The organism is Maribacter luteus, assembly GCF_009674825.1.
Classification (GTDB): domain Bacteria; phylum Bacteroidota; class Bacteroidia; order Flavobacteriales; family Flavobacteriaceae; genus Maribacter_A; species Maribacter_A luteus.
Genome location: NZ_WKJH01000005.1, coordinates 57,672 through 115,342, shown reverse-complemented (window position 1 = coordinate 115,342; position 57,671 = coordinate 57,672). Strand labels below are relative to the sequence as shown.

General features: G+C 38.9%; 45 protein-coding genes (2 of these 45 cut by a window edge). 18 read left to right on the top strand and 27 right to left on the bottom strand.

Annotated elements, in window-relative coordinates; all coding sequences use genetic code 11:
• The 4 genes from GJ691_RS08350 to GJ691_RS08335 form a co-directional block, all read left to right on the top strand.
• Positions 1-918 carry the 3' portion of a ribonucleotide-diphosphate reductase subunit beta gene (locus GJ691_RS08350; protein ID WP_154365772.1) on the top strand. It extends 69 nt beyond the left edge of the window, so the window shows 918 of its 987 coding nt (coding positions 70-987); its start codon lies off the left edge, out of view; its stop codon occupies positions 916-918.
• 137 nt (positions 919-1,055) lie between these two features.
• A complete protein-coding gene (locus tag GJ691_RS08345; RefSeq protein WP_154365770.1) occupies positions 1,056-3,533 on the top strand; it encodes a ribonucleoside-diphosphate reductase subunit alpha in 2,478 nt (825 codons plus the stop codon).
• A 493-nt stretch (positions 3,534-4,026) separates the two neighbouring features.
• Positions 4,027-4,386, top strand: a complete 360-nt coding sequence (locus GJ691_RS08340; protein ID WP_246200149.1) for a DinB family protein — start codon at positions 4,027-4,029, stop codon at positions 4,384-4,386.
• A gap of 145 nt (positions 4,387-4,531) precedes the next feature.
• Positions 4,532-5,668 carry a Gfo/Idh/MocA family protein gene (locus GJ691_RS08335; RefSeq protein ID WP_154365761.1) on the top strand — a complete coding sequence of 379 codons (1,137 nt, stop codon included), beginning with the start codon at positions 4,532-4,534 and terminating at the stop codon, positions 5,666-5,668.
• 41 nt (positions 5,669-5,709) lie between these two features.
• Here the strand turns inward: GJ691_RS08335 and GJ691_RS08330 are convergent, their stop codons facing one another.
• Positions 5,710-6,177 carry an ASCH domain-containing protein gene (locus GJ691_RS08330; RefSeq protein WP_154365759.1) on the bottom strand — a complete coding sequence of 156 codons (468 nt, stop codon included), beginning with the start codon at positions 6,175-6,177 and terminating at the stop codon, positions 5,710-5,712.
• Between the two features lie 603 nt (positions 6,178-6,780).
• On the opposite strand from GJ691_RS08330, the gene GJ691_RS08325 reads away from it, so the two are divergent.
• The 3 genes from GJ691_RS08325 to nadD are packed head-to-tail and all read left to right on the top strand — an operon-like array spanning position 6,781 to position 8,815.
• Positions 6,781-7,638, top strand: a complete 858-nt coding sequence (locus GJ691_RS08325) for a YicC/YloC family endoribonuclease (protein WP_154365757.1) — start codon at positions 6,781-6,783, stop codon at positions 7,636-7,638.
• Entirely contained in the window at positions 7,638-8,234 is a 597-nt protein-coding gene (gene gmk / locus GJ691_RS08320) for a guanylate kinase (RefSeq protein WP_154365755.1), read from the top strand. Before GJ691_RS08325 ends, gmk begins: the two co-directional genes overlap by 1 nt.
• Positions 8,231-8,815 (top strand): nicotinate (nicotinamide) nucleotide adenylyltransferase, encoded by a 585-nt coding sequence (gene nadD / locus GJ691_RS08315; RefSeq protein WP_154365752.1) that lies wholly within the window; start codon positions 8,231-8,233, stop codon positions 8,813-8,815. Before gmk ends, nadD begins: the two co-directional genes overlap by 4 nt.
• Before the next feature lie 56 nt (positions 8,816-8,871).
• Here nadD and GJ691_RS08310 read toward each other — a convergent pair whose 3' ends face one another.
• The 3 genes from GJ691_RS08310 to GJ691_RS08300 form a co-directional block, all read right to left on the bottom strand.
• Positions 8,872-9,378, bottom strand: coding sequence for a nicotinate-nucleotide adenylyltransferase (locus tag GJ691_RS08310; protein ID WP_154365750.1), 507 nt, complete (start codon positions 9,376-9,378; stop codon positions 8,872-8,874).
• A 223-nt stretch (positions 9,379-9,601) separates the two neighbouring features.
• A complete protein-coding gene (locus tag GJ691_RS08305; RefSeq protein WP_154365748.1) occupies positions 9,602-10,324 on the bottom strand; it encodes a DUF6503 family protein in 723 nt (240 codons plus the stop codon).
• A gap of 140 nt (positions 10,325-10,464) precedes the next feature.
• Positions 10,465-12,762 carry an inorganic phosphate transporter gene (locus GJ691_RS08300; RefSeq protein ID WP_154365737.1) on the bottom strand — a complete coding sequence of 766 codons (2,298 nt, stop codon included), beginning with the start codon at positions 12,760-12,762 and terminating at the stop codon, positions 10,465-10,467.
• A gap of 294 nt (positions 12,763-13,056) precedes the next feature.
• Here GJ691_RS08300 and GJ691_RS08295 point away from each other — a divergent pair, with 294 nt between their 5' ends.
• Positions 13,057-14,820, top strand: coding sequence for a Na/Pi cotransporter family protein (locus GJ691_RS08295; RefSeq protein WP_154365735.1), 1,764 nt, complete (start codon positions 13,057-13,059; stop codon positions 14,818-14,820).
• A gap of 35 nt (positions 14,821-14,855) precedes the next feature.
• Here GJ691_RS08295 and GJ691_RS08290 read toward each other — a convergent pair whose 3' ends face one another.
• Complete coding sequence (locus GJ691_RS08290; protein WP_154365733.1) at positions 14,856-17,123, bottom strand: inorganic phosphate transporter; 2,268 nt, start codon at positions 17,121-17,123, stop codon at positions 14,856-14,858.
• 220 nt (positions 17,124-17,343) lie between these two features.
• Positions 17,344-18,546, bottom strand: a complete 1,203-nt coding sequence (locus GJ691_RS08285; protein WP_154365731.1) for a porin — start codon at positions 18,544-18,546, stop codon at positions 17,344-17,346.
• Between the two features lie 268 nt (positions 18,547-18,814).
• Here GJ691_RS08285 and GJ691_RS08280 point away from each other — a divergent pair, with 268 nt between their 5' ends.
• A complete protein-coding gene (locus GJ691_RS08280; protein WP_154365729.1) occupies positions 18,815-19,168 on the top strand; it encodes a toxin-antitoxin system YwqK family antitoxin in 354 nt (117 codons plus the stop codon).
• A 69-nt stretch (positions 19,169-19,237) separates the two neighbouring features.
• On the opposite strand, the gene GJ691_RS08275 is transcribed toward GJ691_RS08280, so the two are convergent.
• From GJ691_RS08275 to GJ691_RS08265, 3 genes are all read right to left on the bottom strand, one after another.
• Entirely contained in the window at positions 19,238-19,621 is a 384-nt protein-coding gene (locus GJ691_RS08275; RefSeq protein ID WP_154365727.1) for a carboxypeptidase-like regulatory domain-containing protein, read from the bottom strand.
• Between the two features lie 204 nt (positions 19,622-19,825).
• Entirely contained in the window at positions 19,826-22,042 is a 2,217-nt protein-coding gene (locus GJ691_RS19495; protein ID WP_179955067.1) for a hypothetical protein, read from the bottom strand.
• A 49-nt stretch (positions 22,043-22,091) separates the two neighbouring features.
• Positions 22,092-24,941, bottom strand: a complete 2,850-nt coding sequence (locus GJ691_RS08265; protein WP_154365725.1) for a TonB-dependent receptor — start codon at positions 24,939-24,941, stop codon at positions 22,092-22,094.
• A 201-nt stretch (positions 24,942-25,142) separates the two neighbouring features.
• On the opposite strand from GJ691_RS08265, the gene dgt reads away from it, so the two are divergent.
• A complete protein-coding gene (dgt, locus tag GJ691_RS08260; RefSeq protein ID WP_154366189.1) occupies positions 25,143-26,486 on the top strand; it encodes a dGTP triphosphohydrolase in 1,344 nt (447 codons plus the stop codon).
• Here dgt and GJ691_RS08255 read toward each other — a convergent pair.
• Together GJ691_RS08255 and GJ691_RS08250 are read right to left on the bottom strand one after the other, a co-directional pair.
• On the bottom strand, positions 26,483-27,595 hold the full coding sequence (locus GJ691_RS08255; RefSeq protein ID WP_246200148.1) for a DUF3078 domain-containing protein: 1,113 nt from the start codon (positions 27,593-27,595) through the stop codon (positions 26,483-26,485). The two genes, dgt and GJ691_RS08255, sit on opposite strands and share 4 nt — an antisense overlap.
• On the bottom strand, positions 27,585-29,357 hold the full coding sequence (locus tag GJ691_RS08250) for a 1-deoxy-D-xylulose-5-phosphate synthase (RefSeq protein WP_154366185.1): 1,773 nt from the start codon (positions 29,355-29,357) through the stop codon (positions 27,585-27,587). The genes GJ691_RS08255 and GJ691_RS08250 overlap by 11 nt, the downstream gene beginning before the upstream one ends.
• A 75-nt stretch (positions 29,358-29,432) precedes the next feature.
• On the opposite strand from GJ691_RS08250, the gene GJ691_RS08245 reads away from it, so the two are divergent.
• Positions 29,433-29,882: a nucleoside deaminase gene (locus GJ691_RS08245; protein WP_154365723.1), complete on the top strand. Its 450-nt coding sequence runs from the start codon at positions 29,433-29,435 to the stop codon at positions 29,880-29,882.
• A 54-nt stretch (positions 29,883-29,936) separates the two neighbouring features.
• Here GJ691_RS08245 and GJ691_RS08240 read toward each other — a convergent pair whose 3' ends face one another.
• From GJ691_RS08240 to aspS, 5 genes are all read right to left on the bottom strand, one after another.
• Positions 29,937-30,131: a cold-shock protein gene (locus tag GJ691_RS08240; protein ID WP_154365721.1), complete on the bottom strand. Its 195-nt coding sequence runs from the start codon at positions 30,129-30,131 to the stop codon at positions 29,937-29,939.
• A gap of 89 nt (positions 30,132-30,220) precedes the next feature.
• Entirely contained in the window at positions 30,221-30,472 is a 252-nt protein-coding gene (locus GJ691_RS08235; RefSeq protein ID WP_154365719.1) for a hypothetical protein, read from the bottom strand.
• A complete protein-coding gene (locus GJ691_RS08230; protein ID WP_154365717.1) occupies positions 30,469-32,259 on the bottom strand; it encodes a chloride channel protein in 1,791 nt (596 codons plus the stop codon). Before GJ691_RS08230 ends, GJ691_RS08235 begins: the two co-directional genes overlap by 4 nt.
• A 5-nt stretch (positions 32,260-32,264) precedes the next feature.
• Positions 32,265-34,037: an APC family permease gene (locus GJ691_RS08225; RefSeq protein ID WP_154365715.1), complete on the bottom strand. Its 1,773-nt coding sequence runs from the start codon at positions 34,035-34,037 to the stop codon at positions 32,265-32,267.
• On the bottom strand, positions 34,021-35,778 hold the full coding sequence (gene aspS / locus GJ691_RS08220) for an aspartate--tRNA ligase (protein WP_154365713.1): 1,758 nt from the start codon (positions 35,776-35,778) through the stop codon (positions 34,021-34,023). Before aspS ends, GJ691_RS08225 begins: the two co-directional genes overlap by 17 nt.
• Before the next feature lie 175 nt (positions 35,779-35,953).
• On the opposite strand from aspS, the gene GJ691_RS08215 reads away from it, so the two are divergent.
• Entirely contained in the window at positions 35,954-36,700 is a 747-nt protein-coding gene (locus GJ691_RS08215) for a DUF4184 family protein (RefSeq protein WP_154365711.1), read from the top strand.
• A 19-nt stretch (positions 36,701-36,719) separates the two neighbouring features.
• Here GJ691_RS08215 and GJ691_RS08210 read toward each other — a convergent pair whose 3' ends face one another.
• The 4 genes from GJ691_RS08210 to GJ691_RS08195 are packed head-to-tail and all read right to left on the bottom strand — an operon-like array spanning position 36,720 to position 43,375.
• Entirely contained in the window at positions 36,720-40,226 is a 3,507-nt protein-coding gene (locus GJ691_RS08210) for an efflux RND transporter permease subunit (RefSeq protein WP_154365709.1), read from the bottom strand.
• 13 nt (positions 40,227-40,239) lie between these two features.
• A complete protein-coding gene (locus tag GJ691_RS08205) occupies positions 40,240-41,409 on the bottom strand; it encodes an efflux RND transporter periplasmic adaptor subunit (RefSeq protein ID WP_154365707.1) in 1,170 nt (389 codons plus the stop codon).
• Positions 41,410-41,419: 10 nt separating this feature from the next.
• The gene (locus GJ691_RS08200; RefSeq protein WP_246200147.1) at positions 41,420-42,730 is read right to left on the bottom strand and encodes a TolC family protein; all 1,311 of its coding nucleotides are present in this window, start codon (positions 42,728-42,730) and stop codon (positions 41,420-41,422) included.
• Between the two features lie 39 nt (positions 42,731-42,769).
• Entirely contained in the window at positions 42,770-43,375 is a 606-nt protein-coding gene (locus tag GJ691_RS08195; RefSeq protein WP_154365702.1) for a TetR/AcrR family transcriptional regulator, read from the bottom strand.
• A 326-nt stretch (positions 43,376-43,701) separates the two neighbouring features.
• Here GJ691_RS08195 and GJ691_RS08190 point away from each other — a divergent pair, with 326 nt between their 5' ends.
• Positions 43,702-44,676 carry a polyprenyl synthetase family protein gene (locus GJ691_RS08190; RefSeq protein WP_154365700.1) on the top strand — a complete coding sequence of 325 codons (975 nt, stop codon included), beginning with the start codon at positions 43,702-43,704 and terminating at the stop codon, positions 44,674-44,676.
• Between the two features lie 33 nt (positions 44,677-44,709).
• On the opposite strand, the gene GJ691_RS08185 is transcribed toward GJ691_RS08190, so the two are convergent.
• Together GJ691_RS08185 and GJ691_RS08180 are read right to left on the bottom strand one after the other, a co-directional pair.
• A complete protein-coding gene (locus tag GJ691_RS08185) occupies positions 44,710-45,912 on the bottom strand; it encodes a lycopene cyclase family protein (protein ID WP_246200146.1) in 1,203 nt (400 codons plus the stop codon).
• Between the two features lie 12 nt (positions 45,913-45,924).
• Positions 45,925-48,207 carry a TonB-dependent receptor gene (locus GJ691_RS08180; protein ID WP_154365698.1) on the bottom strand — a complete coding sequence of 761 codons (2,283 nt, stop codon included), beginning with the start codon at positions 48,205-48,207 and terminating at the stop codon, positions 45,925-45,927.
• A 287-nt stretch (positions 48,208-48,494) separates the two neighbouring features.
• Here GJ691_RS08180 and GJ691_RS08175 point away from each other — a divergent pair, with 287 nt between their 5' ends.
• The 4 genes from GJ691_RS08175 to GJ691_RS08160 all read left to right on the top strand — a co-directional run bounded on the left by GJ691_RS08175 (position 48,495) and on the right by GJ691_RS08160 (position 52,147).
• Positions 48,495-50,537, top strand: coding sequence for an alpha/beta hydrolase family protein (locus tag GJ691_RS08175; RefSeq protein WP_154365696.1), 2,043 nt, complete (start codon positions 48,495-48,497; stop codon positions 50,535-50,537).
• Positions 50,538-50,966 (top strand): hypothetical protein, encoded by a 429-nt coding sequence (locus GJ691_RS08170; protein WP_154365694.1) that lies wholly within the window; start codon positions 50,538-50,540, stop codon positions 50,964-50,966. It abuts the gene before it with no gap.
• A gap of 214 nt (positions 50,967-51,180) precedes the next feature.
• On the top strand, positions 51,181-51,693 hold the full coding sequence (locus GJ691_RS08165) for a hypothetical protein (protein ID WP_154365692.1): 513 nt from the start codon (positions 51,181-51,183) through the stop codon (positions 51,691-51,693).
• Positions 51,694-51,760: 67 nt separating this feature from the next.
• On the top strand, positions 51,761-52,147 hold the full coding sequence (locus tag GJ691_RS08160; RefSeq protein ID WP_154365690.1) for a DUF423 domain-containing protein: 387 nt from the start codon (positions 51,761-51,763) through the stop codon (positions 52,145-52,147).
• A 3-nt stretch (positions 52,148-52,150) separates the two neighbouring features.
• Here GJ691_RS08160 and GJ691_RS08155 read toward each other — a convergent pair whose 3' ends face one another.
• The 5 genes from GJ691_RS08155 to GJ691_RS08140 form a co-directional block, all read right to left on the bottom strand.
• A complete protein-coding gene (locus tag GJ691_RS08155; protein WP_154365688.1) occupies positions 52,151-53,692 on the bottom strand; it encodes a carboxypeptidase-like regulatory domain-containing protein in 1,542 nt (513 codons plus the stop codon).
• A 314-nt stretch (positions 53,693-54,006) separates the two neighbouring features.
• Complete coding sequence (locus GJ691_RS19490; protein ID WP_179955066.1) at positions 54,007-54,156, bottom strand: hypothetical protein; 150 nt, start codon at positions 54,154-54,156, stop codon at positions 54,007-54,009.
• Position 54,157: 1 nt separating this feature from the next.
• Positions 54,158-56,395 (bottom strand): ferrous iron transport protein B, encoded by a 2,238-nt coding sequence (gene feoB, locus GJ691_RS08150; RefSeq protein ID WP_154365687.1) that lies wholly within the window; start codon positions 56,393-56,395, stop codon positions 54,158-54,160.
• Positions 56,392-56,637: a FeoA family protein gene (locus GJ691_RS08145; protein WP_154365685.1), complete on the bottom strand. Its 246-nt coding sequence runs from the start codon at positions 56,635-56,637 to the stop codon at positions 56,392-56,394. Before GJ691_RS08145 ends, feoB begins: the two co-directional genes overlap by 4 nt.
• 88 nt (positions 56,638-56,725) lie before the next feature.
• Positions 56,726-57,400 carry an SCO family protein gene (locus GJ691_RS08140; RefSeq protein ID WP_154365683.1) on the bottom strand — a complete coding sequence of 225 codons (675 nt, stop codon included), beginning with the start codon at positions 57,398-57,400 and terminating at the stop codon, positions 56,726-56,728.
• A gap of 158 nt (positions 57,401-57,558) precedes the next feature.
• On the opposite strand from GJ691_RS08140, the gene rseP reads away from it, so the two are divergent.
• Positions 57,559-57,671, top strand: partial view of an RIP metalloprotease RseP gene (gene rseP, locus GJ691_RS08135; RefSeq protein WP_154365681.1) — the 5' end (the start) only. It continues 1,243 nt past the right edge of the window; only the first 113 of its 1,356 coding nucleotides appear in the window; its start codon is at positions 57,559-57,561; the stop codon falls past the right edge of the window.

Sequence of the window (57,671 nt, the reverse complement as noted above, 5' to 3'; positions counted from 1 at the left end):
CCTGATTTATGGGATTGGTATAAAAAACAGGAAGCTTGTATTTGGACCGCTGAGGAAATCGACCTACATCAAGATTTAGCTGATTGGAACGGGAAACTCAATGATGACGAAAAATATTTCATAAAACATATCCTTGCATTTTTTGCAGCCTCTGATGGTATAGTTAATGAGAATTTAGCCGAGAATTTCGTAAATGAGGTACAATATTCCGAAGCTAAATTTTTCTACGGTTTTCAGATAATGATGGAAAACATACATTCTGAAACTTATTCTTTGTTGATAGATACATATGTAAAAGACGAGAAAGAAAAAGATATCTTATTCAAGGCCATTGAAAATTTTCCTGCAATTAAAAAGAAAGCCGATTGGGCATTAAAGTGGATAGATTCACCAAGTTTTGCCGAAAGGTTAATTGCTTTTGCCGCGGTTGAAGGCATTTTCTTCTCAGGCTCTTTCTGTTCCATTTATTGGCTAAAGAAAAGAGGCCTTATGCCAGGTTTAACATTTTCCAACGAACTTATTTCAAGGGATGAAGGCATGCATTGCGATTATGCCGTGCATTTGCATAAGAACCATATCATGAACAAGGTTCCTAAAGCACGTATCAAGGAAATAATTGTTGATGCTCTGAACATTGAACGGGAGTTCATTACCGAATCTTTACCGGTTAGTTTAATAGGTATGAACGCTAAATTAATGACACAATACTTGGAGTTCGTTACGGATCGCTTGCTGGTAGAGCTAGAATGCGATAAGGTCTATAACTCTACCAACCCTTTCGATTTCATGGATATGATATCACTACAAGGGAAAACCAATTTCTTTGAGAAAAGGGTTTCAGAATACCAAAAAGCGGGTGTTTTGAACAAGGATAAGGATGAAGACTCACAAAAAATCAGTTTCGATGCTGATTTTTAGGTAATTGTAAAAAGAGCGCTAAACATATTGGGTTTAACATGGTGAAGTATAGGGCCCAACTATGCAATTCTTAGGGATTATCCCAAGTACTTTAATTTAAACACTAATCAATAATTAACTATAAACACGTTAACCCAATGTATGTAATAAAAAGAGACGGAAGAAAAGAAGTGGTGATGTTCGATAAGATCACGGCGAGAGTAAGAAAATTGTGCTATGGTCTTAACGATTTGGTAGATCCGCTTAAAGTGGCCATGCGCGTTATCGAAGGGCTGTATGATGGGGTTACTACATCGGAGTTGGACAATTTGGCTGCGGAGATAGCCGCTACCATGACCACCATGCATCCTGATTATGCAAAGTTGGCTGCACGTATTTCCGTATCAAACCTTCATAAGAACACGAAAAAGTCTTTCTCTGAAACGATGAAAGATCTTTATACCTATGTAAACCCCCGAACGGGAAAGAAAGCACCATTACTTTCAGACGAAGTGTTCAAGGTCATATCGGAAAATGCTGAGGCTTTGGACTCGACCATAATTTACAATAGGGATTTCAGTTATGATTATTTTGGTTTTAAAACCTTGGAACGCTCTTACCTGTTAAAACTGAACGGGCAAATCGCTGAACGTCCCCAGCATATGTTGATGCGTGTTTCGGTAGGGATTCATTTAAACGATTTGGATGCGGTTAAGGAAACCTACGAGTTAATGTCGAAAAAGTATTTTACACATGCTACCCCGACACTTTTCAATTCCGGGACGCCTAAACCCCAAATGTCGTCCTGTTTTCTTTTGGCCATGAAAGACGATAGTATCGAAGGCATTTACGATACATTGAAACAAACGGCTAAAATATCGCAATCTGCTGGTGGTATTGGTTTGTCCATTCATAATGTACGGGCAACAGGGTCTTATATTGCGGGAACAAATGGTACTTCTAACGGAATTGTACCCATGCTCCAGGTATTCAATGATACGGCAAGGTATGTAGACCAAGGAGGCGGAAAGCGTAAAGGTAGCTTCGCAATATATATGGAACCTTGGCATGCCGATATTTTTGAATTCCTTGAATTGAAAAAGAACCATGGTAAGGAAGAAATGCGTGCGAGAGATCTATTCTATGCCATGTGGATTTCCGACCTGTTCATGAAGCGGGTAGAGGCTAATGAAAAATGGACATTGATGTGTCCTAATGAGTGCCCAGGACTTTATACCAACCATAGCGAGGAGTTTGAAAAACTTTACTTAAAATATGAAAATGAGGGTAAAGGGCGTAAAACCGTAAAAGCCAGGGAGCTTTGGGAAAAAATCTTGGAATCCCAAATTGAGACCGGCACCCCATATATGTTGTATAAAGATGCCGCGAACCGCAAGAGTAACCAGAAGAATCTAGGCACCATACGTTCTTCGAACCTGTGTACTGAAATAATGGAGTATACCTCACCTGATGAGGTTGCCGTATGCAACTTGGCATCTATAGCATTGCCGATGTTCGTTAAGAACGGGGAATTCGATCATAAAGAATTGTTCAGGGTAACAAAAAGGGTAACCAAGAATTTGAACAAGGTCATCGATAGGAATTACTATCCTGTAAAAGAGGCCGAAAACTCGAACATGAGACATAGACCTGTTGGTTTGGGGGTTCAAGGTTTGGCAGATGCCTTTATTCTTTTACGCATGCCATTTACTAGTGATGAAGCAAAGATATTGAACCAAGAGATTTTTGAAACTCTATATTTTGCCGCGGTTACGGCTTCTATGGAAGCTGCCAAAGTTGAAGGGGCATATTCCACTTATGAGGGTTCTCCGATATCACAGGGAGAATTTCAACACAATCTTTGGGGTATTAAGGATGAGGAACTTTCAGGACGTTGGGATTGGGGGAAACTTCGTAAAGATGTTGAAAAACACGGAGTTCGCAATTCATTATTGGTAGCACCGATGCCAACGGCATCCACATCACAGATTTTAGGTAACAATGAGTGTTTTGAGCCCTATACGTCGAATATATATACGAGAAGGGTTCTTTCGGGTGAGTTTATAGTCGTAAACAAGCATTTGTTGGAAGATCTGGTGAACCTAGGTATGTGGAACGAGAATATGAAGCAAGAGCTTATGAGGGCCAATGGTTCTATTCAGCATATTGAGACCATTCCGCAAGAAATCCGGGATTTGTATAAAACGGTATGGGAGCTTAGTATGAAAGATATCATAGATATGAGTCGCCAACGGGGGTACTTCATAGATCAAAGCCAATCGCTTAATCTTTTTATGGAGAATGCCAATTATTCCAAATTGACATCGATGCATTTTTATGCTTGGAAAAGCGGTTTAAAAACTGGTATGTATTATCTTAGGACCAAATCAGCCGTAGATGCCATTAAGTTTACATTGGATAATAGTAAAAAAGAGGAGCCTGTTGAAGCTGAGGCGACCATTTCAGTTACGCCAGTGGCCGAAGTTGCAAAGGCTATAGAGGTTACACCAACTCCGATCGCTCCACAGAAAGATAACACCGATGTTCAGCCCATGACTGCTGAGGAAATGAAAGAATTGATCGCACGGGCCAAGGAAGGCCAGGCAGACGATGACTGTCTAATGTGCGGTTCTTAAAGGAATGCCGATATTATCTCGGTATGTGTGATAGTGTTTATTGAAAAGAAAAACCCTGACATTAACCGTCAGGGTTTTTTATTTTTTAAATAAATATTGAATTTAAACACAAACCAATACTACCCATTACAACCGTAATGAACAAGGGGATTTTTTTGGCTAATACGTATTTAATGCTTTTTAAAGTAGTAAGGCTTCAAAGCAATTGAAAGAACATAAGCCGCAATATAAACAAGTAATATGATCGTGTATTTATCCATTTGTATGAAAAACGTTGATGTATATACGAGTCAAATTCATAAAAAGACTATTATAAAATTATCAATTAAGTAAAATAGTGTTAAATAATTTTATAAATTTAGATTCTACCCTAGAATAAAAGCAAAAAGTTAAACTAACGAATAATCCTATGAAGGTATTTTTTAATCATTTATTTGATTATAATTTTTATTGCAATAAAAAATTGATTGATGAATGTAAAAAACTAAATGGAATGCCCGATAAGAGCTTGGAGCTTTTTAGCCATATTCTGAATACCCATCATCTTTGGAATTCAAGAATCCTGTCCAAACCATCAAATTATAAGGTTTGGCAAGTGCAACCTATTTCGGATTGGGCAGATGTTCATTATGAAAATCAAAGAAGTTCTTTCGATATTGTTACCCATACCAACGATTTTGAAACTCGAATAGATTATGAGAATACCGAGGAACGTTTGTTCACCAACACCGTTCAGGAAATGCTTTTCCAGATTATAAACCATTCTACACATCATAGGGCCCAAATTGCGATGGATTTCCGCGCGAACGGCCTGGAACCCATTAATATGGACTATGCTTTTTATAAACGGTGATTTAGCATACAATTAGAACTTAATATATTGTTCTTGACCATAAAAATAGGGTACTTTTATTCGGAGTATTAAACGGGTTTATTTTCAGGGAATAGATTCGTTACGGGATTAATTCAAAGGAGGTGGTTTTAATATCATACAGTTCATGCCAAAAAAAATCAGACTAGGAATTTTAGGGGGTGGTGGTGATTCCCTTATCGGTATCTTACATCGTGTTGCGGCACAAATCAATGACAATTACGAATTGGTAGGGGCAGTTTTTTCCTCGAATTTCGAGAAGAACAAAGCGTTTGCCCAAGCATTGAATATGCCATTGGAGCGTATTTATGAAGATTTTAAAATGTTCGTTGAAGAGGAGATGAAACTGCCAGAAAGCGAACGTATTCGGGTTTGTGCAGTACTTACCCCAAATTATTTACATCACCAGATGGCTTTGGAATTATTCGAAAAGGGCTTTCATGTCATATGTGAAAAACCCTTGACTACTAGTTTGGAGAAGGCCAAGGCTTTACAAAAGGCCCATAAAAAAGCGGGGACCGTATTTGCTTTGACCCATACCTATACCGGTTACCCCATGGTTCGACAAATGCGCGAAATGATAAAGTCAGGGGCATTGGGTAAAATACACAAGGTTGATGTTGTTTACTACCAAGGCTGGGTAAATACTGTTATCCATGATGAGGATAAACGTTCTTCAGTTTGGAGGTTAGACCCCGAAAAGGCGGGAATAAGTTCTTGTATGGGCGATATTGGAGTTCATGCTTTTAATATGTTGGAATATACAACAGGACTCAAAGTAAAATCGGTTTTAAGTGATTTCAATTTTCTATATCAGGATAATACCATGGACCTTGATGGTACTGTTTTGATTAGATTGGGAGATTATGCAAAGGGGGTAGTAAGGGCCAGTCAAATAGCAACGGGAGAGGAAAATGGCTTGGCCATTTCCATATATGGTGAGAAGGCAGCCTTTCGTTGGGAGCAGGAAAAACCTAATTTTTTATATCTCTTGAGTGATTCATTACCTACTCAGGTATATAAACCGGGACATACCTATAATTCGGAGCTCTCTTTGGATGGCACTAAATTACCGGCGGGTCATCCAGAAGGTATTTTTGATGCCATGGCCAATATTTATAAAGGAGTGGCAAAGGCGGTAAGGGGGCAAAAGTACAACGATGGTGAATTCCCGACAATGTTAGACGGCGTTCGGGGTATGAATTTTATAGAAGCCACTGTAGCTTCACACAGAGGTGGTAATGTTTGGGTAGATCTGGAATAGGCAGAAGAAAGTATAACTGCCAAATATTTATAGGAAAGATTTTATTTCCTTTCAAAAACCTTTTCAAACACTTCACAAACTACGATCATACTATCCCTAGGAACTCTATTGTAGGGAGCTAATTCGCGGGTAAAGTAATCCCAGTGTACCTTTTTCCAATAGGCTAGGTTTTTGTCACCTTCCCCTTCGAGTTTTGCATACTCCTCATCAATACTGAAATAGGGCTTTAATTTGACAGAAGTGGTACGTAAAATACATTGTGCTTTACCGTCCCAATCGGTCACAACGGTAAAATCACCGATTTTCGGTAGAGGTTCCTTACGGTATTGAAGGCCTAAAAGGGAATGGGAAGTTGCACGTTTAATTCCGGTTTTAACCAATTGCACACATTCGTTGGCATCTTTTTCATTGTCGTAAAAGTGAACTGTTTTAGGTGCCTCGGCGAAGGCATCTTCTAGGTGGTTGTCTAAATAATCCCCCCACATATTACGGGCTGATGCGTTATCCATGTTTGTATTGCTAGTTTAATTTTTTCACTCTAAAGTAAAAACGGAATTTATAATAAAACGTAAAAGCATTTGGTTTAGTACGCTAACATTTTGCAATGCTTTAAATATAAATGTCTTTTTTATCGGAACCCGTTCCACTTTGATTCTTAACCCAAAGCAGTTATCTTATTCAATAGCTGAAACCTTCGGGGTACCGTTCTATAATTACCATGTTCATGACCCTTTTCTTCAATAGCATATATCTTAAAAACAAAGAATAAATATAGTGCTATTCTTTGATATACGGTCAAACGAATTGTAGTGCGGCCATAATCTTTTTATTTGGCTAAATATGAAAACGAATAATGGCATTACAGATGTGTTGGCAAGTATCGTACATAACAAAATCATCTATTAACCCTTTGTGTCTAATATGTAATTCGATTACCAATCGGGATATAATGGTAGGTAGGGTTCAAAAATCCTGTTTATCTGTATTTTAAGAGGGTAGCCATTATCTTTAGGTAAGGAATTCATTTGACGGTAAAATTGCTATGAAGAGCTATATTGTGGGCAGTTAAGAACCTACAATTGTTTACCTTTGCAGGAACTAAAAAATACTCCATGATTCAATCCATGACGGGTTTCGGGAAGCATACCATACAGCTCCCTTCAAAAAAGATTACCGTTGAATTAAAATCCCTCAACAGTAAAAGTCTAGATTTAAATGCTAGGATGCCATCTGCTTACAGGGCGAAAGAATTAGAACTACGAAAGGTAATCGCAAAATCCTTGGTACGTGGCAAGGTAGATTTTGGATTATATGTTGAATTTACCGGTAATGAAACTTCGGCTCAAGTAAATGAAGGAGTGGTAAAGCAGTATATGTCCCAGTTAAGGTCGATTGCCGACGGGGATGACCTGCAGTTATTGGAAATGGCATTACGCTTGCCAGATGCCATGAAAACCGAAAGGGAGGACATTGATGATGAAGAGTATCAAGTGATCCAGCGCGCCCTTAAGGAAGCACTTTCAGAAATAAATATATTCAGGTCAGAAGAAGGAGCTGTCCTAGAAGCTGATTTCATACAACGGATCCAAGTATTGGAAGAATTACTGTCCCAGGTAGTTGAAATGGATCCTGAAAGACAAGCTACAATCCGGGAGCGATTGGAAAAGGCCGTTTCTGATTTAAAGGTTGAGATAGATGAAAACCGATTTGAACAAGAACTTATCTACTATTTGGAAAAGTATGATATTACCGAGGAAAAAGTTCGATTGGCCAATCACTTGGATTATTTTTCAAAGACCCTCAAATCCTCCGATAGTAACGGTAAAAAGTTAGGTTTCATTAGTCAGGAAATAGGTAGGGAGATCAATACCATAGGCTCAAAGGCCAATTATGCCCCAATGCAACAATTAGTGGTGCAAATGAAAGACGAACTGGAGAAAATAAAGGAACAAATGCTTAATGTTTTATAATGGAAGGAGGTAAACTTATCATATTTTCTGCCCCATCGGGCAGTGGAAAGACCACAATAGTGCGTCATCTGTTAGAGCAACCGGAACTGAACTTGGCTTTTTCCGTATCGGCAACATCCAGACCAAGAAGGGGAAAGGAAAAAAATGGGGAGCATTATTACTTTATGACCGTTTCGGAGTTTAAGAAACACATTAAGAACGATGATTTCCTGGAATGGGAAGAAGTGTATAGAGATAACTTTTATGGTACGTTAAAGACAGAGGTAGAACGTCTCTGGGCCGAAGGCAAGAATGTTATCTTCGATATAGATGTCGTGGGTGGCCTACGAATAAAAAAGAAGTACCCTGAGGAGACCTTGGCCGTTTTCGTAAAACCACCAAGTGTGGACGAGCTTAAGATCCGTTTGAAAAAACGCAGTACCGAAAGTGATAATAAAATAAACATGCGTATTGCAAAAGCTTCGGTCGAATTGGCTACCGCACCACAGTTCGACAAGATAATAAAGAACTATGATTTAGATACGGCTTTGGAAGAGGCACACCAATTGGTAGCCGATTTCGTTGGTGTTACAAAGAGGAGTAAGAAGGGAGAATGAAGAAGGTAGGACTTTATTTCGGTACGTTCAACCCTATACACATTGGCCACTTGGTGATAGCCAATCACATGGTTGAATTCTCCGACTTGGATGAGATTTGGTTCGTAATTACCCCAATGAGCCCCTTTAAAGTAAAAAAAACCTTATTGGACAACCATCATAGATACCAAATGGTATATGAGGCCACAAAGGACTACCCGAAGTTAAAACCTAGTAAGATAGAGTTTGATCTGCCACAACCTAATTATACCATCAACACCTTGGTGCATTTAGAGGAGCAAAACAATGATGGTTATGAATTTGCCTTGATAATGGGCGAGGACAATCTCAAAGGTTTCCATAAATGGAAAAATTATGAGGTAATTTTAGAAAATCATTCCATATATGTTTACCCAAGGATTTCAGAAGGAAAGGTAGAGCATCAATTTGAGGGTAACCCGAAGATACAGTACGTAGATGCCCCAATTATGGAAATCTCCTCGACATTTATAAGGAACAATCACAAAAAGGGAAAGAACATCAAACCCATGCTACCTTATGAGGTTTGGCGATATCTTGATGAAATGAATTTTTATCGATAAGCGATTAAAAAGCCCTGTTTCAATTGAAACAGGGCTTTTTGTTTGGTGATGGTCCTTTATAGAAATTCGCCAGAATCATCTACTTTAACCCTCATGACCTTATCACCATTTTTTAGTTTTATCTTATAGGTTTTCATTGCACCCTTATTTTGGTTGTAGGTTACCCTATATACATCATTTACGATGGCCCAGTTCGGAAATCTTTCAACAACTGCATCTCGCACTGTTGAGGGTAGTTTTACATCCTGGAAACGTTCAATGGTCCTAATAATTTCCCCTTCAGTATTATATGCGGCAACTATTCTACCTTCAGGAATATAAAATGATATGTAGTAGATGTCAAAATCATCTTGATAAAAGTCAGAATCCTCTACGTTATAGGCAGCTGCTTTTCGTTCTAACATTTTAACGGGAACTGCGACCTCCTCGGAGTCAATTGCATTCAGGTATTTATAATTCACTGCGGTTACCACAACTTCTGATAATTGTTCAACCTTCGGAACCTGCGCAAGTAATGGGCTGGTTAGGCCTAGGACGAATAAACCAATGACAAATTTTTTCATGATTCAATTTTTTAAGGTTAATGAATTGGACTTTACCAATCAGTTTTCTAAAAGTAAATCAGGAACCAAGTGTTCACAATGACTCAAGTCATTCATTTGCAATGGATAAGAAAGGGATGGTGATGTTTAAGGCCAAAATGGGTGAGGCCACAATCTTTAGATGGGAACAAGTTATGAATTGTCCAATTTGGGTTTAAATAGGCCCTATTGGCAAAAGGCGGGGTTATTTAAGGGGGGCTGCTTTTGTAAGTATGTCGGTGCCTAATAGTTTATCATCGGCATTGGTATACCAAGTCCTTATTTTAGGCATTTTAATACTGGCTACATTTTCTATTTCGTTGAGTAGGATATACTCCCCATCATTTTTGGACTCATCGTGGTAAAATTGATAAACTTCCATGGCATAGGTGGTTGGGTCAAAATAAAAATACCAAGTGTCCTTACCAACATTTTCCTCGTAATTGACTTTAATGACCAAATACTCTTTTCCTTTAAATGTCTTGGTTTGAACCTCCGGTGAAACAATGGTTCCAGGATCCCTTAACTTCATTGGTAAGCCGTAGAGGTAGGAGTAATAGTTTTTTGTTTTTAAGGCTTGTTCACACGTTAGTCTATAAGTCTTTGCATCTTCCTCGGTGAAAGTGGTCTCTCCATTCAACAAGAGTGTGCAACCTTCTTTATTAACTATATACTCAATTACATTATCATCCTGTAGGTTCGTTACTTTAAAATATTCCCTTGGTAGATCTATTTCTATAATGCTATGGCGCTCTTTACCATCTGCATATTGTAAAGTAATGAACAGTTTTCCTTCAAATACATCCCAAAGTTGATTCGGATCGTGGTAAGCGATGGTCTTGTCTATCAATTGTTCGGATGTAAGTTCTTGGGCGGTATGGGGTAATATGCCGGTTATCAAGAAAATTACAATGAAAATGTTTTTCATCTATAAAAATTAGTTTCGGCTATATGTTCTATTTTTTAGGATTCCTAAAAGGGCCATTTTAGTGGATTCGTAAAAAAAATAGTAACTGTATATAACCCATTTTTAAAAATTCCTTCTCAAGGTAGGCATTTTACTTGGGGTCAAAAAGAACTTTCCTCAATCCTTGCTGGTTCTATAGTACTGTCATGTTCATTGTAATAAGATTCCATCAAATTTATAGTACTTTTCAATAGATCTTTGGTCTCTAACAACAAAGAAAAATATAATGTGGTATTTTTTGGACTTGATTCGTCGGTCCTTGTCCTAGCCACTTGTTTTTGGGTTTTATCGGCTACCATATCAAAGAGATTCTGTTTGTTCTTGATGATCATGCCGATTTTTTCGAAAGATCTTGTGTCAAGGGCTTCCTTTGTATTAACGAACAAGGTCTCCAATTCATGGTCAATTTGTTTCAACTCTTTTATCTGGTTGTATTTAAGCTTGCTATGATTGTTGTTAACATGCTTATGGCATATTTTAGCGATATACTCAAGAGATTGCGTTATATCGGTCAAATTCCCCAAGATCGTGATGTAAAAGTTACTAGCCCGGACACTGGTCTCATCCAAGTTTTTAATAAAATAGAAAAGGTTGTCCCGTAGATCATCTATTTCCTTTGATAATTTGGAAACTTGCTTTTTGTTCTTGTTCAATTGATCCAGGTCTTGTCTGGCCAAACCGTTAATGGAGTTGGTATATATTTTATTGGCTCTTTTTATAACATTGGCGATATTGTGAACACTTTCTTCAATAACCCCTTGTATAGAACTGCTCTCTGATTTTCGTAGACTGTCTTCGGCTTCGATCGCTCGAGATTTTTTCTTATAGGAGATATAACTTTTGACCAGAAAAAGAATGGCGGCAAATAGTAAAAGGGCTAGTGCGGTACCTTTTCCAAAACTTAATATGGTTAAAATAGCACCTGAGGCGATAAATGCGATGATTGCCGTCCCGAACCAACCACCAATCACATTCAATACACCTGCAACCCTGTAAACGGCACTCTCTGCCCCCCAGGCCCTATCGGCCAATGAGGTACCCATTGCGACCATAAAAGTCACATAGGTCGTTGATAAGGGAAGCTTATATGAAGTGGCTATGGAAATAAGGATTCCTGCAACCATTAAGTTTACGGCGGCCCTAACCATGTCAAAAGCGGCTATTTCATGGACTTTGTCTTTAGAAACGTGTATTTTGGGTTTTTTAAAACGTGCATCGACTATCTTCCGAACTGATTTTGGAGCCAATAATGAAGCTTGTGATATCAACATTGTCAATCTTACTATCCCACGTGATAGTACATTGGGTTGAAAACGTTCGTTGGATTCACCTTCCCTAGATAGGTTAATTTCAGTGTCTGCCACATGGCGCGCTTTTTTCGAGAACCAGAGCGTAGCGACCATGATCATTCCCGAAAGGAACAATAGTAGGGTCGGGGTCGGTACTTTTTCAGCAAGTATCGACATGCTAAAATCAGTGGCAGCGGTACCGGATGCTACCCATGCTTCATACGATTGGAAAGCTGCGATAGGCACCCCGATAAAGTTTACCAAATCGTTACCGGCAAAGGCCAAAGCCAAGGCAAAAGTACCCACACCGATAATCAATTTGTATATGTTGACCTTTGCGAGTGTCATAAGCACAAAAGAAAGAAAGGACCATATCAAGAAATTAACAACGATTAGTAGCCAAACCTTTTGCTCAAGGAAATCACTTATCGTCAACCCCCCAATCAAATCAAAGGACTGGCTTGCATAAGAGGTACCTTTGATACCTTTCATCAAAATGAAATATGTGATGGCAGAAAGGGCAATGCCACCAAATAAGGCACCCACCCATTTGGCCTTTTTCTCAAAATCGTAGGACAATAATAAACGGGATATCCATTGGACAATGGCCCCAATTGTAAATGCCACAACAACAGAGAGGAGAATACCAAGAATTATTTCCAGGGCTTTTGAGGTATTTATATATTCCAATACCGTGGAATAGTCACCGCCCGCATTCCAGATTTTTATCATTGACATGGCAACGGCTGCCCCCAATAGCTCAAATACAATTGAAACAGTCGTTGAGGTAGGCATTCCCATGGTATTGAAGAAATCCAACAAAAGAATATCGGTGATCATCACGGCCATAAAAATGAACATGATTTCACTGAACATGAATTCACTTGGGTTGAAAATGCCCTTTCTTGCGACTTCCATCATGCCACTTGAGAATATAGCTCCCAAAGCTATACCTATACTGGCTACGATCATTATCGTTCGAAATGAAATGGCCTTTGAACCTATGGCCGAATTCAAGAAGTTCACTGCGTCATTACTGACTCCTACCACTAAATCGGCTATGGCCAAAAAAGCCAGGGCGATGAGCATTAGAAGATAAATATTATCCATACACCACAATTGAAAGTAACACGCAAACATACTTCAAATCTTAATGACTTATGTAATCATAATGTTATGAATTTCAGGGAAGTCTATATTTCAATTTTTTTTAGGGAATTGCCATTTTTATTATGGGATGGAATGTTGTTGTGTTCATAATGTTGTTTAAATACAACATTCCTGTGTTTTTCATCGCATATCAATAGAGTTTGGAGCCTTCGATAAAGGCGCGAAATTTACATTATATTTACATTAGGCTTTAATTTAGTTGGGTTAAACTGCAATATGAAATAGCGGATAAATATGTTCAAAAGATTTTTCTTTTTTCTTTTTTTGGGAATATTGGCAGTGATGCTATTTGTGAATTCCAACTTTAAGGTGATAGGCTCTGGTATAGCGATCTTATTGTTCGGTATGATCATGTTGGAGGAGGGTTTCAGGGTTTTTACCAAAGGACCATTGCAGAATCTCTTGAAGAAGGCCACGCATAAGTTGTACAAAAGCATTGGGGTCGGGGCAATAGTTACGGCTTTCATCCAATCAAGTTCATTGGTTTCTGTAATTACGATTTCTTTTATTAGTGCGGGTCTAATCAACCTTTCGGGTGGTTTAGGGTTGATATTCGGTGCCAATATAGGAACAACGGCAACGGCTTGGTTAGTGGCTGTATTCGGATTGAAATTCCAAATTTCGGAACTGGCAATGCCAATGCTGGTATTTGGTGTTGTTTTTTCCTTACAAAAGAAGGCTTCGATAAAAGGTTTGGGAAATGTCTTGGCCGGATTGGGATTTTTCTTTCTCGGCATTCATTATATGAAAGAAGGTTTCGATGTTTTCAAGAACTATATCGATTTATCACAATTTGCCATCTCTGGGTTTTGGGGAGTTGCTGTCTATACGGTATTAGGAATATTGGTCACTACCATCCTTCAATCAAGCAGTGCTACCTTGGCATTGATTCTTACTGCGTTGGCTGCCGGTCAGATTGAGTATGAAAACGCATTGGCCTTGGCTATTGGTGCAAATGTAGGTACGACTATTACGGCGGTTTTGGGGTCATTGGGTTCAAACATTGCGGGAAAACGATTGGCAGGGGCACATCTTATTTTCAATGTTATTACAGGATTGGTGGCCTTGGTGTTTATTTATCCGCTTGCAAATTTGGTTAATGTATTATCAGGTGCATTAGGGATATCAGCAACTGATTTTACCTTAAAACTGGCGCTCTTCCATACTATTTTCAATGTTTTGGGTGTTTTGATCATGATACCCTTTATCAAGAAGTTAGAGCGGTTTTTATTGAAATTCTTCAAAGAAAAAGTGGATAAGGATATTGATGAACCGAAATTCCTGAATGAGGCTATTTTACAGTTTCCATCTGGAGTGTTATTGGCGATGATGAAAGAGGCCAAGTACCTTTACGAAAATGCGATTTATGAAATAGTTGCCCATGGGCTAAATATTCATCGGGAAGATATAATATCCAATGTAGGGGTAAAGGAGCTTGTAAAGAGTTCCAAAGAGGATTTTAAAACCAATGTAAGGGAGTTGTATTACAATAAGGTGAAGCACATATACGGGGAAATCATACGATATGCGACAACGGCCCAGAGTACCTTGAATATGACCAAGGCACAGAATACCAGATTGTCAGAGATAAGAATTGCCAGTCGAAAAATGGTTGAGATCATCGGAGATGTACGAGAACTGGGAAGAAACGTCTCCAACTATTTAAATTCGGACAATAAGTACATAAGCAAAGAGTACGATAAATTCAGGAAAAAAATAGTCAAGGTATTGCGGGTTATCTATCTATTTAGGACCAAGATTGATCGAGAAGCCCATTATGCCCAATTATTGGTGCTTAAGGATCAAGCCAGAAAAGGAAAGCACCAGAGCACAAAATCTATAAATAAGCTTATAAGGAATGATCTTATTACCGTTGACATGGCATCCTCATTGGTAAATGACAATGACCATGTTAATGACATCGTAAAAAAGCTAATTGAAGTAGCTGAGTTGTTATATGGGGAAACAGATACTTTATTGGCAAATGAGAACAAATAATAAGATACCGATGAACGGTATCTTATCCGTTATGTTCAATCCGTAATTTCTTTTCTTACGGAAATATTTTTATTCTCCTCGAAATAGAGGTTAAGAATATTCATGTTCGCTTTGATCAGGTCTTTGGTTTCCAGTAGGATCTTGAAATAGAGTGTGGTATTCTTAGGACTTGATTCCTCATATCTGGTACGCTCTACCTGTTTTTGAATAGACTCTTGAACATAAGTCAACAAATCTTGTTTTTCTTCAATTATTGACGGTACTATTTCGTTAAAGGAACGTGCATCGAATATTTTTCTGATTTCATTACAAAGGTTCGCCAGTTTATCGCTGATGAACAATAGTTCTTCCCCTTGTTTTTTCTTTAGGGCCTTATGGTTGTTATTGACATGTTTGTGACTGATATTCGCAATGAGACTGGATGATTGGGCAACATCTTGAATACTTCCGATAACATCGATATAAAATTTACTGGCTCCCAAATAAGAGTCGTCAAGTTCCTTGATAAAATAAAAGATATCATTCTGAAGTTCATCTATTTCATGTTCCAATTTAACAACCGTCTTTTTTGCTTTTTTAAGGGCATCCAGATCTTGGTCTATGAGTCCGTGAATAGTAATTTGGTTTATTTTACTCACCCGTTTCAATGCTTTTGAAATATTGTCGGCACTTTCTTCAATAACACCATGAATCGATTGACTTTCAGCTTTGTTCAGACTATCCTCTGCCTTTACTTCCCGGCTCTTTTTGTTGTGGCTGATATAGTTTCTGACCAGTAAAAGAATAGCCAAGAACAATAAGACCGCGATCATAGCACTGCCACCTAAATGAATTAGATAGGCAACGGTACCGGCAGCGACAAAAGCACAAAATGCCGTAAAGAACCAACCTCCGATCACATTTAAAACTCCTGCTACCCTATAAACGGCACTTTCGCTCCCCCAAGCCCTATCGGCTAAAGAAGTACCCATAGCGACCATGAAGGTCACATACGTTGTTGATAAGGGTAACTTCATCGAGGTTGCAATAGAAATAAGTACACTGGCAACCATTAGGTTCACTGCTGCACGTACCAAATCAAATGCTGGTAGCTCATGTTCTTCACCTTTTGGAAGCTTAATTACGGGTTTTGTAAATCGGTTATCAATTTTTTCTTGAATGGAGTTTGGAATTACAGTGGCCGTATACTTGGCGATCATCATTGTCATGCGCACAAGATTCCTGGATAAATAGTTGGGGTCGAAACGTTCTTTTGTATCGGATTGGCTCGAGAGGTCAATAGAGGTCTTTACCACTTTTTTAGCTTTGCTTGAGAACCATAGCGTCAATACCATGATCAATCCGGCTATAAGGAGAAAACTGGTCGGGGTCGGTACTTTATTCCCCAAAACACCCATGGCAAACTCGGTTGCTGGTACTCCGGAGACACTCCAAGCTTCATATGATTGATATGCAGCAATGGGTACACCGATAAAATTCACAAGATCGTTTCCTGCGAAAGCCAATGCCAAGGCAAAGGTGCCGACTCCAATGATAAGTTTGTAAATGTTCTTTTTGAAAATGGAAACGACAACGTAGGATAACAGTGTCCAAATTATAAAACTTACGGCAATGATCAAGGCTGTTTTACCTTCGATCATGGGTTTAATGATTACGTAATAATCGGTTCCCTTCAATCCCTTGATAAAGATAAAATAGGTTATGGCGGCCAAGGCAAAACCACCGAATACTGCTCCTGCCCATTTAGATTTTTTCTCAAAGTTGAATGATAGTAGAAGGCGGGAAACATATTGTACCAATGCCCCGACCGAGAATGCCACGACAACGGATAATAAAATGCCCAAGATTATTTCAGTGGCTTTGGAAGTATTGATGTAATCAACAACTTCAGAAAACGAACCACCGGCAATACCTATTTTTATCAAAGCCATGGCTACGGCAGCACCTAATAATTCAAAAACGATGGAAACCGTGGTTGAAGTAGGCATACCTAAGGTGTTGAAAAAGTCGAGCAAAAGAATATCGGTAATCATTACGGCCATGAAGATGATCATGATCTCACTGAACATAAATTGTTCTGGTACGAAGATGCCTTTTCTCGCGACTTCCATCAGGCCACTGGAGAATACGGCACCACAGGCTATTCCTAAACTGGCAACGATCATTATGGTTCTAAAGGAAATGGCCTTTGAACCAAGAGCGGAATTCAAGAAGTTAACGGCGTCATTACTTACGCCTACGACAAGATCTGCTATGGCCAAAATAGCCAGAGCAATAATCATTAAAAAATAAATATTATCCATAATAGAATCGTTGAAAGTAAGGGCGTAAACATAGCTTTTGCCTTACCGTGTAAAGTTACCAAAAGGTTAACAAAAAGTTAAATAAATACCTCATTTCCCAAGGGAAATTGATCATTATAGTTTTTTTAATCTATTTCATCAATAGGATTACATATGATCCTTTTACTGAACGGTTTGGTTAAACCACTTTGATAAAAATAGTTCGTTAATTTACTTATTATTAAAAATGAACGTCAAATTGCAATCTGTACATTAACTCGTCGGTACCACCATCAACTGAAAGATAGCTAAAGTCAGTTTGCACCTTTAGTTTATGTCCAACGATGAATTTTGATAGGCCCAAGGTGTATTGGGTTTCTTTATTTCTTCCTGTGATATCATCAAGGTCTATGTTGGTATAACGTCCTGAAATTTCCCAATCTTTGGCCAAAAGATAACCGGATTGTAGATTTAGACCGTTGCCTATCCAAACTACATCACCTGTTTCAGTACCATCGGAATTCTTGGCGATAGGGTCATCGGCATCCCTATTGGCATATTCCCACATGAACGAGAAACCGTTGTATTTGAACATACCATCAAAAAAGAACGTATTTATATTGGTTTCATAGTAGCCTAGATCGTTGATCATGTAGGAGCCTTGGTTACTTCTTGTTTTCACGGCATTTTGATTGATGTCATAGTTTAGTGCCAACATCAATTTAGGTTTAGTTTCACGTTTTAGGTCACTACCGCTATATTCACCCTTGCTTGTGAACTTCCCGAAAGGTAACAATTCCAGTCGAGCTGTGTATTGATGGCCCCCTAGATTACCACTGGTGATATTTCTTCCTTCCCCCTGGGAAATTGCGAATTTTTCGCGTACTAAAAAGTTGTCTTCAATGAAAAAGTGATGTCGTAATTGAATTCCTTGATCACGATCCAATGTAAATCTTCTATTCAATAAAGAACGGCCTACTTGCTGCAGATTTCCTGAGGATATGACACGCTCTATATTTCCGGGCAATTTTGTCTGCCCTGCCCATAGTTCAAAATTTTCATAGAAGTTCCACATTACTACTGCGTCCAAAATATATCTTGGAGCATTGCCCGTAAAATCTGAAGCCCCGGAAAGGTCCCTATTGGATAAACCTAATTCAAGCTTGTATTTCAGTTTTGGGGAATAAGCGAACCCATCGAATTTAAGACGCGCCCTCCGGACCGAAAAGTTATGGGAAGGATCTGCCCATCCTCCATTCGCATCTTCACTCCATGTACTAGTAGAGAGAAACTGCATACGTGCAGCGATTTTCATGCTCCAAGTACTGTCTTTGCCAACTAGATTGAAAAGACCGTTTCCAAATTTCGGCGAATCAACACCTTGTGAAAAGGAAAAAGATAAGGATAAAAAAATGATAATAAAAGGTAATGGTTTGGTTGTCATTTGGTTAATGGTTTCACATATGGTCGATTTATGCGGTGTTAATATAATGTATTCTAAACGTTAAGCAATGGAGAATAGTTTGGAATGGAATTAAATAGTGGATTTTGATTAATTTTAAGTGTTTCTCCTATTTAGGCAAGGATTAATCAGGATATTTTTAAAAGTACATGGAGAATAAATGTAAAATGGAAACGTTTTAATGTAAAGAAAACGTTAATAAATAGTAAAATATTTGTATATTTGTCTAAGTAACAATAAAATGAACGTCATGAAAAATATTATATTACTCCTAACCGTATTGTTGGCAACAACATATACCTATGCCCAACAAGAGAATAAAATAGGTTTAAATGAAGAAACCGAATTGATTGAAGCTACCTATTTTCATGACAACGGAATTGTAAGTCAAGTGGGAACTTTCAACCTGGACGGAAAATTGCATGGCGAATGGATCAGCTTTAATGAAGAAGGGCAGAAAATTTCAGAAGGTCATTATATTAATGGTCGTAAAGTCGGTAAATGGACGTTCTGGTCAGGTGATGATATGAAAGAGGTGAGATATAGCAACAATGCGATAGCAAGTGTGGATGGAGTCAAAAAAGAAGGACTTGCCAAGAATTAACATTAAACAAACCAACCTAAATAGAAACATCCCGCTTTTGGCGGGATGTTTTTTTTTTGATTTTATAATTTACTTTAATCCGGAACTCCGGGTAAATGCGATTTTATCCGTTTTGTTCATGGCTACATCATTAAGGAATATTGTTTTTTGGGACAAACCACCTTTAACCTCACTGATCTTGCCTTTTTCTACCAATACGGGAATCTCCAATTCTTCATAACCGGCATAACTTACCACTAAGGTATGTTCCCCTGTGGGGATATTATTGAACTCAAAATTACCGTGAAAATTGGTTTGTGTAGTCTTTGAGTGCCCTTTAAGTTGCACATTAGCCAATAGCATGGGTTCGTTTTCCATTTCCAAATCCATTATTTTACCTGTAATGGACCCCTGTTCTTGGGCACAAACACCAACTATAAGAAAAAATGCAAATAAGAAAGTTAGTTTCTTCATGATTCAAATATTCGCTGCAAAGAAAATGAGACAAGGTTAATTGAATGTTACCTAATGGTTATTTATGAGGACGAAAAGGTTAAGGATCCATTCTTGGAAACCTGTATACAAAAGAAAACCCCGACGAAATCGTCAGGGCTTTCAGTGGTATTTAATTGTGGCTTAGTTTCCAGTAGCCCAATCAAACAGAGAATTCTATATATATTATAAACCAGCGGTCCAACCGGAAGCCCAGTCAGGAGCAGCAGCCCCATTTCCTGCACCAGTAGCAGTTCCTTCTGTATAGAAAATTTCCATACCAGTATAATCTGTAGCTACGAAACCTGTTGCCGTAGTATCAAACTGAATATCTGTTATAGTTAAGTCACCAGCGGCTATTCTAGCATTGGCTTCAACATCGGTATCTTTTACTTTGATGCCTAAGTCAACACCGGAAGTATAGAAATTTTCAATGGTGAAGTTACCACCACCTTCTTTAAAGTAAAGAGCACCTTCAGTTACAGGCCCTACTACGGTTATATTTGTTAAAGTTGTAGTAGTTACAGGTGTTGCATCTCCGTCATCACCATTGTTAGACCCTTCAATACCGGCCTTAGCACCATCCTTGATGTACCAATTGGTTCCGCTACCGGTCCATCCGTCAGCGAAATCAATGGAATCATCACCACTACCAATGGAAACCAAGTTGATACCATCCACAGCTCCACCGAAAAATTCTATACCATCATCTCCACCATTAAGAGATTGTACATTTTCAAAAGTAGTACCAGAACCAACACCGAATAATGAAACCCCGTTGAATTCTTTATCGTTTGAGAAAGTAGCACCAGTGTATTCTACTCTTAAGTAGGTAATTGAACCAGAGCTGTCAGCGTTGTTAGAACCACCATAAGTAAGGTCACCTACTTCAGTAGTAACATCAACACCTTTGTTAGTTGCAGCATCACCTGCGATTACTAAACCTCCCCAGTCACCTGCAGCAGGATTTTCAGAACCAGATGTCATTACGACTGGACTAGTAGATGTGCCATTAATGTTAATAGTAGCACCTCTTGATACACCAATAAAAGCAGCGGTACCTCCAGTAGCAACTATTGTTGTACCTGCAGGAATAGTTAAAGAACCACCTTCTAAGACAACTAAACCGCTAGTTAAAATATATTCTGTTGCAGCATTAAGAGTTACATCTCCGGAAATCTCACCAGCTAAATTTTCAGTAGCAGCAGCACTATTGTCTAAACCTACAGTCCAATCAGCAGCCCAGTCAGGAGCAGCAGCTCCGTTACCAGCACCTGTGGCGATCCCTTCTGTGTAAAATGATTCTGTTCCAGTATAATTAGAACCTGCAAAACCATCAGCAGTATCTGCAAATTGAATGTTTGTAATAACTAAATCTCCAGCAGCAATTCTTGCATTAGCTTCAGTATCTGTATCTTTTACATTAACACCTAAATCAATACCAGATGTGTAGAAGTTATCTACTGTGAAAGAACCACCACCTTCTTTGAAGTATAATGCACCTTCTGTTACTGGGCCAACTACAGTAATATTGCTTAAAGTAGTAGTAGTTACAGGAGTGGCGTTACCATCATCTCCATTGTTAGAACCTTCGATACCGGCTTTAGCACCACCAGAAATGTACCAGTAAGAACCATTACCATTCCATCCATCAGCAAAATCGATAGAATCATCTCCACTACCGTTAGATACTAAGTAATTACCATTAACAGTACCACCGAAAAATTCTATACCATCATCTCCACCATTGTAAGATTGTACATATTCGAAAGTAGTTCCTGAACCAACACCGAACAAAGATACTCCGTTAAATTCTTTATCGTTAGAGAAAGTAGCACCAGTGTACTCTACTCTTAAGTAAGTAATAGAACCTGAACTATCAGCAGAATCAGAACCACCATAAGTAAGGTCACCTACTTCAGTAGTAACATCAATACCTTTGTTAGTTGGCGCATCACCTGCGATTACTAAACCACCCCAGTCACCTGCAGCAGGTGAAGCAGAAGCAGAAGTCATAACTACAGGAGCAGCAGCTGTACCATTAATGTTAATAGTTGCGCCTCTTTCTACGGCGATATATGCAGAAGTACCACCAGAAGCCACTATAGTTGTTCCTGCTGGAATTGTTAAAGTACTACCAGATTTTACAACATACGCTCCTGATAATTCATAAGAATTTGCTGCATCTAATGTTGTGTCTTCTGTAACGTCTCCAGATAAATCTATTGTCTCTGTTTCACAAGCTGAACATGAGCCGCCACAGTCTATTCCTGTTTCATCCCCATTTTGAATACCATCTGAACATGTTGGGTCGTTTGTTGGGTCGTCATCATCATTACTACAGGATGCGATGAACACAACTGTCGTAAGACTTAGCACTAATGATAAAAATGTTTTCTTCATAGTTTCTAATTTTTAATAGTGTTTGAATAATAAAAAATTTGATTTTAGATTAAAACTTATACGAGAATGAAAGTGAAAAATCAACTCCTTTTTTATATGAAAGTAGGGTTACAGGCCCATCTTCCAAAAATCCTGGAATCGCTGGGTTGTCCATATCCAATTCACCTTCTGCATTTTCATTTACTCGTTCTATCAAAGGGTTCAATAGATTCTTGAGATTTAGACCTATTTCTATATGTTTGTTTAATTGGAGTTTAGATATTAAATCAAGGGTAACATATCCTTCATCTACTATATGTCCTCTACCGGTGCTTCCTAAAGCGAATAATCTACTAGAAAAGTAGTTTGCGGCTAAAGTTGAACTAAAATTCTTGTTTTCACCAAATTCTTTCAAATAACTGATATCACCATTAACTATTACGTCTGAGGCACCTTGCAATGGTGCTTCGGTATTGGTGAAAGCTGCGGATAATCCTGTTTCACTCGAAACTTTATTTGAGTCCAATTCTTGATTCGTATTCAAATAGGAAATGTTTCCACCTATGCTTAACCTTTCTTCAAGCACTGCATCGGTAATTTCTTTTTCGTTCTCTAAAATGTTCATTCTTAACTCAAGTTCTGCACCAAAAGCCGTTGCAGTATCCCCTGTATTGGCATAACTTAAATCGTTCGCTGCAGAAACTACTAAAAAGGTATTAATTGGGTTTTCAATCAATTTTCCGAAAACACCTAATGAAACAATTTCACTAGATGTTGGGAAAAGTTCCCAGCGCAAATCAAAGTTGTAGTTCGTTGAATTCTTTAAAGCAGGATTACCATAAGAATCTGTATTAATCTCTTCTTGAAAAAGAAAAGGAGCACGTTCTTTAAATTGTGGCAAAGTATAGGTTTTACTGGCTGCGAACCTTAAATTTTGTTTGTCGTTAACTGCGTATTTTAAGGCTAATGAGGGCAACAACTCAAAGGAATCCAATTCGTTTCTGTCATTACCAGAGTTGTCGAAAGTGGTATTCCATTCAATGGTCTGGTTAATCTGTTCTCCCCGAATGCCAGCCAACAAAGTAAACTTGGGGGAAAGCTTGTAATCCAAACTTAGGTAAGCTGCATTTATCTGTTGGTCCCCACCAAAAGTCTGGGGGTCGAGTGCTCCCGCCGTTGAAGATGTTCCCCTAAATGTCCTTATTTGATATAGCCCAGAACTTAATGGGTTCTCCTCAAAATAGGCATCTATATTTCTTATGTCGACTTCTGGTTGGTTGTTGATGTCCAAAAATTGATAGTTGAACTGAACGGCTTCGAAACTTACATTTTTAAATCGCCCATTATAGCCCAGGGTCAATTTACCATCAAATTCCTCATCCTCATTTTCCTTGAATTTGAAAGTCACAGAGGTATTAGCTGAAATTTCTTCTTCCTCGAGATCTTGATAGAATCTGTGATTTTCCGAGGCTGCTGAAACTAATTTGAATGACTTAGGGCCGTCTGGATTACTTGGATTTACGGGTAGTACTGTTGATTGTCTTCTGTCTGGGATAACATTTAGCACATAGTTGTAACCACCACCCCAGTTTACTTCTAGATTATCACTGATTTTATGGTCGCCAAGTAGTTGATGAATGTATAAAGTTGTTCTGTCAAAGGTACTTCTTTGGATAAACCCACCACCTTCAGGGGCGTCATCTTCCCTGTCTAAAATACCATCATAGTTTTCAAGTTTTTGTTCCGAGTTGTTCAAGAGCAAAAAGTTGTACTTAAATGCATGCGAGTTACCTAGTCTTAACCCTGCATTGGCCATTAGGGTCGAAGAGGTTTTATAACTATATTTTATATAATCAAAATCAGAATTGGGTAAACCATTACCAACATTGGGAGACCCTCTATTAACACCTTGTCTAATAGAATAATTATTCCCGATTGAGCCAACAGCAAAGAAATTGAACTTGGTGTTTTCTCCTAAATAATACGAATCCCCTCCTTTTAAAGAAAAATTAGAATTTATTGGAGTCCCACTTTGTTGTCTGTCCCAACTGGTCGTGAATGTATTTGAGAACGGATTATCGGGAATTGAAGAGTCATAGAAGCCGGACCAATTTGGGCCGTCGGTAGTGTAGAATTGATCTTCACCAAGAGCTTCTGAATTACCTCCTGATTGGGCTCCTAATTCTATGAAACCGGTACCTGTATAGTCCCTTGAGATAATATTGATGTTGGCACCACCAAAATCACCGTAATTTTTTGCATTGTAGGTTTTGTCAATTCCGATAGACTGAATAATACTAGTGCCAAAAATACCTAAGTCAATATTCTTTTTTGATGTATTGTTGGAAGGTAATGGCAAACCATTAAGTGTGGTAATGTTAAAACGATCACCTAGCCCTCTTACATAAACATTGCCAGAACCTTCTTCTTTTGAAATTCCTGTTACCTTACTTACCGCCGTAGCCGCATCCCCTGCACCTTTACGGATAAGTTCCTGGGCCCCGATTGAAGTTTCTAAGGTAGAGGCCTTTTTTTGGTCTAAAAGTAAAGCCGTCTCCGAATCCTTTCTTGCTACCGTTGTTACCGTTACTCCTTCCAAGGCCACACCTGTGGTTGCCATAGGAACATTTATGGTAGAAACTTTTCCGGCTTCAACCTGTACGTTCGGCATCTCTACGGTCTCATACCCTAAGAAACTAAAAACTACCGTGTAGGTGCCCGGTTCTAGATTTGCAATTTCGTAAAGTCCGTCAAAATCGGAAGTAGTTCCTTTAGTAGTTCCTTTAATTACCACATTTGCGAAAGGTAGTGGCTCGTTGTTCATTTCAGTGTCGGTAAGTGTACCGGCAATACTCCCTGTTTCTTGTGCGCTTAAAAAAACGCTAGTCAGTAATAGTAGACTAAAAATAATTTTTCTCATGTTTGATTTTCTCTGTTATTAAATACCGCTGCAAATAAACTGTGGGCATGTAAAAGGCGGGTTAGCCCTATGTTAAATGTTAAATATGTTAGGGTTATTTAAAGGTTACTAGATTAACTAAATGTTAAGAGAATAGATGTGGCCCTGATTATACCGGAGGCTTCAAAAAATACGTATCTTGCCCATAATTATGCATATAAAATGAATTGGGAACAATTACTCTCTTTGCGCCGTCATGGCGATGTCAGTAAAAGATTACGAAAAGAACAAGATGAGACCCGTTTAGGGTTTGAGGTTGACTATGACAGAATCATTTTCTCATCGGCGTTTAGAAGCTTGCAAGATAAGACCCAGGTCATACCACTGTCCAAGACGGATTTTGTCCATACCCGTCTTACACATAGTTTGGAAGTATCGGTCGTAGGTCGTAGTTTGGGTAGGGCAGCAGGTAAAAAAATCTTGGAAAAGCATCCGCATTTGAGAGATGTCCATGGTTATAAGTTCAATGATTTCGGCGCTATCGTTGCTGCTGCCGCATTGGCCCATGATATTGGGAACCCGCCCTTTGGCCATAGTGGGGAAAAAGCTATTGGAGAGTATTTTAAGACCGGAAAGGGTGTCCGATTCAAAGAGGTGCTCACAGAAAAAGAATACCAAGATATTATCGATTTTGAAGGTAACGCCAATGGGTTTAAACTATTGACGGAATCCCGGGAAGGTGTAGATGGGGGATTACGATTGGGTTATGCCACATTGGGAGCATTTATGAAGTACCCTAAGGAATCATTGCCCAAAAAACCGACCCAACATATTGCCGATAAGAAGTTCGGTTTTTTTCAATCGGAAAAGCAGACTTTTTTGGCGGTTGCTGAAGAATTGGGACTTGAACAGACCCTGAAAGGGAATGATATTTCGTTCGCAAGACATCCATTGACCTTTCTTGTGGAAGCGGCCGATGATATCTGTTATACCATAATCGATTTCGAAGACGGAATAAACTTAGGATTGATTTCCGAGGATTATGCCTTGGAGTATTTGATAAAATTGGTCAAAGACCGAATCAATACCAAAAAGTACAATGAACTAGCTTATAAAGAAGATCGTCTTAGCTATTTAAGGGCCTTGGCCATAAGTACTTTGATCAGTGATGCCATAGATGTGTTCGTAGCAAATGAAGAGGCCATTTTAGCAGGGGAATTTGATGTGGCACTTTTGGACAAAAGCAAGTATACCGCCCAAATCAATGATATAATAGCCTTGAGCGTAAATAAAATATACAGATCGCAGGAGGTATTGGAAAAAGAAATCGCAGGGTATAAGATAATTTCCGACCTTTTGGATGTTTACACCACGGCTTTGGTAAGGACAAATGAAGGTGTTGCCTCCAATTACGACCGACTTGTAGTGAATATGCTCCCTGGGTTTTACCAACAAACCGATAAACCTATTTATAGGATATTGTTGAACACATGTTGCTATGTGGCCAGCTTGTCTGATAGTGCGGCCGTACACCTACACAATAAAATCATGGGGAAACAACTCTAGAACTCATAGGTAATTCCGACACCTAAAGATTGTTTGAACTGTATTTTTGGTCTACCGGCATATGTTTCGGCGCCATCGGCGTCGACCAACCGATCGAAAAGTATATCATCATCATAAATGAGATGCGTACCGATATTGGTGATTATTGATTTGTTAACCTTGAGATTCAAGTTCAGTTCCCAATCAACATCAATATTTCCAAAGCTGTTGAGATAATCTGAATATAAACTCAAATCATGTTTCAGGCTTACGTTTTTCGCAATATTAGTATCCCATTTATTGGTAATCAAAAAGCCTAATTCAATAAATGAGTTTTCCCCAGGGGTGATAACATTTCCATCATCATCCAAAACTGCCTTTTCAACACCGAAAGCACCATTGTTCGCTAATTCTTGGTCGAGCACAAAAGTTGCTTTTTGGGTCAATGGTGAAATGTAGAGATTGAACTTCTGGTTTTCCGTGATATAAGAAGTACCTGCACCAAGGAAGAAATAACCTGGGGACATAAATCGGGAAATAGGATTGTCACGATTCGGATATTTGTAACCGTTGGAAAACTGAGTATTGAAAGTTGCCTTGACCGAATAGTACCAATTGGTTATCGTATCACGGCGATACCCGAACGTTGAACCTATTTTAAGGGCGTCATCCGTTTTTCTTAATTTTCTTTCTTCTTGGGCATTAAGACCATAACGAAGCTCCAAATAATTGTCCCATTGAATATACCTGAACTTATAATTACGTTCAAAACGAAGGTTGCCTAGACCTGAAACAGCATTTTGCCCACCTGCATTCCAATTGACAAAGGCTACTTCACTGAAATTAATCCCCAAACGATTCATCTTGGTCCAAAACGAAGGAACCCTGAACCTTCTTGGTTTATTTTTCAATGCTTTTGTTTTCTTAAAACTAATGACCGGGTTGGTCAGATTAACACTCCTTGGAACATTTTTGATCTGCACCAATGTTCTGCGTATAACAACAGTATCGATCTTTGTGGAGTCTATGGGATTTGTAGGTGGAATGGAATCTTGGCTGAAAACGGAATTAAAACAAGTCAAAAGCACAAATACGGAAACTAACCTTCTCATCATCATCTTAAAGTTCATTAAGGGTCTTATTAATATACTGTTTTATTGATTCACCATCTAAACCGGCCAATTTATGAAGTTGGTCAATGGTACCATGTTCCATAAACCTATCTTCTATACCCAGGACATCGATTTTGGCCAAGTAATTATTTTCGTTCGCAAAATTCATGATCGAACTTCCGAAACCGCCAAGTTTACATCCATCTTCAATGGTTATGATATGGGAATAGTGTGAAAAAATATGGTGGAGTTGTTTTTTATCCAAAGGTTTAACGAAACGCATATTGAAGTGACCAATTTGTTCTGATGAAGGTAATTCGGGAATGATTTCCTTGACCAAATTACCAATATGACCTAAAGAAAGTACAGCAATTTTCGTGCCTTTTTTAATCATTTGAGAGGTCCCTATTTCAATTTTTTCAAAAGGTGTGCGCCAAGACAACATTACACCCTTCCCCCTGGGATATCTGATAGCTATGGGTTGTCCTATTCCCATTTGTGCGGTATACATGATATTCCTCAGTTCTTGCTCATTCATCGGGGCAAAAATAATTAAATTGGGAATGCAGCTCAAGTAGGCAATATCATAAACCCCATGATGGGTGGCTCCGTCTTGCCCTACGAGTCCGGCCCTATCCAAACAGAAGACAACGGGTAAGTTCTGAAGGGCTACATCATGAATGATCTGATCATAGGCCCTTTGAAGAAAAGTGGAGTAAATGTTACAGAAAGGGATGAGGCCTTGAGTGGCCATTCCTGCTGCCAAGGTAACGGCATGTTGTTCCGCAATACCAACATCAAAGGCCCTATCCGGAATTTCATTCATTAAAAATTTCAACGAACTTCCTGTGGGCATGGCTGGTGTAATACCTACAATATTTGGGTTTGATTTGGCCAATTCTACAAGGGTATGTCCAAAGACATCTTGGTATTTTGGGGGCTCCTTAGAATCCGGTTTTTTCTGAAGTTCTCCCGTAAGTCTATCGAACCTTCCCGGGGCGTGATAGGTGACCTGGTTTTCCTCAGCCTTTTGCAAACCTTTACCTTTGGTTGTAATTATATGCAAGAGTTTTGGCCCGGGTACTGATTTTAAACGTTCGAGTTCTTCCAATAGAAGAGGTAGGTCGTGACCATCTAAAGGTCCGGCATAGTCGAAATTCAAACATTCGAAGATATTTTCATCCTTGGCCGTTCCTTTTTTAACATTGGTCAAATATTTTTTCAATGCCCCTACACTGGGGTCAATACCAATGGCATTATCATTAAGGACAACCAGAATATTTGCATCGGTTACCCCGGCGTGGTTTAACCCCTCGAATGCCATTCCGCTTGCAATTGAGGCATCACCGACTACTGCAATATGGTTACGTTCGGGTTCGCCTTTCAATTTGGAAGCAATTGCCATGCCCAAAACAGCTGAAATAGAGGTGGAGCTATGCCCTGTTCCAAAATCGTCATATTCACTTTCTTTTCTATTGGGAAAACCACTGATACCGCCCATTTGACGATTGGTAGCGAAGATGTCCTTACGTCCTGTCAATATTTTATGGCCATAGGCCTGATGCCCAACATCCCATACTAACTTATCATCTGGAGTATTGAAAATATAATGAAGGGCAATGGTAAGTTCTACCACACCCAGACTGGCTCCTAGATGGCCTTCTTTGACAGAAACAACATCAATTATGAAACTTCGTAAGTCCTTGGCAAGTTGAGGCAACTCGTCTTTTTTCAACTTACGCAGATCTGCAGGGAATTGTATTTTATCCAATAGGTTCATCACTAATGGCAAATGTAAGGGAAATTCATATGTAACAATTATATTCTATAATATCAAAAGTGTAATTTTGAAATTATGGATTTACCGTTTGATGATAACTTTTACATGAAAAAGGCACTGCAAGAAGCGGAAATAGCCTTTGAAAAAGGGGAAGTGCCCATTGGTGCCGTTATTGTGGTCGATAATCGGATTATTGCCAGGGCCCACAATTTAACAGAACAATTGACTGATGTTACGGCCCATGCAGAAATGCAGGCCATTACCGCGGCAGCCAATTTCCTGGGTGGAAAATACCTTCAGAATTGCACCATGTATGTAACCTTGGAGCCATGTCAAATGTGCGCGGGAGCTTTGTACTGGAGCCAAATATCTAAAATCGTCTATGCTGCTGAAGATGCCCAAAGGGGCTATAACGCCATGGGGACAAAACTGCACCCTAAGACAAAAGTTGTAGGGGGTGTGTTGGAGAAAGAAGCGTCAGATTTATTGAAAAGATTTTTTATTGAGCGCAGAAACCTGAATTAAAAAAACCCCAGCATTAAATGCAAGGGTTTTCAATACAATCAATAATAGAATATTTTAACCGATTACTTGCACTTGGCCTGCAACCATACCTTTTCTGCCTTCTTCTTCTTCGTATTCTACTTTGTCACCTTCGTTTAATTCAACACCGTTCAATGCTGTAACATGAACAAAAATGTCGCTTCCCGTCTCGTCGTTGGTAATGAATCCGTATCCTTTGGATTCATTGAAAAATTTAACTGTACCTGTCATTCCAATTGATATTAAATAGATAATTAGTACACTAAAATATAATTTTTATGGCAGATGTAATCAAATATGGGAAGAAAAAAATGTTTTAATCATTGATTTTCAGGCTTTTCAACCTCTTCGCCTCGCATTTTTCTAATATTTTCTTCTGTAAGCATGTAGTCTTTCATCTTTTTCCCTTTACTCTCCTTATAGAGAAAAAGGGGCATGGCCAAAAGGAAAATACCAACAGTACCCAGGCCAATAAATTTGTTGCCAAGGTTGATTTGTTCTTCATGGATACTGAATCCGTAAATTATGGAACCCAGTGAGGCCAAGACAATGAAAATGATGAAATATTTCATTTTGTAAAGGTAATCAACTTTCTGCGATAGGCGGTTAACAGCTTTGATTTGGTGATAAAACCGATATATTTACCATTTCTGAGAACAGGAAGGTTCCAAGCACTACTGGTTTGGAACTTGTCCATAATATCGGTCATTTTATCCTTTTCCAATTCAATAATCGCCGGTGGTTTTATCATAACTTCATTGGCAATTACCTTATCGTAAAGTTTTTGTTTGAACATTATTGAACGAATATTGTCCAAGAGTATAATCCCTAATAAGGTGCCATCTTTTTTATTTAATACGGGAAAGATATTTCGGCTCGATTTTACTACGGCTTTGTGAACGATATCGCCTAAGGTCATCTCGGGATAAATGATGACAAAATTGTCTTCGATAACCTTGTCAATATCCATAAGGGTAAGTACCGCGTGATCTTTATCGTGGGTAATCAACTCCCCTTTTCTTCCCAACTGCATGTTGTAGACCGAATGGGGGTGTACATATTTTGCGATAGGGTATGAAATGGCCGAGGTAATCATCAAGGGAATAAATAGTTCATAACCCCCTGTTACTTCTGCAATAAGGAAAATAGCTGTTAACGGTGCATGCAGTACACCGGCCATTAGGCCCGCCATGCCTACCAAGGTAAAATTACTTTCAGAAATCCTCACGGATAGTAATCCGATATTATTAAGGATTTTAGCTAAGCAATTTCCCATAAGACTGCCCATGAAAAGGGTAGGTGCAAAAATACCGCCGACCCCACCGGCCCCAAAGGTGATCGAGGTCGCAAAAATCTTGAATACCACAAGTCCGCCAAGTAACATGATCAACGTCCATACATTGTCCAAATTAAGATTAAAGACATTGTTATCCAGGAAATTACCCGGATGGCCTTTTACCAAATTGTTGATGACGTCAAAACCCTCGCCGTAGAGCGGTGGAATAAAGTAAACAATGACACCGATACTTACCCCTCCTATCAATAATCGTTTTACGGGTGAATCGAATTTGTCGAAAAACTTCTGGACCCTAGTGTATACTTCAGTGAAATACATTGAGGTTATACCTGCGACAAGTCCTAGGATTATATAAAAAGGAACATCAGAGATTTCAAAACTATCCTCGATTTTAAAAGGTAACAACACGTCATCACCCAAAAAGAAATAAGAAGTGATTATAGCGGAAATGGAGGCCAATAATAAAGGAACCATGGAGGCAATCGTCAGATCCAAACTAAAAACTTCAATAGCGAAAATGATAGCCGCTATCGGAGCTTTGAAGATTGATGACAACGCCCCTGCGGCCGCACAGCCAATCAATAGGTTGCGTGCTGACTGGTTCATATGCAACAATCTTGAAATATTGGAGCTAATGGCGGCCCCAGTGGCCACAGAAGGGCCCTCAAGACCTACCGATCCCCCGAAACCTACGGTTAACGGGGCGGTTAAAATAGAACCGAATATTTGATACCTCTTCATTATACCCTTACGCTTGGATATGGCATGTAAGGTAGAAGGTATGCCATGGCTTACCTTATGCCGGATAACATATTTTATGACCAGGTAAACCAAAATAAGACCGATCAAAGGAAAAACAAAGTAAAAAGCATGGTGGTAATCCCTAACTAAGTTTCCTTCTAATAAATGTTGGTAAAAGTGGGTCAGGTTTTTTAGGATAACGGCACCTATTCCTGATGTGAATCCTACTAGGATACTTAAAAAATAAATGAATTGGCGTTCAGTTATGTGTTTGGCCCTCCATATTAGGAATTTGGTAAATAACTTTTTTTTCTTTGGCATTTGGGCTATATGATTAATCGAACACCTCCAAGTTGTTCAACTTTGTAATTGAACTTGTCACTCGGAGAACCTATGAACATAAAATTAATGGGAATATTCCATTTTTTGGACAAGCTTTGAATCAGTTTTGGTGTAAATTCACCTTTCTCTATAATAAAATCAACCTTTATGTCAGGGTATTCCCTGTCTAAAATATCGATTTCAAAAGCGAGGTTTTTGGGTATTTCATCGCCCTCCCTTTGAACATGCACTATTTTTATTTTTTTGGTATGTTCGTTTTTCTTGATGTATAACATGACCTTGTTCAATGTCGCTATACTATCCCCCTTGGTGAAAAAGACGAATTCTTGATTGTTTATTTCATGAATGAAAGATAGAATCATTTTATCCGCATTAAAAACCAATTTACGTATTGGGTCGAAAATATAGTGGATAAAACTTAATAGTAACCGTAGTACCAGTGTCCTGTTCAACATAAAAATGATGAAAATGATAAACGGTATAAAGTAATCCAAGAAAACCGTAAAATTGCTGGATTGTCCTTCTGCCGGTTCAATGATAATATTACCTACCAAGGCAATGGAAACTGCGATTATCGCCACAAAAACCGAAAGCCATGAGGCTTTTTCGGGTCTAGGTAAGGCAGCTCTTTTCACTTTGAGTAAAATATTCCCGATACCGAACAATGCCATCACGGATAAAAAGGATATGGTATAAACGCCTGCCAACAAAGTTACTTCCCCTTTGGTTATTAAAAGCACTGAAACCGCTAATATGAAGAACATGATGATGATACGATAAGAACTTCCTTTTTTATTTTTCTTTAAAAAGAACTGTGGCATTATCCTGTCCAATGTCATTCTTTCCAATAAACCTGTAACGCCGACGAAACTCGTTAATACGGCACCACTCAATACTAAAAAAGCGTCGATTGAAATTAGGGATGCGACCCAATTGCCACCCACATGTGAGGCCATTTCCACTAAAAGCGTGTTTTGATATTCACTACTTTGTAATACCGGCATGGCAAATAAGGCAAGTGCGAATACGGCCATCATGGGATTTATGATACTTACGATGGCCCACATATTCTTCAAGGTTTTTGGGAAAACACCTTTTTTCTGTTCTTCAATGAAGTTTGCCGAACTCTCGAAGCCCGATACACCTAACATTGAAGCGGAGAATCCTAAAAATATGGCGGTCATTATTCCGTTTTCATTTGTGGGGAAATTCCAATTGTCAATAAAAATGCCAATGCCGTTATGAAATAAAAACAATATGATAAAGCCACTTAGAACAGCTAATGACAGAAGGTGAAAACCGAAAATCCCTATGGCCACTTTGGCCGACTCGGTAATTCCTATGATAGACAATATCGCAAACACGCTTAATAGGCATATGGTTGCAATGATAATCGGCATTGAAGGTATGAGGTGATGTAAATAATGCATTGCTTCATTGGCCGATATTACTGCTGTGGCCATATAGGATAATATGGTCAAGGTAGCGGCAAATGATGCCATGAACTTACTGGTCGTGTTCAGTAATGCATTGTAAGTACCCCCATTTAATGGTAGGGCACCAACGACCTCACCATAAATTTTCCTGAATAAGAAAAGGACAACCGATACGATCAATAAGGTTATCCAAGCGTATTGGCCCGCGAATGCTATTGCTAGGGCTGAGACATATAAAACCGACGAACTGATGTCATTGCCACATATGGCCGTTGATTCCAGTTCATTCAGTTTCTTATGAATATTAGTTTTGACAGTCATTAATAATTAAATTCAACTCGTCCAATTGTGATTGGTCAATCACCGCTGGAGCATCTATCATCACATCACGACCACTATTGTTTTTTGGGAATGCGATAAAATCACGAATGGTTTCCTGTCCGCCAAGGATGGCTACCAATCGATCTAGTCCAAATGCTATTCCGCCATGAGGGGGCGCCCCATATTGGAAAGCATCCATTAAAAATCCGAATTGAGCCTTCGCTTCATCCGTTGAAAAGCCCAAGTGTCTGAACATGGTACTTTGAATTTCCTTATCGTGGATTCTAATAGAACCACCTCCGATTTCATTACCGTTCAGTACCAAATCATAGGCATTTGCCTTAACAGAACCTGGATCGGTTTCCAAAAGCTCCATTTGGCCTGGTTTTGGTGAGGTGAAAGGGTGGTGCATAGCATGGTATCTTCCTGTTTCTTCATCAAGTTCCAATAAAGGGAAATCAATGACCCATAAAGGGGCGAACTCATTATTTTTGCGAAGTCCTAGTCGTTCTGCAAGCTCCATACGCAAGGCACTTAACTGCGCTCTGGTTGAATTTGCATCGCCAGATAGCACACAGATCAAATCTCCTGCCTTTGCATCGGTTGCCTTAGCCCAATTGGCTAAGTCTTCCTGATCATAAAACTTATCGACCGAAGATTTAAACGAACCGTCTTCATTACATTTAACATAGACCATGCCTTTGGCACCCACCTGCGGTCGGCGTACCCAGTCTACTAAACCATCGATTTCCTTTCGGGTGTAGGATGCCCCCCCTGGAACGGCGATACCTACAACTAATTCAGCAGAATTAAAAACGTTGAAATCCTTATGCTGTGCAACGGCATTCAGTTCGCCGAATTCCATTCCAAAACGAATGTCCGGTTTGTCATTGCCGTATTTTGCCATCGCCTCGTCAAAGGTCATTCTTGGGAATTTAGAGGTTTCTACCCCTTTTATTTCTTTTAATAGATGTTTTGTTAATCCTTCAAAGGCATTCAATATGTCTTCTTGCTCAACAAAGGCCATTTCACAGTCTATTTGTGTAAACTCGGGCTGTCTATCGGCTCTTAAGTCTTCATCCCTAAAACATTTTACGATCTGGAAGTATTTATCCATACCACCGACCATCAATAGTTGTTTAAAGGTTTGAGGTGACTGTGGCAAAGCGTAGAACTGCCCTTGGTTCATTCGGCTGGGCACTACGAAATCGCGGGCACCCTCTGGAGTGGATTTTATAAGATAGGGGGTTTCAACCTCGATAAACCCTTCTTTAGACAAATAGTTTCGCACTTCCATAGAAACCTTACTCCTAAAGATCAGGCTTTCTTTTACAGGGTTTCTACGAATGTCCAGATAGCGGTATTTCATTCTTAGGTCCTCACCACCATCAGTTTGGTCTTCGATAGTAAATGGGGGCGTTTTGGAAGAGTTGAGTATAGAAAGCTCTTTGACCAATACTTCGATATTCCCTGTTGGGATCTTATCATTCTTGGAGGCTCTTTCAATTACGGTGCCTTTTACTTGGATCACGAATTCGCGTCCAAGGTTTCTTCCTTGCTCCAATAACTCTTGTGAAGTTCTTTCCTCGTCGAATATCAACTGGGTTATACCATAACGATCACGTAGGTCAACCCAGACCACAAAACCTTTGTCCCTGGTTTTTTGCACCCAACCGGCCAACGTTACTTCTTTATTTATATGAGACTCCCTTAATTCCCCGCAGTTGTGACTTCTGTACATCTATCGAATTTATTTTTAAAAAGGCAAATTTACTAAGTATAAGCGATTCTCGGCTATTTTAGCTCCGGGATTTTCTAAAATTGTGTAAGGTGTATAGGGTTACCCTATGAAAGATATCTTCTTGGGATCATACTTTTTGCTTCCAAAAAACCGTTTTGTCTAAAAATAATGTTCAATGCCCTTTACTTTTTCGCATCCGGCGGCTATTTTCCCCATGGTAGGGAACAAGCGCTATTTTTCAGCATCGGGCTTGATTGTTGGTAGTATGGTCCCCGATTTTGAAAATTTCTTAAGAATGGACTTGAATGGTAGTGTGAGCGATACTTTTTTAGGAATCTTCATCTTTGATCTGCCCTTGTCGATCCTACTTCTTTTTTTATATCATTTATATGTTAGGGACATATTCATTAGCTCATTACCCAAATTCCTTTCCCAACGATTTGCGACCTATTTTGGTTTTGATTGGATGGGTTGTTTTAAGAATAGGTGGAAAATTATTTTGTCTTCTATTTTCATAGGGGTGTTGACCCATTTGTTTTGGGATAGTTTCACCCATTATGATAGTTGGTTGAGCCTTAATTTCCGTAGTTTCTTTTATTTTAAAATCGGAGGTATTTCCCTATTTAATGTTTTTCAGCATGCAAGCTCCTTAGTAGGGGGCGTTTTGGTTTTTGTTTATATCGGTAAAATGGAAAAAGGTAACTTGCCCAATATCCAGGGATTCAAAAAACAGTATTACTGGCTAATGGTCTTTTTATTTGGAGGTATCGCCTTTATATGTAGAGCATTTTTCGGTTTTGATCGGTTCGATGAAGCAATCGTATCGGCAATAAGTTCTGTCCTTTGGGGTATTTTGCTAGGCTCTTTTTTATATGTGAAATATAAAAAAAGCAGTCTCTTTTCAGGGAAAAAGACTGCTTAATTCAAATTTGGATTAGTTTTTACGCTGACTTGACTTTGGTCCGGTTGCGCCAGTTCCAGGCCCTTATCTTCATTCTGTATTCTATACTGAACAATACGGGCACTATGATAAGGGTAAGGAAAGTTGCCACGATCAAGCCATAGATTACTGTCAATGCCAAAGGCCCCCAGAATACCACATTATCACCTCCAATGTAAATTTTGGGATCAAATTCAGTAAATAGGGAAAAGAAATCTATGTTCAGCCCAATGGCCAAGGGTATCAATCCAAGTACTGTGGTAATTGCCGTTAGCAATACAGGTCTTAATCTTGCTTTTCCTCCTTTTACAATTGTCTCAGTAACCTCGGTTTTAGATAAAAGATCGGAATCCCCTAAACCTAGTGTCAATTTCTTTCGATCGATCAGGATTTGGGTATAGTCCAGTAGAACTACGCCGTTGTTCACCACGATTCCTGCAAGGGAAATGATACCCATCATGGTCATCATGATCACAAAAGGCCTGCCGGTTATCATTAGTCCGCCAAACACTCCGATGAAACTAAGAAAGATAGCTATCATAATTATTATAGGCTTGGATATACCACTAAATTGGAAGATCAAAATCAAAAGAATCAATCCTAGCCCAGAGAAAAAAGCGCCAACCAAGAAGGCCATTTGTTTGTTTTGCTCTTCGATTTGTCCGGTATAATCTATTTTGATGTCTTTAGGAAGGTCTTTGAAGTCTTCCATTTCTTTTTGTATTTCGGCTACTATGGCCCCTGCATCGGTAAATCCTGGTTTTAATTGGGAATAGACCGTAACAACACGTTCATTGTCCTTATGTTTTATTGCACTGAACGAAGAAGTATTTCTTTCTGAGGCAACGGCGGATACGGGAATTTCTTTTATTTGCCCACTTGCAGGGTCCCTAAAAATGATGTTTTGGTTGAAGAGGGCACTTTTGTTATACCGCAGATCTTCATTAAAACGTACGTTTATATCATAGTCATCCCCGTCTTTTTTGAATACGCCTGCTTTTTCGCCAAATAGGGAGCGTCTCAATTGTAAACCTACTTGACCTACAGAAACCCCTAGTTCGCCTGCTTTTTCTCGGTCTACAGCGACCTCCATGGCAGGTTTGCTTTTGTTTACATCGATTTTCAGCTCTTCGATACCCGCTATGTTTTTGCTATTGATGAAGTTTCGCATGTCCTCAGCGGTATTTATGAGTTCATCATAATCTTTACCTTCCAATTCAATATTGATAGGATAGCCAGCAGGAGGACCGTTGACGTCTTTCTCTACTGAAATGGCCACACCAGGGTATATACCACTAAGGGCATCCTGTATCTGTAATCGAAGATCCTCGGTATCTAGCCCGCCCCTATATTTAAATTCACGCATTGACAGGGTTATCTTTCCACGATGGGGCATTTCAGCAGAAGAACCACCGTCGGTCATAGGGTTCCCTGCCCCTTCGCCTACTTGTGAAACGGCGGATTCTACCAAGAAATTAAAATCCCCTTTTTTGTATTTGTCCCTATTTATTACTTCATAAACCCTTTTTTCAATATCCAAGGTCAATTTATTGGTCTTTTCAATTGCAGTGCCTTGGGGATATTCTATGTAGGCATAGATTTCATTGGGTTTATTGTCAGGGAAAAATTCGATTTTGGTTCTACCGCTTCCTATTGACATTCCGAAGAGCATGAACGTAATGATCAACAGTAAAAATGTCAATCCAAAATACCAGTATACATTATTGCCCCTAAGTGCTGTTTTCAACTGCTTTTCATAAAGATCTTCAAGACGTGTCATTATTACCCTTTGAAAGCTAAGGGCGGCACTTTTGATGACATATTTATAGATCCAAAACAGAATTGCGGTTAAAATCATTAGGGAACCTAATCCCCGAACCGGGCCACCAACGATCAATATGAAAATTCCGAAAGCACCTAAAATAATACTGATTCTTATAAGTTGTTTAACGGTTAATTCTTTTTCACCTATCTCCATAAAACGGGAAACCAGCATTGAATTCATAAAGATGGCCACGAAGAGTGATGACCCCAAAACCACTGAAAGGGTTATCGGGAAATAGATCATGAACTGGCCGAAAATACCTGGCCAAAGACCCAAAGGAACAAATGCCGCAACGGTCGTTGCCGTGGAAATGATAATAGGGTAGGCGATTTCGCCAATTCCTTTTTTCGTCGCTTCAATGCGCGACATGCCTTCTTGGTCCATAAGTCGGTAAACATTCTCTACGACTACGATACCATTATCCACCAACATTCCCAGACCCATGATCATCCCGAAAAGAATCATGGTATTCAAAGTAAAGCTCATTCCATCTACAAAGACATCCAAATAGTTCAAGATCATGAAAGACATGAACATTGACATAGGGATCGCAAAACCAACGAACAAAGCATTTCTGAACCCTAAAAAGAACATTAAAACGGTAACTACGAGTAGAATACCGAAAATGATATTGTTTACAAGATCATCTACCTGGTTCAAGGTTTTGTTCGAGGAATCATTCGCAATGGAAATTTTTAAATCGGCCGGATAGTAATTCTCAGACTGATCCTTAACAAGGGCCTTAATTTTATCCGCTGCTGAAATGGCATTTTGACCGGCCCTTTTTGTAACGTTAAGCATTACCACATTTTCACCGAATTCCCTGGCATAGGTGGTTTTGTCTTCTTCACTGAAGGTTACGTTCGCAATATCTTTCAGGTATACGGCGCCATTTTCCGATTTAACAACGAAATCGTCCAGTTCCTTAGGGTTTTCGATTTCACCAATGATACGAATGGTACGGCGTTGGCCACCTGATTTCAAATTACCTGCCGACATGGTCGTGTTTCCATTACCAATGGCACTTATGACATCTTGAAAGCTGATTTTTGCAGCCATCATTTTATGTATATCCACTGCAACTTCGACCTCTTTTTCCTGTGCACCTCGAATTTGGGCCTCTTTTATTTCAGTAAGGTCTTCGATTTCATCTTGAAGGTGTTCGGCAAAATCCTTTAGCTTTTCAACAGGATAATCCCCTGTGAAGTTTACGTTCATGATAGGGATCGATTCCGATAAATTAAGGTCGAAAACATTGGGGTCGACCTTTGCGTTATTGAAAGTAGGCCAATCTTCAGTTGCCTTTTCAGCATCTACCTCGTCCTTTACTTTTTGCTTGGCCGCCTCTACGGTGATATCCTCATCGAATTCTACCGTAATGATCGCATAATCTTCTTGGGAAGTAGACGTGATCTCGACCACATTGCTAATGCCTTTTAAACGATCTTCCAAGGGGTCTGTGATTAGTCGTTCAATATCTTCGGCCGTATTTCCGGGGTAAGGGGTGCTAATGTATATCTTGGTTTCCACAATTTCGGGGAAATCTTCCCTTGGCATGGCAAAATATGATTTGAGGCCAATATATAGGAAGATACCGATCATGACATAAATGACCGAAGGGTTGTCAATGGCCCAAGACGAAAGTCCAAATTCCTTTTGTGAGTTTTTTAGCTGCTTGCTCATTTGTTCAACGTCTTTATTTAAGGATTTTTACTTTCTGGCCGTTTTTTACGGTCCTTGCACCTTCATTGATGATCTGATTGCCATTTTCGATACCGCTGATGACCTCGATCAACCCATTTTGGGTTTTACCTGTTTTTATGATACTTCTGGTTACAATGGCTTCATTCTTATCATTTGGCTCTGAACTTACATAGGCATATTGTTCACCGGAAGCATTCTCAGAAATTATACTTTGGGGTATAAGTATGGCATCGTCGTTGGTATAATCATTGAGTTTTACCCTTGCCGTAAGGTTTGGTTTAATAAGTCCGTTTTTGTTTGGCACTGGAATTTCGATACTGAACGAACGATTACTGGGGTTTATGAAATTTCCGGTTTCCCGTATTTTGGTCATAACACTATCGCCTAATACCGGAAAGTAAACCATGGCTTCTTTTCCTTTGGCTATTTGCCCTAAATAAGTTTCAGGTACATCAACTTCAATGTACATATTGCTCAAGTTTACAATGCGGAAAACCTCGGAACCAGGTCCGGGTGAGACTACCGTACCTTGGTCTTTGATTACATCGTCCAATATACCTGTGAACGGTGCGCGTATGGTTGATTTTCCCAGTTGGCTTTCAAGCTGTTTCACGGCGTTTTCGGAAGCTTCAAAGTTTGTTTTGGCCTGTAAGTACTGAATTTCAGATCCTATTTTTTGTTCCCACAACCTTTTTTGGCGTTCGAAAGTGGTTTTGTTCAATTCGGCCTGGGTTTTGAGCTGTTCCAGTTGGCTGCCCAAACCTCCATCATCTATTTTGGCAAGTAATTGGCCCTTAGAAACGCGTTGACCTTTTTTGACATAGATTTTTTCCAAGGTACCCGCCATTTCAGGGTATATCAACACATTTTGTTTCGTTTTCACCTCTCCTTGTAATTCTAAGTAATGGACGAACTTTTGGTTTTTAACGGTGATCGTGGTGACCAAAGGTAGTTTTTCATCACCACCTATTTTAGCGATTGCCGAATCTAATACTAAGATGTCTTTTTCCAGTTTTCTCTGTACTTCGGAAATCTCACTCTTTTTGGCCCTTATGGCCTCAAGGTCTCCTGTACTGATAATATCTTCAACAGACTGTCCTTTATTGTCGCCACAAGCGATTATCAATAGAAGGGTTGTAAACGTATATAAAATCTTTTTCATGGTTTGTTGCTTATTTATCTAATTGTTTGTTGTTCAATATGGTTTCCAAGGCGGTCTTGGTATTGATTACCGTTACCATGGATTGTAGGTATTCTTGTTGAGCCGAATACAATTGGGTTTGTGCTTGTCGAAGATCGAAACTGCTGGCCAAACCTTCGAAATATTTTATTTCGTTCTTGTTTTCAATACGTTCTGCAAGGGCCAGATTGTTTTTTGCGGTATCATATTCTTCAATGGCCAATGTATAATTACTCTTGGCCCGTTGCCATTCCAAGCGAATCTGTTCTTGAGCTTCGGTAAATTGGGTTTTTGCCTTTTCCAATGCTATGCGTGCCCTTTGGGTACTAGCACTGCGTTTTAGTGAACTGAAAATAGGAATGTTCAGGTCGAAACCCAATATGGAATAGTCGAACCATTCAGGGTCCCCACTAAGGAAATCAAAAGAGTCGCTATATGAAATACTACCATAATTTATATAGGCATTTAAGGTTGGGAGTGCCCTACTTTTGGCTAATTTCAATTCTAAAGCCCTTTGCTCATTAAGATTACTGGCCAATTTAAAATCTACATTGTTTTCCATGTTCAATGGGGAATCCAATAAATTCAGGTCTATTTGTTTTAGGGTAAGGTCATCAAGATTCTCTGTCAATTTAGTTGGGGAATCTATGGGTTTACCTATTAAAAGATTCAACATTTGAAGGGTTATTTCTTTTAATCGGATCGCATTTTTCAATTGGCTTTCAACTGAGGATAAAGTAATCTGTAATTGCTCAACACTTTCCTCTTCCCCTAATCCGTTTTCGAAGATCTTTTTGGTTTCGAATAGGTTTTTCGCCAAGGTGGCCTGGTTTTTTTCAAGTATGGCGATACTCTCTTGGGACAATAGAACATTCCCATATGCCTCGACTACCGCCTTGCGTACATCCAATTCGGTTTTTTCTTTATTGTTGGCCGTATAGTTCAAAAAGGTCTTTGTAGCCTGTACACCCACAATGTATGAACCGTCGAATATTTGTTGCGTTAAGGTGGCGGTAGCTGATACTTGTTGGGGTTCGCTAAAAATAACGGGTTCAAAAGTTCCGGCCTCACCACCAAAGAATTCAGCAGGTATAAGGGAAACGGTTTGCTTTAATTGATTTGAATAGCTTACCGCTCCATTGATCTGTGGCAACCCGTCGGCTATGGTTTCCCATTTTTGTTTTTGTGCGTCGATGATATCCCTATTGGAATTTATAGCACTATAATTGTGTTCCAACGCATAAGTAATGGCTTCCTCTAAGGTAAAGCTTTCGGGCAGATCTTGGGAGTATCCCTTGATCATTGTAAAAAATATAAAAACGAGTATAAAACGGATTTTCATCTATTCTTGATTTGAGTTGATTATAGTATTCAATATTTCTTGGCCTTTGGTGGTTACGATTCCCCTTAAATGGTATTCCAGAAACTCATCCATAAGACTGGACATTGTGAACATTGTTACAGGAAATAGGAGATGATTTTTAAGGCTTGTTATGCCAGAGAAATAAATTCTTGAGAGAAAATCTATATTGAGGTTCTTACGATAGATGCCCATTTGAATTCCTTTTTTAATATTTTGGACAGTACATCCTTGCATTACTTCGAAATGTTTGTTTTTAAGGTCTTCAAAGATCTTCGGATAGTATTTCTGTAATTGATATTGGGGAGATGCTTTTTCATCCTTAAGATGTAACAGCACTATTTTTTTTATTTCATACAGTTCTTCAATAGGGTTCTTTTCTAAGGCGCACACGTTATCAATCTCTTCCGAGATGGTACAGAACAATTGTTTGGTGCATTCTTCCACCAATTTGGTCTTGTTGGGAAAATGGGTGTAAATTGTCTTTTTCGAAATACCCAATTCATGGGCCAGATCATCCATGGTAACACTCTTGAAACCAAGGTTCAAGAACAAATCAGTGGCCTTATATAGTATCTTCTCTCTCATTTAAATGAAATAATAGGGGGCAAATATAATTAGGAAACTTAAAAAACATTTAAAGTTTCCAAAGTTTTACGATAATTTAACATCAATTACTTCGGGACTCTAAAAACCATGATAGTTTTTCGAAGCCATATTTTTGTATAGGACTATTTTTTCAAAGTTGTAAAATGTCGTCAAAAGTTATTCAATCTTAGGGGCTATCTTAAAGGTGTAACTTATTGGGACTATTGTATTAGTAGGGGATTTGTTTTTGATATTTTGATTTCGAAGTGCAAAACTATAAATGAGTTTGTCAAAAATGGATGTATTTTTGACGAAAATTAGCTGCAATGCATTCCATAGAACAGTATAGAGAAGAATTTATTACCCATTTAGAACAAAAGGTGGGTACTAGAGAACCTAAAAAGCTTTATGATCCTATTGTTTATATCTTAGGTTTAGGGGGTAAACGACTTAGGCCGGTACTTACCCTTATGACCACCGAGATTTTCGGAACCGATTATAAGAAGGCGTTGCATGCCGCTTTGGCCATTGAGGTATTCCATAATTTTTCATTGGTACATGATGATATCATGGATGACGCGCCTTTGCGGAGGGGTCAACGAACTGTTCATGAAAAATGGGATATAAATACCGGGATCTTATCCGGGGATGCCATGTTGATCTTGGCCTACCAATTGTTTGAAAATTACCCAAGTGATACTTTTCGAGAACTGGCGGAGCTCTTTAGTAAAACGGCCTTGGAAGTTTGTGAGGGACAACAATACGATATGGATTTTGAAACCAGGGAAGACGTTACCGTACCTGAGTACCTGCATATGATAGAATACAAAACAGCGGTTCTTGTAGCGGCTGCCATGAAAATGGGAGGTATTATTGCCGGTGCTTCTTTAAAAGATCAAAACCTGATTTATGAATTCGGAAAAAATTTAGGTATCGCCTTTCAATTGCAAGATGATTATTTGGATGCCTTTGGGGATCCCAAAACTTTCGGAAAGCAAGTAGGGGGCGACATTATCGAGAATAAAAAGACCATTTTGTACCTATCGGCCTTGCAATTGGGCAGTGCCGAGGAACAGAAAGAAATACTTGATCTATACTCCATACAACCACAAGATGTTGCGGAGAAGATAAAAACGGTAAAAACAGTATTTATTTCTTCAGGTGCTGCAAAACACACAAAAACGGAAATCGGAAATTATACCGAAAAAGCATTTGAAGTTCTGAATGTCCTCAATATCTCAGACGAAAAGAAAGCCATGTTGAAACAATTCGGTGAAAATTTAATGAAGAGAAAAGTATAGGTACATCCTTTACTGTACCTGTTTTATAAAATGTCAAAACAATCTTTTAAAAAGGGCTTTTAGGAATTCTTTCTTAGGACACGCTAAGATTATTTTAATATCTTCCCAAAGGTTGGTTTCCTCATCTAAAAACTTAAAGATCAATTGAGGGGGGCTGTTCTTGAATAGGGTTTCAAAAATATACTGACCCTTGTGGTTTTCGGTATAAAGGATATCTAAGAGAAGTAGGTCGTAAAACCTGAATTTGCTTTTACTGCGTAATACGGAATAAGGCTTGTTTTTTTTGATCAAAGGAATTAATATTTCAATCTTTTTAAAGGTATTGTAAAAAGTGTATCCTGTGCTGGGTTTGGTCCAGCCACCGGCAGAACCAATGTGTTGCACCCTATTGGTGTTATGGGCCTGAAAATCATAGCAGGTCATAGGTATACTTCCTTTCTCCTTTTCAATAATCTCAAAATCAGAACAATCGTATTTTGTTATGAGGTAATCTTTGATTGCCTTTTCATAATCATCCATTGGTAATAGATGTTCAGAAAACAAGGTGTATTCTATTAAAGCCTTATTATCTGAATATGGCAGCACGTACATGAATCGGGTGTTGTTTTTCTGTTCAACCGAAAAGTCCATGAATGTGGCTTGGTTTTTATTAAAAATAGGATCTTTGGTCTTGACCAACCAACCGACAAAATGTTGCTGTAAAACCGGAAACCTCTTTTGGTCATTAAGGATTTCGAAATTGAATGTGCTATTGAATACTTGTAGCCCTGAATACACGGAATTTGCTGTGGAAACCGATACCTGCTCCTTGTTCTCGGTTATCGATAAGACTTCTTCTTCAATAAAATCTATATTGGAATATTCGTTTATCCGTTTAAAATAGTATTTATAAAAATCCAAACCACGGACCAATTTATAGCTATAGGGAGAAATATTGAAATGGGCTGAGAATTCTTGTCCACCGAAGAAGATGTTCTCCCATTTTTTAGCCACTATTGGGTCGAATTGTCCGGGCCCATTTTCCCAAAAACACCAAGTACGGTCATTCGATTTCTTAGAGTCTTTATCAAGAAGTAAGATTCTTTTATTTTGAAAATAGGAATCACGACCTAATGCGTCTGCCAGCATTAAACCAGCTGCACCCGAACCGATTATGATATAATCATATTTTGCCGTGATTTTTTCCAATTGAGATTGCCTATGAATGTTCCCATTCAAAAATAGGCATTTCGCCAAAGCTAACCCGTATTAATCCAATCGATAACGCAACCCAAAGAAAGTACGTATCCCTTGATTTGGGGCATATATGTATGTTGGGTCAAATGTTAAGGCATAAGGATTGTCTGCGGTAGCGACTACATCACCGTTATTGTCAAAAGTTACGTCCTTGTCAAAAGGGTCATTTGCACGAGCGATAATAAAAGGATTTCCTTTGTTGGGGGTCCAATCCAACAGGTTTTTGACTCCGCCATAAAATTCAAAATTCTTAATTCCTTTATAAGTGAATTGGATGTTCTGAATGCTCCAAACAGGCGAGTATTCGTCCCTTGGATCCAAATCACCGAGTAATGGAAGACGCATAGGTCCATATAAGTTACCCGTGTAATCTATGCTCAAGTTCCAAGGTCTATGGGTGTAGGAAACGTTCCAAGTGCCGGCATAACTTTCTGTTAGGATTTGGTCTTGTGTTATGCCGTTTTCGGTATTACTTACATCTTGCAAGGTTGCCCCGACCATGAATTTTAATCCGTTTGGTAAAAACAGGTCTAAATTAGCGCTAAATCCTTGGGATACCGAGTGGCCATCTAGGTTATCATAGATAATGTAATTGGGATCCGTATCGTAGTCTGGGATAATGGCGTTTGAAAAACGGGTGTAAAATGCCGATAAATCCAAACTTAAAAACGTTCCATTATCAAAATAGAATTTTCTTAAATAGTTTGCATTAAAATTAATGGATTGTTCTGGGTCAAGGTCTTCTTCGATGATGACGTCCCTGGCCCCGATCAATGCGGCATGATCTTCGGTAAATAGGTTGACCACTCTAAAACCGGTGCCAAAATTAACACGAAATACATCGTTGGCAGAGGGTTTCCATTTATAGGCTGCCCTTGGGGTAATTATGTTACCGTGCCTTGAGTCATAGTCAATTCTAACACCGGTCAATATCGAATGCTTTTCGGCAAATTTCCACTCATCTTGAACAAAAAAACCGGGTAACCAAACTTCATCCTCTTCGTTACCGGTATCTCCTGATGTTGCAGGGGTGTCATCATCATAAAACGTATAGCGTAATGCGGCACCAAAAAGTAAGTCGTGGTTGCCCAATTGTTTGTCCCAGGTAAATTGACCAAAGCCAATACGTTGGTCTGCAATATATTTAGTGTCCCCATATCGTGAATCTTGATGATGGTCATTATAAGAGAAAGAAAACAATACTTTTTCTTTTATGGGCAGTTCATATTTGCCCAATACCTCCCATCTACTAGTGTAAATACTTTCACCGTAAATTTCATCACCACCTCTATATTCGGGAGTCCATTGCATTTCACCTCCCCATCGATCTTCATAAAAATAGCGACCAGCCAAAGAAAATATGCGGTTGTTTTCCCTTTTAAAATTCCATTTTTGAAAAACGGAGATACGGTCCTGTAAGGTAAGATCGGTAAAATTATCGTTGTTGTTATCGATGGGATTACTGTAATTGAAGTAATTGATGCCTAGTAAGGCATCTGTTTTTGCTCCTAAATTGAACTTAGTACCAACATCCAAATTCAATTCGCCCCAATCTGACATAAAACTATCTGCAAAAAAGATTGGCGCAGTTTCTGGACTTTTGGTGATGACATTGATAAGGCCACCTACTGCCTCACTACCATAAAGACTTGATGCGGGTCCTTTTACGATCTCTATCTGATCTATCAATGAGTTTGGTATTCCCGTTAGGCCATAGACCGTTCCCAGTCCACTGACTATGGGCATCCCGTCTATTAAAACCAGGGTGTAAGGCCCTTCAAGTCCATTTATGTGCACGTCGCCCGTATTACAAACGTTACAATTGATCTGTGGCCTTACTCCGTTAACGTTTTGCAGGGCTTCGAATATACTTGCTGTCGGATTCTTTTTCAAGAAAGTAGGACTGTAAACCTCTACCGGTACGGGACTTTCAGACCTGCTAACCGCTTTTAGTGTTCCTGTTACCACCATTTCCTCCAACTGTTCAGTACTTGGTGTTAGCTGAATATTTAAAACCTGTGTCTCGTTATTTTTTACTTTTATTCGGTTAGAATACGGTAAATACCCCACAACCGATACGATAAGGGTATAGCTTCCTGGCCCAATATTCTTGATTGAATAAATTCCGTTATCATTACTAGATGTGCCAATTGAGGTGCCGTCTATAAATACATTGGCATAAGGTATAGGAAAACCGGCCTCGGAAATAACACCTTGTATTTGGGCTTGTTGTGCCGTCAAAGAGAAGGGCAGTAATGAGAACAAAAATACAAGGGAATAAAAAGCAGGTTTCATTTATATAATCTTTATTTAGACAAATTAAAAATAAGTGTAAAACTAGCAATTTGTTTTCAATCATAAGGAATGATTTGTTAAAAAAATTAAGATTTTGAGGGGTGTATTTTAATAGGTCGTAATTATGAAATGGCTTAGGAAAACAACACTATAGATAGTCATCATAATTTTTTCATTCCCTCTAAGGTTTACAAAACCAAATCTTGTCCATTCTCTGAGGAATAGGCATATCCACTTTGCATAGTCGGGGTTATTCCTTAAGTTTAACTTATAAATATTCCAAGTTTATGATTTTTAAAAAACTACCTATTACACTACTGTTACTCTTTATTCTTTTCAATGGGAATGCCCAAAAAAAGGAATTTACCTATATGGATCTTTTTGATCTGCAATATGCCTCAGATCCCCAGATATCCCCTAATGGGGAGTGGGTCGTTTATCGTAGAATGCGGATGGATGTGATGAAAGATAAGTCGGTTGGTGATTTATGGATAATCAAGACGGATGGCTCCGAACATCAAAAGCTAACCTCTAAGGACAATAGCGAATTAAGTCCCAGATGGTCACCAAAAGGAGACCGTATAGCATATGTTAGCAGTACCGATGAAGGTTCCGAGATTTTTATTTACTGGTTCAATACAGGTAAGTCTGCAAAAATTTCACAATTACCATTCAGCCCAGGATCCTTGACATGGTCACCCAATGGTGACCAATTGGCATTTACCATGAAATTGGAGGAAAAGACCCCTGTTGTGGCCAAAATGCCCAAAAAGCCCAAAGGGGCAAAATGGGCCGAAGCTCCAAGGATAACCGATAGGCTGTACCACGAGGCAGATGGTCGGGGTTATATAAAACCTGGTTTTAGCCATATATTCACTATACCTTCAAATGGGGGTGCCCCCCGCCAGCTTTCATCCGGTGATTTTCATCATAGGGGCAAATTGAGTTGGTCTCCCAAAGGAGATAAGATTTATTTTTCTGCCAATAGAACGGCCGATTGGGAATATGAATTTAGAAACAGCGAGATTTATTCAATAGGAGTAGAAAATGGCACCATTGCCACCTTAACGAATAGAAAAGGTCCAGATTCGTATCCGGTTGCATCACCAAACGGTAAATTTATTGCTTATATAGGATATGATGATCAAGTACAGACTTATCAAGTACGTCGTCTATATCTAATGAATGTCGATGGTAGTAACCAAAGGGTTGTTTCCCAAGAACTGGATAGAAGTGTATCCGATATCGTTTGGGACAGTAAGAGTGAAGGACTTTATTTCTCATTTGATGATAAGGGCAACAGTAAAATTGGGTATATCACCGCTCAAGGAAAGGTTAAGGAACTGGCCGATGATATGGGAGGTACGACTATAGGGAGACCCTACGCCAGCGGCTCATTCAGTGTATCCAAAAATGGAAAGATTGTTTTTACGAAAACAAGGCCCGAACATCCATCCGATTTGGCTATCCTGAATGCCAAGGCCAAATCACCGGTAAAAATAACGGACTTGAACCAAGGCTTGTTAAGTTATAGAAACTTGGGAAAGGTCGAGGAAGTTTGGTACAAATCTTCAGTGGATCAAAGGGATATTCAAGGATGGGTCGTATATCCTCCAGATTACGATGCCTCAAAAAAATATCCTTTTATGGTAGAGAACCATGGAGGACCTATTTTAAACTATGGAGATCGTTTTTCCGTAGAAATGCAATTGTATGCAGCGGCGGGTTATATTGTCTTTTATCCCAATGCTAGGGGTAGTACCAGTTATGGTGAGGAATTCGGGAATTTATTATATAACAATTATCCTGGTGATGACTATAATGATGTGATGGACGGTGTGGATTTTTGTATCGCCAAAGGCATCGCCCATGAGGACCAATTGTTCGTTACTGGGGGCAGTGCAGGTGGAATAATGACGGCATGGATCATCGGAAAGAACAATAGGTTTGAGGCTGCGGTAGTGGCTAAACCCGTAATGAACTGGATCAGTAAAACACTTGTGGCAGATAATTATTTTGGGTACGCAAATTCCCGTTACCCAGGTCAACCTTGGGAGAATTTTGAGGGGTATTGGAAATTTTCCCCACTTTCGCTCGTTGGTAATATTGAAACCCCGACCATGGTCATGGTTGGGATGAACGATTTGCGAACACCTCCCAGCGAGGCAAAGCAACTGTACCATGCCCTTAAATTGAGGAAAAAAGAGACGGTTTTCGTTGAAATCCCCAGTGCAAGCCATGGTATTGCCAATAGACCGAGTAATTTAATCACGAAGATTGCCCATACATTGGCCTGGTTTGATAAATATAAAAGTGCTGATAAAAATTAAATGGCAAAACAAAGAAGTCTTTTTTGGAACCTTATTATCGTACTGACGGTCATAGTCTGTTTTATGGCATTTCTTATGCATTATAAGAATTGGACCAAAATAGAGGACGATCAATTCAAGATCCTGTCGGGATTCTATTATAAGAAGTTGAAATATTCCGAAATGGATAGTGTGCTTTGGGTCGATAAGATTCCTCCAATGGAGCGGTTGAATGGTTTTTCGGCCTTTGAAAAAGAAAAGGGTATTTTTAGGGAGTTCAAGGATTCCCTTACCAATGAAAAAGTGAATGTTTATGTCGACAACTTTTCCGACCGGAAAATCAAAATAGTGTATAAGGATTCTGCCAAACTTTATCTTAATTACAAGGACAGTTTAGAAACGATACGATTATTCGATGTATTAAAAGGCAAGGTTCAGTCTGCTGATTGAAACACAAAAAAATAAAAAACCCGAAGAATTTATCTTCGGGTTTTTTTATTGGGATTAATTTAAGAAAAGATCATCGAATTGTGTTAAAAATAGCTCAAATGGAAATAATAATATAACGATTACGTTAATTATAAATAGTATATTTATGTTATATAGTAAATCGTTGAAAATACATCAATATGTAATAACCTAGTGTGAATCTAAATTTTGGCGTATGAAAAATCGTTTATTCAAATTGTTTCTCTGTTTATTTGGAATGGTATATGGGTTGAATGCCCAAAACAGTGTTAATGTTGATGGACGATTACAGCCAATATTGAATGAATTCTTAGAACAGTGTAATTTGTACCATATTGATTACCACTCAAAACTATTTCAGTTGCAAGGAATCGATATTGTAAATAATCTACCCTTGGAGGAACATAACACCGTTTTGGGAATGGTCTCTCGGGATAATTCTGGGAATATCGATAACATTTATATCAGTTGGGCCGCTTTGTTGGATAATGAGATTCTCAAAGTAGTTGCATTCCATGAATTTGCACACCATTTCTTAGATTATAAACACACCTGTAACGATTGCAATGAGATCATGGCGGAAACCAATACCAGTTATTTCAATATTGCCCGTAATTGGGATGAACAGGTGCAGCAACTTTTTATGACCTCGCCGGTTTATATGTCACTTCAGAAAGATGGTTCCATATCCCCGACGCATTCTTTTTAGTAAGAATGTTTGGGAAGAAAACCATCACTTCAATAGGTTTATATATCTTAGGACCAAAATAGGAATAATGGTTCTTTTAGCTCAAGTTATTGGTTCTTTGTTAGGTTTGTTAGCGGTTGTTTTTGGTGCTTTTGGAGCCCATGCACTAAAAAAATCATTGAACAACGATCAGTTAAAAAGTTTCGAGACAGGTTTAAAATACCAAATGTACCATGCTATTCTATTGTTGGTGTTAAGTTTTAACCTGAATCTTGATACGAATGTTCAACGATATATGATTTACTGTTTTATCTTCGGGATCTTATTGTTTTCTTTTAGTATTTACTTGTTGGTCATAGGAAAATCCAAAGGAAAGAACATGGCGTTTATCGGCCCTGTAACTCCCTTGGGAGGTCTGCTTTTGGTAATAGGTTGGGGACTGTTGTTCTATAATTTTATTGTCAATCTTGTTTAATGGCTATTTGGCAATTTCTTCTTCAGAGGTAAATTCCCTAATGGCCTTGTTGGGTTCAATGATGGAATAACCTTGCCAAAATTCAGGATTATAGTTGGGCATATAGGTAGGTAGAATGTCATTTTTTTCTTTGAATGCCTCATAAGCGGATTTGCTTATAGGTTTTGAATCGAATACGATCAGTTCTCGTTTATTGGTGCCGATCGTACCCATATCCAATTTTACGAAAAGCTCATTTTGCTTGTTTCGACCCTTTACATGTTTGTTTTTCTCTATGATTTTGAGCGGTCTTCGTATACCTACATTAGTGCCCTCTTCTTGTTCCAGAAACCGTAGATCGTATTTGTCGTTGGTTGATTTTGCGAAAATCATTTTACCCTTGTTTAGATATTGGTTCATACTTATGCCCAATAAATTGAATTTCTTTAATGACTTTACGTTTTCATAATCCAGGCGTACAATGGCAAAATCGTCAGAATTTACGTAAAGTGTTCCTTGGTAATCCGCCGAACCTTTGGGGGTGAATCCCAAGATGTAGACCGCATCTTTACCCATATAGGTAAACTCTTTTAAGGTGTAATCGTATTTTCTTGACTTACTGATGAAGTTCAGCGGTGAATCGTCCAGATAAAAGAGGTCATTCATCATGTCCACAATACTGTTCTTGCGATATTTTGCGAAATTGGTCTTACGGTCAATCTCCCTTTTTTTCTTTTCTTCCAATTCTTTTTCCAAGGCGACTTGATCGGTTGAATCGATATCCGATTCGAATATTTCGTCAAAATCCTCTCCCTTGATCTTAGTGCCGAACAATCCTGATTTTATCTTGAAATAGGAATCTCTTTTAATGTTCGATTTTATGATCTCGTTGAACTTCTCTTCTAATTTTTCATAATCCAGTTCTTTACTTTTGTCATATAGTTCGGATGCTTTTATGATATCCATTTTCTGGTTATCTTCCTCTGTATTGCCATAAAGGTCACAAAGTATCTCTGTGTAATAGCTAGATTTTTTCGGCACGGTGTTCAAGACACTGTCCAGGAATTTTTTGTTGAGTTCCTTGATCGTGGATTTTACGAAAGTATAATCGGTCTTATTGAAATTCTGAAAGTAGGAATCCCTGAAGAACATCCTTTTTTGACTAAGGTCGGTGTTGTAATTCTTGTCTAGATTCTCTTCTATCAAATCTATGATTTCATCTGCGGAATAGTTTTTATTGGAAACGATTACGGGATTTAGTTCAATGGCTTTCGGACTTAAGTAAACTGCGTTCTCCGAGAATTCTTTCAATGGCTTTCCGATTGATGCATAACCGATACATGAAATGAAAAGTGAATCGGTTTCCGAAACAGTACCATCTAAAAGAAAGCTGAATCTACCTTCCTCATTGGTAATTACGCCTTTTTTGTTCAATTGTACCGTGGCGTAGGGGATAGGTTCTTGAGTAACAGAATCCAATACTCGGGAGGTAAGGGTTTGACTTTGTACGGTGCTACAAACAACGGTGAGCAATGCGGCGATTAGCCACAAAATAATTTTGTCCATGGATGATTGTTGATTAGTTGAAAACAAACTAACACATACTTGAATTAATGTGGGTTCATTTTTTATTTTCTTTATGACACATTTAGCTTTTTATTATGAGCTACGGCCCAAGATTGTTTAAAAAAATGTCAATTGTTTTTATTTACCTATTTGTGGACTATTTCGTCTCATAATATATCAAAAGTGACCTATGGGAATTATGATCACATATTTAAAATTGTCCTTATAAAAGCAAGACGACCTTGCAGATAAATAGTTACCGGTTTTGTTAAGAAAATTAAATGGGCAGGGTAGAAAAGAGTAGTTCCTATGGTTTAATGGCAACCGCAACCATCTTCCCCACAAACTTTTTTTGGACTTTTTTTAGAAGAAAACAACGATTTTGGCCATAAGAACTTACCCACCATATAAACTATGGCCAATGCAACGATGATATAAACGACTATTTGTTGAAACAGTTCCATGTTATTTCAATATTTGATAGGCGATCAATGCTACAATATAAGCAAATAGAGTCATAAAAACCAATTGTGCCAATGGCCATTTCCATGAATTGGTTTCACGTTTTACGATGGCCAATGTACTCATGCACTGCATGGCGAAGGCGTAAAAAAGTAGTAAGGATATTCCCGAGGCCAAATTGAACAACGGTTTATTGGTGTTCGCATTCATTTCAGCTGACATGCGGTTTTTTATGGTGTCTTCCTCATCGCTTCCAACGCTGTAAATGGTGGCCAAGGTGCTAACGAATACCTCCCTCGCAGCGAATGAAGTGATCAGGGCAATGCCTATTTTCCAATCATAACCCAAGGGTTTAACCATGGGCTCAATGGCCTTACCCATGTTTCCGATATAGGAATTCTCCAATTTAAAGCTCGCTATTTCCTGATGTTTGGCCTTTTCGAACAATTCTTTCTGATAGCTTTTTATAGAATCGGTAACCTGTTCAGGGCCTATTTTATATACATTTTTTGCAATGCTATCGTTAAGGGCAATTTCGTATACGGCAATATCGTTCGCGATATTTTCTTGATTGAATGCAGACAGACCTTCGTCCTGTATCCTTTTTTCAATGATCGATTCTGCATTTTCATACTTGTCGGTAAATCCGTTAGAGCCCAAAAACCATAGAATGATAGATATGGCCAGAATAATTTTACCTGCTCCAAAAACAAAGCTTTTTGTTTTTTCCCATACCGTATATATTACGTTTTTCAACAAAGGGAGTTTGTAATTGGGCATTTCCATAACGAAAAAAGTGCGGCTTTTGATCTTCAACACTTTATTCAGGAGCATCGCTGAAATTATCGCGGCGCCGAATCCTATTAAATACAAAAGCATTAAGGTCATGGCTTGGTATCCCAACCCTAAAAAGCGACCTTCGGGAATGACCAATGCTATGATGATAAGATAAACAGGAAGCCGAGCAGAACACGTAGTAAAGGGAGTGACTAAGATGGTTATTAGCCGTTCTTTCCAATTTTCGATGGTCCTTGTTGCCATTACGGCAGGTATGGCACATGCCGTACCCGAAATTAATGGGACAACACTCTTGCCACTTAAACCGAATGGTCGCATTACACGGTCCATCAGGAAAACGACCCTACTCATATATCCGGATTCTTCCAGGAGTGAAATGAACAAAAACAGGAATGCGATCTGAGGAATGAATATGACGATTCCACCGATTCCCGAAAGGATGCCTTCAGCTATGAGATCGGTCAGCATTCCAGGGGGTAATGATGTCTTTACCCATTCACTGGCCGCTGCGAAAGATTCATCAATAAAATCCATCGGAATACTGCTCCAGTCATAGATCGCTTGGAAAATCGTCATTAAAATGACCAAGAAAATCAGGTAGCCGAATATTTTATGTGTCAATATTTTATCAAGAGTGGCCTTAATTCCTTTGGCAGCATTGATATCGACTTTATAGGTCTCTTTTAAAATGGAATTGATGAATTGATACCGTTTTATGGTCTCTTTTTGTTGTAGCCTCTTAAGCTCAGATTTTGATTTGGTATTGAATGATGAAGCATCTTTCACCAGATTTTTTTCCAAAGGCATAAAGTTCACGTCTTGCGTGATAACGAGCCAAAGCTTGTATAGGTCTTCCTTGGGGAATGTTTCCTGCAAACTTTTAAAATACTCTGGGGCGATTACCGTTGTATCCACATTTGGTGCAATCGATAGGTTTTTATAGTCGGCTATCAACTCTTTTAACCTTTCTATGCCTATTTTCTTTCGGGTGCTTACCAAGGCAATTTTGGTATCCAACTTTTTTTCCAGTAGTTCAATATCCACTGAAATTCCCTTGCGAGCCATTCTATCTGCCATGTTTATGACCAGAATGGTTGGTATTTTCAAGTCCTTGATTTGGGTAAACAGTAACAGATTCCGTTTTAGGTTTTCAACGTCGGAAATAACAATGGCCAAATCGGGATGGTCCTTGTCATTTTTGTTCAAAAGCAATTCAACGGCAACACTTTCGTCGAGAGAGGTTGTATTAAGACTATACGTTCCCGGAAGGTCTATTATATGGGCTTTTACACCTCGTGGTAGTTTGCAGATCCCTTCTTTTTTCTCAACGGTTATCCCAGGGTAATTGCCTACTTTCTGGTTCAATCCGGTCAATTGGTTGAAAACCGAGGTTTTACCTGTGTTGGGATTGCCGATTAGAGCAACATTTATTTGCTTACTCATATGCTTGGGATATCTTCAATAAGATCCAACTCAATCTTAAGTGCCATGGAACGCCGTATCGCTATATGGGAGCCATTGACATTGATATATAAAGGGTCTTTAAATGGTGCCACTTGCACCAATTCAACTTCATTACCAGGCAAGCATCCCAGTTCGAGCAATTTAATGGGCAAAAGGTCATCCGGAAATTCCCTGATGACTCCTTTCTGCCCGCGCTTGAGATGTGCAATGCTTGTTCTCAATTTTTATTTAGAATGATTATAAGTAAGAGCAAAAGTAAAGGAAAAAAGTGAATTAGAGCGCCAAAGTCGATGTAAATCTTCCAAGATTTTATTTTGAGTAAGAGGCTTTCAATATCCTAAGATCATCCATTAATCTATCGATGTCCTCTGTTTTCGTACCATCATAAAAACCACGGATCCTACGTTCTTTGTCAACTAATATGAAGTTTTCGGTATGGATCATATCAAACGGGCCACCATCCCCATCGGTCTTAACGGCCAAATATGATTTTCGTGCCAGTTCATAAATCTGTTTTTTATCACCAGTGACCAAATTCCATTTAGTATCATCAACCCCTTTCTCCATTGCGTATCTCTTTAATTGTGCAACGGAATCGATTACAGGGGTTACCGAATGGGAAAGTAGAAGAACATCATCGTCTTCTTTGATCATTTCCTGAATACCGGCCATATTCTTTGTCATGATAGGGCAAATGGTGGGGCAGGTGGTAAAGAAAAAATCGGCAATATAGATTTTACCTTCGTAATCTTTTTGGGTAATGGTCTTTCCATTTTGATTGGTTAAAGAGAAGTCCGCTACGGTGTGGTATTTCTTTACATGCTGCAAAGTGCTGTCAACAAGTTCCGGATTAACCATTGTAGGCTGGTAAATGGTCAACGTTTTTTTGGGTTGAAGGGCTTTGTAGAAGAGCACCATAATGATAATCGATATAATCGAAAACACAATGGCGAAGAGTTTGTATTTACCGAAAAAGGAACGCATGATTTTTTTTTCAAAGGTACATTAGTCTACTGCGGTTATCAAATATTGGGGGTGTCGATGCTGCTAAATATTTCACAAAAAGGGAGTCGCTCTAACAGTTTCTTTTTGTAAGACCTTGTAAAAGCGTACTTTTGTGCGATCAATTTTAGAAATAATAAATGAGTCCGATAGTAATACAAATTATTCAATTCTTTTTAAGTCTGTCCCTTTTAATAGTGCTCCACGAGCTAGGACATTTTATTCCAGCAAAGATTTTTAAGACCAGGGTTGA

Excerpts from the sequence above, each read along its gene's own strand:
- GJ691_RS08345 (WP_154365770.1), top strand. The coding sequence starts at position 1,056 with ATGTATGTAATAAAAAGAGACGGAAGAAAAGAAGTGGTGATGTTCGAT.
- GJ691_RS08340 (WP_246200149.1), top strand. The coding sequence starts at position 4,027 with ATGCCCGATAAGAGCTTGGAGCTTTTTAGCCATATTCTGAATACCCAT.
- GJ691_RS08335 (WP_154365761.1), top strand. The coding sequence starts at position 4,532 with ATGCCAAAAAAAATCAGACTAGGAATTTTAGGGGGTGGTGGTGATTCC.
- GJ691_RS08330 (WP_154365759.1), bottom strand. The coding sequence starts at position 6,177 with ATGGATAACGCATCAGCCCGTAATATGTGGGGGGATTATTTAGACAAC.
- GJ691_RS08325 (WP_154365757.1), top strand. The coding sequence starts at position 6,781 with ATGATTCAATCCATGACGGGTTTCGGGAAGCATACCATACAGCTCCCT.
- gmk (WP_154365755.1), top strand. The coding sequence starts at position 7,638 with ATGGAAGGAGGTAAACTTATCATATTTTCTGCCCCATCGGGCAGTGGA.
- nadD (WP_154365752.1), top strand. The coding sequence starts at position 8,231 with ATGAAGAAGGTAGGACTTTATTTCGGTACGTTCAACCCTATACACATT.
- GJ691_RS08310 (WP_154365750.1), bottom strand. The coding sequence starts at position 9,378 with ATGAAAAAATTTGTCATTGGTTTATTCGTCCTAGGCCTAACCAGCCCA.
- GJ691_RS08305 (WP_154365748.1), bottom strand. The coding sequence starts at position 10,324 with ATGAAAAACATTTTCATTGTAATTTTCTTGATAACCGGCATATTACCC.
- GJ691_RS08300 (WP_154365737.1), bottom strand. The coding sequence starts at position 12,762 with ATGGATAATATTTATCTTCTAATGCTCATCGCCCTGGCTTTTTTGGCC.
- GJ691_RS08295 (WP_154365735.1), top strand. The coding sequence starts at position 13,057 with ATGTTCAAAAGATTTTTCTTTTTTCTTTTTTTGGGAATATTGGCAGTG.
- GJ691_RS08290 (WP_154365733.1), bottom strand. The coding sequence starts at position 17,123 with ATGGATAATATTTATTTTTTAATGATTATTGCTCTGGCTATTTTGGCC.
- GJ691_RS08285 (WP_154365731.1), bottom strand. The coding sequence starts at position 18,546 with ATGACAACCAAACCATTACCTTTTATTATCATTTTTTTATCCTTATCT.
- GJ691_RS08280 (WP_154365729.1), top strand. The coding sequence starts at position 18,815 with ATGAAAAATATTATATTACTCCTAACCGTATTGTTGGCAACAACATAT.
- GJ691_RS08275 (WP_154365727.1), bottom strand. The coding sequence starts at position 19,621 with ATGAAGAAACTAACTTTCTTATTTGCATTTTTTCTTATAGTTGGTGTT.
- GJ691_RS19495 (WP_179955067.1), bottom strand. The coding sequence starts at position 22,042 with ATGAAGAAAACATTTTTATCATTAGTGCTAAGTCTTACGACAGTTGTG.
- GJ691_RS08265 (WP_154365725.1), bottom strand. The coding sequence starts at position 24,941 with ATGAGAAAAATTATTTTTAGTCTACTATTACTGACTAGCGTTTTTTTA.
- dgt (WP_154366189.1), top strand. The coding sequence starts at position 25,143 with ATGAATTGGGAACAATTACTCTCTTTGCGCCGTCATGGCGATGTCAGT.
- GJ691_RS08255 (WP_246200148.1), bottom strand. The coding sequence starts at position 27,595 with ATGAACTTTAAGATGATGATGAGAAGGTTAGTTTCCGTATTTGTGCTT.
- GJ691_RS08250 (WP_154366185.1), bottom strand. The coding sequence starts at position 29,357 with ATGAACCTATTGGATAAAATACAATTCCCTGCAGATCTGCGTAAGTTG.
- GJ691_RS08245 (WP_154365723.1), top strand. The coding sequence starts at position 29,433 with ATGGATTTACCGTTTGATGATAACTTTTACATGAAAAAGGCACTGCAA.
- GJ691_RS08240 (WP_154365721.1), bottom strand. The coding sequence starts at position 30,131 with ATGACAGGTACAGTTAAATTTTTCAATGAATCCAAAGGATACGGATTC.
- GJ691_RS08235 (WP_154365719.1), bottom strand. The coding sequence starts at position 30,472 with ATGAAATATTTCATCATTTTCATTGTCTTGGCCTCACTGGGTTCCATA.
- GJ691_RS08230 (WP_154365717.1), bottom strand. The coding sequence starts at position 32,259 with ATGCCAAAGAAAAAAAAGTTATTTACCAAATTCCTAATATGGAGGGCC.
- GJ691_RS08225 (WP_154365715.1), bottom strand. The coding sequence starts at position 34,037 with ATGACTGTCAAAACTAATATTCATAAGAAACTGAATGAACTGGAATCA.
- aspS (WP_154365713.1), bottom strand. The coding sequence starts at position 35,778 with ATGTACAGAAGTCACAACTGCGGGGAATTAAGGGAGTCTCATATAAAT.
- GJ691_RS08215 (WP_154365711.1), top strand. The coding sequence starts at position 35,954 with ATGCCCTTTACTTTTTCGCATCCGGCGGCTATTTTCCCCATGGTAGGG.
- GJ691_RS08210 (WP_154365709.1), bottom strand. The coding sequence starts at position 40,226 with ATGAGCAAGCAGCTAAAAAACTCACAAAAGGAATTTGGACTTTCGTCT.
- GJ691_RS08205 (WP_154365707.1), bottom strand. The coding sequence starts at position 41,409 with ATGAAAAAGATTTTATATACGTTTACAACCCTTCTATTGATAATCGCT.
- GJ691_RS08200 (WP_246200147.1), bottom strand. The coding sequence starts at position 42,730 with ATGATCAAGGGATACTCCCAAGATCTGCCCGAAAGCTTTACCTTAGAG.
- GJ691_RS08195 (WP_154365702.1), bottom strand. The coding sequence starts at position 43,375 with ATGAGAGAGAAGATACTATATAAGGCCACTGATTTGTTCTTGAACCTT.
- GJ691_RS08190 (WP_154365700.1), top strand. The coding sequence starts at position 43,702 with ATGCATTCCATAGAACAGTATAGAGAAGAATTTATTACCCATTTAGAA.
- GJ691_RS08180 (WP_154365698.1), bottom strand. The coding sequence starts at position 48,207 with ATGAAACCTGCTTTTTATTCCCTTGTATTTTTGTTCTCATTACTGCCC.
- GJ691_RS08175 (WP_154365696.1), top strand. The coding sequence starts at position 48,495 with ATGATTTTTAAAAAACTACCTATTACACTACTGTTACTCTTTATTCTT.
- GJ691_RS08170 (WP_154365694.1), top strand. The coding sequence starts at position 50,538 with ATGGCAAAACAAAGAAGTCTTTTTTGGAACCTTATTATCGTACTGACG.
- GJ691_RS08165 (WP_154365692.1), top strand. The coding sequence starts at position 51,181 with ATGAAAAATCGTTTATTCAAATTGTTTCTCTGTTTATTTGGAATGGTA.
- GJ691_RS08160 (WP_154365690.1), top strand. The coding sequence starts at position 51,761 with ATGGTTCTTTTAGCTCAAGTTATTGGTTCTTTGTTAGGTTTGTTAGCG.
- GJ691_RS08155 (WP_154365688.1), bottom strand. The coding sequence starts at position 53,692 with ATGGACAAAATTATTTTGTGGCTAATCGCCGCATTGCTCACCGTTGTT.
- GJ691_RS19490 (WP_179955066.1), bottom strand. The coding sequence starts at position 54,156 with ATGGAACTGTTTCAACAAATAGTCGTTTATATCATCGTTGCATTGGCC.
- feoB (WP_154365687.1), bottom strand. The coding sequence starts at position 56,395 with ATGAGTAAGCAAATAAATGTTGCTCTAATCGGCAATCCCAACACAGGT.
- GJ691_RS08140 (WP_154365683.1), bottom strand. The coding sequence starts at position 57,400 with ATGCGTTCCTTTTTCGGTAAATACAAACTCTTCGCCATTGTGTTTTCG.